At 56.0% G+C, this 57,311-nt stretch carries 55 protein-coding genes (2 of these 55 running past the window's edge); 36 read left to right on the top strand and 19 right to left on the bottom strand.

Annotation, left to right across the window (positions count from 1 at the left end):
• The 7 genes in view from BM320_RS13270 to trxA are tightly spaced (at most 59 nt apart) and all read left to right on the top strand, a layout consistent with a single transcriptional unit that may run on beyond the window.
• Positions 1-1,340: the 3' portion of a PAS-domain containing protein gene (locus tag BM320_RS13270; RefSeq protein WP_090201065.1), read on the top strand. Its footprint begins 247 nt before the window's first position; the window shows 1,340 of its 1,587 coding nt (coding positions 248-1,587); the start codon falls outside the window, past its left edge; it ends in the stop codon at positions 1,338-1,340.
• Positions 1,341-1,381: 41 nt separating this feature from the next.
• Positions 1,382-1,831, top strand: coding sequence for a tRNA (adenosine(37)-N6)-threonylcarbamoyltransferase complex ATPase subunit type 1 TsaE (gene tsaE / locus BM320_RS13275; protein WP_090201067.1), 450 nt, complete (start codon positions 1,382-1,384; stop codon positions 1,829-1,831).
• Positions 1,828-2,799 (top strand): aminoglycoside phosphotransferase family protein, encoded by a 972-nt coding sequence (locus BM320_RS13280; protein WP_090201069.1) that lies wholly within the window; start codon positions 1,828-1,830, stop codon positions 2,797-2,799. The genes tsaE and BM320_RS13280 overlap by 4 nt, the downstream gene beginning before the upstream one ends.
• Complete coding sequence (locus tag BM320_RS13285) at positions 2,796-3,467, top strand: nucleotidyltransferase family protein (RefSeq protein WP_090201071.1); 672 nt, start codon at positions 2,796-2,798, stop codon at positions 3,465-3,467. Before BM320_RS13280 ends, BM320_RS13285 begins: the two co-directional genes overlap by 4 nt.
• Positions 3,460-6,387: a double-strand break repair protein AddB gene (addB, locus tag BM320_RS13290; protein WP_090201072.1), complete on the top strand. Its 2,928-nt coding sequence runs from the start codon at positions 3,460-3,462 to the stop codon at positions 6,385-6,387. The genes BM320_RS13285 and addB overlap by 8 nt, the downstream gene beginning before the upstream one ends.
• Positions 6,384-9,731, top strand: coding sequence for a double-strand break repair helicase AddA (gene addA / locus BM320_RS13295; protein WP_090201074.1), 3,348 nt, complete (start codon positions 6,384-6,386; stop codon positions 9,729-9,731). Before addB ends, addA begins: the two co-directional genes overlap by 4 nt.
• 59 nt (positions 9,732-9,790) lie before the next feature.
• Entirely contained in the window at positions 9,791-10,111 is a 321-nt protein-coding gene (gene trxA / locus BM320_RS13300; protein ID WP_090201075.1) for a thioredoxin, read from the top strand.
• A 51-nt stretch (positions 10,112-10,162) separates the two neighbouring features.
• On the opposite strand, the gene BM320_RS13305 is transcribed toward trxA, so the two are convergent.
• Positions 10,163-11,071, bottom strand: a complete 909-nt coding sequence (locus BM320_RS13305) for a capsular polysaccharide export protein, LipB/KpsS family (protein WP_090201077.1) — start codon at positions 11,069-11,071, stop codon at positions 10,163-10,165.
• Positions 11,072-11,170: 99 nt separating this feature from the next.
• Here BM320_RS13305 and hslV point away from each other — a divergent pair, with 99 nt between their 5' ends.
• Positions 11,171-11,725, top strand: coding sequence for an ATP-dependent protease subunit HslV (gene hslV, locus BM320_RS13310; RefSeq protein ID WP_090201558.1), 555 nt, complete (start codon positions 11,171-11,173; stop codon positions 11,723-11,725).
• Here hslV and BM320_RS13315 read toward each other — a convergent pair.
• A complete protein-coding gene (locus BM320_RS13315) occupies positions 11,722-12,087 on the bottom strand; it encodes a DM13 domain-containing protein (RefSeq protein WP_165615059.1) in 366 nt (121 codons plus the stop codon). The genes hslV and BM320_RS13315 overlap by 4 nt on opposite strands.
• A gap of 162 nt (positions 12,088-12,249) precedes the next feature.
• Here BM320_RS13315 and BM320_RS13320 point away from each other — a divergent pair, with 162 nt between their 5' ends.
• Genes BM320_RS13320 through BM320_RS13330 form a run of 3 tightly spaced genes read left to right on the top strand, consistent with a single transcriptional unit; the run spans position 12,250 to position 15,929 of the window.
• A complete protein-coding gene (locus BM320_RS13320; protein WP_090201559.1) occupies positions 12,250-13,317 on the top strand; it encodes a hypothetical protein in 1,068 nt (355 codons plus the stop codon).
• An 8-nt stretch (positions 13,318-13,325) separates the two neighbouring features.
• Positions 13,326-14,633, top strand: coding sequence for an ATP-dependent protease ATPase subunit HslU (gene hslU / locus BM320_RS13325; protein ID WP_090201081.1), 1,308 nt, complete (start codon positions 13,326-13,328; stop codon positions 14,631-14,633).
• Positions 14,634-14,693: 60 nt separating this feature from the next.
• Entirely contained in the window at positions 14,694-15,929 is a 1,236-nt protein-coding gene (locus tag BM320_RS13330) for an MFS transporter (RefSeq protein ID WP_090201083.1), read from the top strand.
• On the opposite strand, the gene BM320_RS13335 is transcribed toward BM320_RS13330, so the two are convergent.
• The 3 genes from BM320_RS13335 to BM320_RS13345 are packed head-to-tail and all read right to left on the bottom strand — an operon-like array spanning position 15,912 to position 18,090.
• Positions 15,912-16,499: a Smr/MutS family protein gene (locus tag BM320_RS13335; protein WP_090201560.1), complete on the bottom strand. Its 588-nt coding sequence runs from the start codon at positions 16,497-16,499 to the stop codon at positions 15,912-15,914. The genes BM320_RS13330 and BM320_RS13335 overlap by 18 nt on opposite strands.
• On the bottom strand, positions 16,499-17,419 hold the full coding sequence (gene mltA / locus BM320_RS13340; protein ID WP_090201085.1) for a murein transglycosylase A: 921 nt from the start codon (positions 17,417-17,419) through the stop codon (positions 16,499-16,501). The genes BM320_RS13335 and mltA overlap by 1 nt, the downstream gene beginning before the upstream one ends.
• 14 nt (positions 17,420-17,433) lie before the next feature.
• On the bottom strand, positions 17,434-18,090 hold the full coding sequence (locus BM320_RS13345; RefSeq protein WP_090201561.1) for a Tim44/TimA family putative adaptor protein: 657 nt from the start codon (positions 18,088-18,090) through the stop codon (positions 17,434-17,436).
• Positions 18,091-18,202: 112 nt separating this feature from the next.
• On the opposite strand from BM320_RS13345, the gene BM320_RS13350 reads away from it, so the two are divergent.
• A complete protein-coding gene (locus BM320_RS13350) occupies positions 18,203-18,682 on the top strand; it encodes an FxsA family protein (protein WP_090201086.1) in 480 nt (159 codons plus the stop codon).
• 58 nt (positions 18,683-18,740) lie between these two features.
• The gene (gene secB / locus BM320_RS13355) at positions 18,741-19,244 is read left to right on the top strand and encodes a protein-export chaperone SecB (RefSeq protein WP_090201088.1); all 504 of its coding nucleotides are present in this window, start codon (positions 18,741-18,743) and stop codon (positions 19,242-19,244) included.
• Here the strand turns inward: secB and dnaQ are convergent.
• The 4 genes from dnaQ to BM320_RS13375 are packed head-to-tail and all read right to left on the bottom strand — an operon-like array spanning position 19,237 to position 21,971.
• Positions 19,237-19,968: a DNA polymerase III subunit epsilon gene (dnaQ, locus tag BM320_RS13360; RefSeq protein ID WP_090201090.1), complete on the bottom strand. Its 732-nt coding sequence runs from the start codon at positions 19,966-19,968 to the stop codon at positions 19,237-19,239. The two genes, secB and dnaQ, sit on opposite strands and share 8 nt — an antisense overlap.
• A complete protein-coding gene (gene coaE / locus BM320_RS13365; RefSeq protein WP_090201092.1) occupies positions 19,949-20,551 on the bottom strand; it encodes a dephospho-CoA kinase in 603 nt (200 codons plus the stop codon). The genes dnaQ and coaE overlap by 20 nt, the downstream gene beginning before the upstream one ends.
• A complete protein-coding gene (locus tag BM320_RS13370; RefSeq protein WP_090201093.1) occupies positions 20,548-21,375 on the bottom strand; it encodes a shikimate dehydrogenase in 828 nt (275 codons plus the stop codon). The genes coaE and BM320_RS13370 overlap by 4 nt, the downstream gene beginning before the upstream one ends.
• Positions 21,372-21,971 (bottom strand): Maf family protein, encoded by a 600-nt coding sequence (locus BM320_RS13375; protein WP_090201094.1) that lies wholly within the window; start codon positions 21,969-21,971, stop codon positions 21,372-21,374. Before BM320_RS13375 ends, BM320_RS13370 begins: the two co-directional genes overlap by 4 nt.
• 404 nt (positions 21,972-22,375) lie before the next feature.
• On the opposite strand from BM320_RS13375, the gene hemJ reads away from it, so the two are divergent.
• From hemJ to BM320_RS13410, 7 genes are all read left to right on the top strand, one after another.
• Positions 22,376-22,825: a protoporphyrinogen oxidase HemJ gene (gene hemJ / locus BM320_RS13380; protein WP_090201095.1), complete on the top strand. Its 450-nt coding sequence runs from the start codon at positions 22,376-22,378 to the stop codon at positions 22,823-22,825.
• Between the two features lie 120 nt (positions 22,826-22,945).
• Positions 22,946-24,217, top strand: coding sequence for a transcription termination factor Rho (gene rho / locus BM320_RS13385; protein ID WP_090201562.1), 1,272 nt, complete (start codon positions 22,946-22,948; stop codon positions 24,215-24,217).
• 29 nt (positions 24,218-24,246) lie between these two features.
• Positions 24,247-25,527 carry a tRNA uridine-5-carboxymethylaminomethyl(34) synthesis GTPase MnmE gene (mnmE, locus tag BM320_RS13390; protein ID WP_090201097.1) on the top strand — a complete coding sequence of 427 codons (1,281 nt, stop codon included), beginning with the start codon at positions 24,247-24,249 and terminating at the stop codon, positions 25,525-25,527.
• Positions 25,528-25,538: 11 nt separating this feature from the next.
• Entirely contained in the window at positions 25,539-27,410 is a 1,872-nt protein-coding gene (gene mnmG, locus BM320_RS13395; protein ID WP_090201563.1) for a tRNA uridine-5-carboxymethylaminomethyl(34) synthesis enzyme MnmG, read from the top strand.
• A 1-nt stretch (position 27,411) separates the two neighbouring features.
• Positions 27,412-28,032 carry a 16S rRNA (guanine(527)-N(7))-methyltransferase RsmG gene (gene rsmG / locus BM320_RS13400; RefSeq protein WP_090201101.1) on the top strand — a complete coding sequence of 207 codons (621 nt, stop codon included), beginning with the start codon at positions 27,412-27,414 and terminating at the stop codon, positions 28,030-28,032.
• Positions 28,019-28,816, top strand: a complete 798-nt coding sequence (locus BM320_RS13405; protein ID WP_242651055.1) for a ParA family protein — start codon at positions 28,019-28,021, stop codon at positions 28,814-28,816. The genes rsmG and BM320_RS13405 overlap by 14 nt, the downstream gene beginning before the upstream one ends.
• Positions 28,817-28,819: 3 nt before the next feature.
• Complete coding sequence (locus tag BM320_RS13410; protein WP_090201106.1) at positions 28,820-29,707, top strand: ParB/RepB/Spo0J family partition protein; 888 nt, start codon at positions 28,820-28,822, stop codon at positions 29,705-29,707.
• Here the strand turns inward: BM320_RS13410 and hemW are convergent.
• Genes hemW through rph form a run of 3 tightly spaced genes read right to left on the bottom strand, consistent with a single transcriptional unit; the run spans position 29,704 to position 32,169 of the window.
• Positions 29,704-30,861 carry a radical SAM family heme chaperone HemW gene (hemW, locus tag BM320_RS13415; protein WP_090201564.1) on the bottom strand — a complete coding sequence of 386 codons (1,158 nt, stop codon included), beginning with the start codon at positions 30,859-30,861 and terminating at the stop codon, positions 29,704-29,706. The genes BM320_RS13410 and hemW overlap by 4 nt on opposite strands.
• Positions 30,854-31,462 (bottom strand): RdgB/HAM1 family non-canonical purine NTP pyrophosphatase, encoded by a 609-nt coding sequence (rdgB, locus tag BM320_RS13420; protein WP_090201108.1) that lies wholly within the window; start codon positions 31,460-31,462, stop codon positions 30,854-30,856. Before rdgB ends, hemW begins: the two co-directional genes overlap by 8 nt.
• On the bottom strand, positions 31,462-32,169 hold the full coding sequence (gene rph, locus BM320_RS13425; protein WP_090201110.1) for a ribonuclease PH: 708 nt from the start codon (positions 32,167-32,169) through the stop codon (positions 31,462-31,464). Before rph ends, rdgB begins: the two co-directional genes overlap by 1 nt.
• Positions 32,170-32,284: 115 nt before the next feature.
• Here rph and hrcA point away from each other — a divergent pair, with 115 nt between their 5' ends.
• Genes hrcA through BM320_RS13440 form a run of 3 tightly spaced genes read left to right on the top strand, consistent with a single transcriptional unit; the run spans position 32,285 to position 34,950 of the window.
• On the top strand, positions 32,285-33,349 hold the full coding sequence (gene hrcA, locus BM320_RS13430; RefSeq protein ID WP_090201112.1) for a heat-inducible transcriptional repressor HrcA: 1,065 nt from the start codon (positions 32,285-32,287) through the stop codon (positions 33,347-33,349).
• Positions 33,350-33,361: 12 nt separating this feature from the next.
• Complete coding sequence (locus BM320_RS13435) at positions 33,362-33,913, top strand: nucleotide exchange factor GrpE (protein WP_090201114.1); 552 nt, start codon at positions 33,362-33,364, stop codon at positions 33,911-33,913.
• The gene (locus tag BM320_RS13440) at positions 33,910-34,950 is read left to right on the top strand and encodes a TPM domain-containing protein (protein ID WP_090201116.1); all 1,041 of its coding nucleotides are present in this window, start codon (positions 33,910-33,912) and stop codon (positions 34,948-34,950) included. Before BM320_RS13435 ends, BM320_RS13440 begins: the two co-directional genes overlap by 4 nt.
• Here the strand turns inward: BM320_RS13440 and mutS are convergent, their stop codons facing one another.
• Positions 34,951-37,578, bottom strand: a complete 2,628-nt coding sequence (gene mutS / locus BM320_RS13445) for a DNA mismatch repair protein MutS (protein WP_165615060.1) — start codon at positions 37,576-37,578, stop codon at positions 34,951-34,953.
• Between the two features lie 124 nt (positions 37,579-37,702).
• Between mutS and BM320_RS13450 the strand changes: the two genes are divergently transcribed.
• Positions 37,703-39,958: an NADP-dependent malic enzyme gene (locus tag BM320_RS13450; protein ID WP_090201118.1), complete on the top strand. Its 2,256-nt coding sequence runs from the start codon at positions 37,703-37,705 to the stop codon at positions 39,956-39,958.
• Positions 39,958-40,824 (top strand): ribokinase, encoded by an 867-nt coding sequence (locus tag BM320_RS13455; RefSeq protein WP_090201119.1) that lies wholly within the window; start codon positions 39,958-39,960, stop codon positions 40,822-40,824. The genes BM320_RS13450 and BM320_RS13455 overlap by 1 nt, the downstream gene beginning before the upstream one ends.
• Here BM320_RS13455 and msrA read toward each other — a convergent pair.
• On the bottom strand, positions 40,821-41,447 hold the full coding sequence (gene msrA, locus BM320_RS13460) for a peptide-methionine (S)-S-oxide reductase MsrA (RefSeq protein ID WP_090201121.1): 627 nt from the start codon (positions 41,445-41,447) through the stop codon (positions 40,821-40,823). The genes BM320_RS13455 and msrA overlap by 4 nt on opposite strands.
• A 131-nt stretch (positions 41,448-41,578) precedes the next feature.
• On the opposite strand from msrA, the gene BM320_RS13465 reads away from it, so the two are divergent.
• Together BM320_RS13465 and BM320_RS13470 are read left to right on the top strand one after the other, a co-directional pair.
• Positions 41,579-42,478 (top strand): D-amino acid aminotransferase, encoded by a 900-nt coding sequence (locus BM320_RS13465; protein ID WP_090201123.1) that lies wholly within the window; start codon positions 41,579-41,581, stop codon positions 42,476-42,478.
• The gene (locus BM320_RS13470; RefSeq protein WP_090201125.1) at positions 42,475-43,176 is read left to right on the top strand and encodes a sulfotransferase-like domain-containing protein; all 702 of its coding nucleotides are present in this window, start codon (positions 42,475-42,477) and stop codon (positions 43,174-43,176) included. The genes BM320_RS13465 and BM320_RS13470 overlap by 4 nt, the downstream gene beginning before the upstream one ends.
• A gap of 400 nt (positions 43,177-43,576) precedes the next feature.
• Here BM320_RS13470 and BM320_RS13475 read toward each other — a convergent pair whose 3' ends face one another.
• Positions 43,577-43,864: an SCP2 sterol-binding domain-containing protein gene (locus BM320_RS13475; protein ID WP_090201127.1), complete on the bottom strand. Its 288-nt coding sequence runs from the start codon at positions 43,862-43,864 to the stop codon at positions 43,577-43,579.
• A 135-nt stretch (positions 43,865-43,999) separates the two neighbouring features.
• A complete protein-coding gene (locus tag BM320_RS13480; protein WP_090201129.1) occupies positions 44,000-45,214 on the bottom strand; it encodes an argininosuccinate synthase in 1,215 nt (404 codons plus the stop codon).
• Between the two features lie 136 nt (positions 45,215-45,350).
• Between BM320_RS13480 and BM320_RS13485 the strand changes: the two genes are divergently transcribed.
• A complete protein-coding gene (locus BM320_RS13485) occupies positions 45,351-46,148 on the top strand; it encodes a hypothetical protein (protein WP_090201131.1) in 798 nt (265 codons plus the stop codon).
• On the opposite strand, the gene BM320_RS13490 is transcribed toward BM320_RS13485, so the two are convergent.
• Positions 46,137-46,574: an NUDIX hydrolase gene (locus BM320_RS13490; RefSeq protein WP_090201133.1), complete on the bottom strand. Its 438-nt coding sequence runs from the start codon at positions 46,572-46,574 to the stop codon at positions 46,137-46,139. The genes BM320_RS13485 and BM320_RS13490 overlap by 12 nt on opposite strands.
• A gap of 76 nt (positions 46,575-46,650) precedes the next feature.
• On the opposite strand from BM320_RS13490, the gene hslO reads away from it, so the two are divergent.
• From hslO to BM320_RS13525, 7 genes are all read left to right on the top strand, one after another.
• Entirely contained in the window at positions 46,651-47,643 is a 993-nt protein-coding gene (gene hslO, locus BM320_RS13495; protein WP_090201135.1) for an Hsp33 family molecular chaperone HslO, read from the top strand.
• Positions 47,630-48,220 (top strand): CoA pyrophosphatase, encoded by a 591-nt coding sequence (locus tag BM320_RS13500; protein WP_090201137.1) that lies wholly within the window; start codon positions 47,630-47,632, stop codon positions 48,218-48,220. Before hslO ends, BM320_RS13500 begins: the two co-directional genes overlap by 14 nt.
• Positions 48,217-49,356, top strand: coding sequence for a CCA tRNA nucleotidyltransferase (locus BM320_RS13505; RefSeq protein ID WP_090201139.1), 1,140 nt, complete (start codon positions 48,217-48,219; stop codon positions 49,354-49,356). The genes BM320_RS13500 and BM320_RS13505 overlap by 4 nt, the downstream gene beginning before the upstream one ends.
• A gap of 81 nt (positions 49,357-49,437) precedes the next feature.
• A complete protein-coding gene (locus BM320_RS13510) occupies positions 49,438-51,279 on the top strand; it encodes an ABC transporter ATP-binding protein (protein WP_090201141.1) in 1,842 nt (613 codons plus the stop codon).
• Positions 51,279-53,102 carry an ABC transporter ATP-binding protein gene (locus BM320_RS13515; protein ID WP_090201143.1) on the top strand — a complete coding sequence of 608 codons (1,824 nt, stop codon included), beginning with the start codon at positions 51,279-51,281 and terminating at the stop codon, positions 53,100-53,102. Before BM320_RS13510 ends, BM320_RS13515 begins: the two co-directional genes overlap by 1 nt.
• Complete coding sequence (locus BM320_RS13520) at positions 53,103-54,305, top strand: class I SAM-dependent RNA methyltransferase (protein WP_090201145.1); 1,203 nt, start codon at positions 53,103-53,105, stop codon at positions 54,303-54,305. It begins immediately after the preceding gene.
• A gap of 88 nt (positions 54,306-54,393) precedes the next feature.
• Positions 54,394-54,882, top strand: a complete 489-nt coding sequence (locus BM320_RS13525; RefSeq protein WP_207496919.1) for a L,D-transpeptidase family protein — start codon at positions 54,394-54,396, stop codon at positions 54,880-54,882.
• Here BM320_RS13525 and dalA read toward each other — a convergent pair.
• Positions 54,879-55,424, bottom strand: coding sequence for a divisome-associated lipoprotein DalA (gene dalA, locus BM320_RS13530; protein WP_090201146.1), 546 nt, complete (start codon positions 55,422-55,424; stop codon positions 54,879-54,881). The genes BM320_RS13525 and dalA overlap by 4 nt on opposite strands.
• Positions 55,425-55,580: 156 nt before the next feature.
• Here dalA and BM320_RS13535 point away from each other — a divergent pair, with 156 nt between their 5' ends.
• Positions 55,581-56,162, top strand: a complete 582-nt coding sequence (locus tag BM320_RS13535; RefSeq protein ID WP_090201148.1) for a L,D-transpeptidase — start codon at positions 55,581-55,583, stop codon at positions 56,160-56,162.
• Here the strand turns inward: BM320_RS13535 and BM320_RS13540 are convergent.
• Positions 56,159-57,311 carry the 3' portion of a serine/threonine protein kinase gene (locus tag BM320_RS13540; protein ID WP_090201150.1) on the bottom strand. 110 nt of this gene lie beyond the right edge of the window, so 1,153 of the gene's 1,263 nt are visible here — the last part of the coding sequence; the start codon falls outside the window, past its right edge; it ends in the stop codon at positions 56,159-56,161. The genes BM320_RS13535 and BM320_RS13540 overlap by 4 nt on opposite strands.

The following is a 57,311-nucleotide window of genomic DNA, read 5'->3' on the forward strand; positions in this document are numbered from 1 at the left end:
TGCTTGGTCCACATGTGCCAAACCTGCGCCACGTGCTTGAAAACCCACCCGCAACCAAAACCCGAATCGACGGGGTCAGCGCAGATTCGATCTGGGTCGAAATCTGTGAAACAGGCGGGCGCACGCGGATTACTGTCAACGGCGCGGCGGGTCTGGGCGAACCAACAACAATCGCCCAAGACGTGCGCCTGTCCGAACTTGCAATGTTGCGCGACCTTACCCAACACAGCCCGCAATTGATCTGGCAAGAAGCCCCCGACGGGCGGCTGATCTGGGCCAATCAGACCTATCTGGCCTTTGCGGACGGCCTTATGCCAACCGATGATCAGGCCCCCAAAACATGGCCCAGTACGTCGATTTTTCCAGCGCTACATGAAACGCTTGGCACGGGCGGGGCCGATGCGCGGCGGCTTTCGGTCAAGCGTGATAACCCGTCAGCGGAATATTGGTTTGACGTAAAAAGCACAGCATTTGGCGGCGGGTTTTTGTATTACGCCAGCGACGCAAACGGCATTGTCCAAGCTGAACACGAAAGGCAGAATTTCAAGCAAACGCTCGGGAAAACATTTGCAGAATTGTCCTGTGGGCTTGCGGTATTCGACAAAAGCCGCCGACTGACCACATTTAACCCTGCGCTTTTGGATCTGACGGGCATGCCGTTCGAATTCCTCAGCAACCGCCCGTCACTTGATACTGTTCTGGACCGTCTGCGCGAACAACGGATGCTGCCGGAACCCAAGAACTATACGTCATGGCGCGCGCAATTCAGCGCCGTCGAGGAGGCCGCAAAAAACGGCAGTTACCGCGAAATCTGGGCATTACCGGACGGGCAAACCTTTCGCGTCACAGGACGCCCGCACCCCGATGGTGCCTTTGCCTTTATGTTCGAAGACATCAGCGCCGAGGTTTCACTTGAACGACGTTTTCGCGCAGATATCGAAACCAGTCAGGCGGTTCTGGATTCGATGCCTGATGCCATAGCGGTTTTTTCCGCGGCAGGCACATTATTGATTTCAAACCAAGCCTACACAAACCTGTGGCAGACAAATCCGTCCGTTTACCATGAACAACGGATGCTTCAGACCGAAATAAGGGTCTGGAAAAACCACGCAACCAATGCGCAAATCTGGGCGCGCATACGTAATTTTGTGCATCAAACCGGCCCGAGAGACGCATTTTCTGACACGACTTTTCTTGATGATGGCCGCGAACTGCAATGCCACGCCAATGCGATCGCCGCCGGTAAAACGCTGATCCGGTTCACCACAACCGCCATGGTTAAGCCTGTCATCCAGAAATTGATGATGCATGATCCCGCAATCAGGGCTGGAAAACGCTGATTTGACCTTGCGGACGCGGCCTCAGGCAATAATGTTTCGCAATGATCACCATTGCGCTTACAACTGAAACCGACACCGCTGAACTTGCCGGACGTATCGCGGGCATTCTCGCGGCTGGCGATACCCTGCTGCTTTCGGGTGAAATCGGTGCGGGCAAATCCGCCTTTGCACGGGCTTTGATCCGCGCCCGGCTTGGCCGGATGGAGGATGTGCCTTCGCCCACTTTCACGCTGGTGCAAACCTATGACGATCCGCAAGGCGATATCTGGCACTGTGATCTATACCGGCTGACCCACCCTGACGAGGTTTTCGAACTTGGGCTTGACGCGGCATTTGCGACAGCGATCTGCCTGATCGAATGGCCGGACCGGCTTGGCACGGATGCGCCGGCGAACGCGCTGCGCATGGCGTTTTCGGCGGGCGCGGCGGCGCACAGCGTCACAATTGACGGGCCGCCAGCATGGCTTGACCGACTAAAGGGCCTGCTATGACAGATCGTGCAGAGGTTGTCGGCAATTTTCTGGCTGCATCAAAATGGGCCGACTGGCGGCGTCACCCGCTTGCCGGAGACGCATCAAGCCGCCGCTACGAGAGGCTAACCAATGACGCGGCCAGCGTTATTTTGATGGATGCGCCGCGCGAAAACGGGGCAACAACCGGCGCATTCGCGCAAATAACCGCGCTTTTGCAGAACGCCGGCCTGTGCCCGCCCGCCATATTGGCGCATGACCAAACCCCTGGGATCATGGTGCTATCTGATCTGGGGCCCGATGATTTTGCCAGTTGGCTGATGAAACATCCCGCTGATTCATTGGGGCTTTACCGTGTGGCAACAGATGTCTTGGTGCATTTGGCCACGTTGCCCGCCCCCGACACCCTGATCGCAATGACCCCAAAGGTCGGCGCACAAATGGTTGAAATCACGGGCGAATTCTATGCATCCGACCCGATACCCGACCTGATCCAAGAAATGCAGACAGCTTTGGCGGCGCTCGCCCCGACGCCCAACACGCTGTCGTTGCGCGATTTCCACGCCGAAAACCTGATTTGGCGGGCCGATCAGCAGGGGTTGGACCGCGTCGGATTGCTGGATTACCAAGACGCATTTGTTGCGCCGCGCGGTTACGATCTGGCGTCGCTTTTGCGCGATGTACGACGCGATATCGACCCCGCGCTTGCGCAAGAAATCACGGCCTATTTCATTGCCAAAACCCGCGCTGGTCCCGATTTTGTGGCGCAATTGGCGTGCTTGGGTGCGCAGCGCAATCTGCGCATTCTGGGGGTCTTTGCGCGGTTGTCCAAAGTGATGCAAAAGAAGCGGTATATAGATCTGATCCCCCGCGTTTGGGCGCATCTGATGGCGGACCTGCGACATCCTGCACTTGCGCGGCTGCAACAGGCCGTCCAAGATACGCTGCCCACCCCCGACGAGGCATTGCTGATCAGGTTGCGCCGATGAAAACGCCGATCCTTTTGTTTGCGGCGGGGCTTGGCACGCGTATGGGTGCGTTAACCCAAAATACACCAAAACCATTGGTACAGGTGGCGGGGAAACCGCTGATTGACCATGCGCTTGCCCTGACCGATATCCCGCAGATCGGGCGCAAAGTGGTTAACGTGCATTACCGCGCCGACCAGATCCGCGCCCATTTGGCGGGGCACGATATCGCGATATCGGATGAAACGGATCTGTTGCGCGAAACGGGCGGCGGATTGCGCCATGCCCTGCCGCTCTTGGCAGGCAGCCCAGTGATCACCATGAACACGGATGCGGTTTGGCGCGGGCCAAACCCGATTGAAATCGCGCTCAACGCTTGGCGCGACGATATGGAAGCCCTGCTGCTGGTGGTCGAAAAACCCAACGTGCGCGGCCACCACGGCAAGGGAGATTTCCACCTTGATGCCGACGGCCAGCTGCACCGTGCGCCCGATATGATCTATACAGGCGTGCAGATTATACGCACAGAAACCATTGATCATATTAAAGAATCTGCGTTTTCACTGAATTTCGTGTGGAACGGTATTGCAGCGCGCGGCGGGCTTTATGGCGTCAAATACGAAGGGCATTGGTGCGACGTGGGCCAGCCGTCCAGCATCCCGATAGCAGAGGCAATGTTGCATGTTTGAACCTACCGCCACCCCCCGCATTTTCGGCAGCGCGCCGGGTGTTGATTTCGCGCAATCGCTTGTCGACGGGCTGGTTGCGCGCGGGCGCGATATGTCCCCGCATGATTGGGCAAAGACAGAAATTTACGTCAACACCACTCGGATGCAGCGCCGTATCCGCGAAGTTTTTGATGCCGGACCTGCGCGGTTGTTGCCACGCATAAGGTTAATCACCGACCTTGCGGATGATCCGCGCAACAAACAGATGCCACCCGCAATCGCACCGTTGCGCCGCCGGTTCGAATTGCTGCAAGCGGTCGCCAAACTGATCGAACAGCAGCCCGATATTGCACCGCGCGCAGCACTTTATGATCTGTCCGATAGTCTGGCCAAGCTCATGGATGAAATGCAAGGAGAAGGGGTCAGCCCCGATACAATTGCCGCGCTGGATGTGTCCGACCAATCCGGCCATTGGGCGCGTTCACTTGCATTTATCCGGATTATTTCCGCCTATTTCGGCACTAGCCAAGACGCCCCCGACAAGGAATCCCTTCAACGGTTGGTTGTCGAGACGCTAGCAGATGAATGGGCCAAGGCCCCGCCGACGCACCCGATTATTGTCGCAGGTTCAACAGGGTCGCGCGGCGCAACGGCGCTGTTTATGCAGGCGGTTGCAAAGCTGCCACAAGGCGCGATCATCTTGCCCGGCTATGATTTTGATCTGCCGGACCCTGTCTGGCAGGCGATGGATGATGAAATGACCGCCGAGGATCATCCGCAATTCCGGTTCCGCCGCTTGATGGATATCATCGGATTTGCGCCCAAAGACGTGCAGGCTTGGTCAGGCGCAGCACCTGCCCACCCCGCACGTAACCATCTGATTTCACTATCATTACGCCCCGCGCCTGTAACCAGCCAATGGTTATCCGAAGGACCCAGCTTGGGTGATCTGACGATCGCCACCCAAGGGCTGTCCCTGATCGAGGCAGCATCGCCACGTGCAGAGGCCGAAACCATCGCCTTGCGCCTGCGCCAAGCCGTCGAAGACGGCATTACCGCCGCGCTGATTTCCCCCGACCGGATGCTGACCCGTCAGGTGACCGCCGCCTTGGACCGCTGGGATATCAAACCCGATGACAGCGCGGGCATGCCGCTGCAATTATCCCCGCCGGGGCGGATGCTGCGCCATGTCGCCGATATGATAGGCAAACCGCTGACGGGTGAAATGCTGTTGATTTTGCTCAAACATCCTTTGTGCAATTCGACCGAAACCAAACGCGGTCCGCATCTTTTGCATACGCGTGAACTAGAGCTACATCTGCGTCGCCACGGCCCGCCATTTCCTACGGCTGACACGCTGCGCGGTTGGGCCGCCAAGGGCGAGGGACGCGAAGATTGGGCGCATTGGCTGGCCGATACGATCTTTGATTTTGCTGAGCCCTGCACGCTGCCGCTCGCTGATCATCTAGACAGGCATATCGCCCTGACCGAGGCGCTGTGCGCGGGGCCATCGGGCACGGATGCAGGCGCACTGTGGAAAGAAGCCGCCGGACGCGAGGCGCGCAAAACCTGCGATGCCATCGCCCAAGACGCTGAATTCGCTGGCATCATGGATAGCAAGGATTACGCCGCCCTGTTCGGCGCGATCCTGTCAGAGGGGGTTGTGCGTGACCGCGACAAGGGCCACCCGCAAATCCTGATCTGGGGCACCCTAGAGGCTCGCGTACAGGGCGTTGATCTGACTATCTTAGGCGGCATGAATGACGGCACCTGGCCCGAAGCGCCCGCGCCTGATCCATGGCTTAACCGTGTGATGCGCGCAAAGGCAGGTCTGCTGTTGCCTGAACGCCGGATCGGGCTTTCGGCGCATGATTACCAGCAGGCCGTTGCCGGCAAAGAGGTCTGGATTACCCGCGCGAAACGGTCCTCGGATGCGGAAACAGTGCCGTCGCGCTGGATAAACCGGCTGACAAACCTTTTGCGCGGCTTGCCGGATCAAAACGGCGATACCGCGCTAAAGGCGATGCAGGATCGTGGGCAAGAATGGTTGGAAATGGCCGCAGCCCTTTCGCGCGCCGACCAGCGCAGCGCCAACACCCCACGGCCAAGCCCCTGCCCACCGGTTGCGGCGCGGCCTGACCGGCTTTCGGTGACGCAGATCAAAACGCTGATCCGCGATCCATTTGCGATTTATGCGCAAAAAGTGCTGCGGCTAAAACCTCTCGACCCGCTGGCACCTAACGCGGATGCGCCTTTGCGCGGGACGATTGTGCATGAAATTTTAGAAAATTTCATCGCCGGTGGTTTTGCCCCAGATGACCGTGACGCGCTGATGCAGATCGCGCGCGATTGCTTTGCCGCCAAATGTCCGTGGCCGACGATCCGCGCACAATGGATCGCGCGACTGGATAAATCTGCCGATGCGTTTTTGGCGGACGAGGTCACACGGCAATCCTTGTCGGATTCCCGCGTGATCGAAAAGAAGGGCGAAATCACCCTGCCAAATGTGGGCGTCAAACTGACCTGCAAGGCCGACCGCATTGACATCACCGCAGACGGGCATGCGCTGGTCTACGACTATAAAACTGGTGTTGTGCCCAGCGCAAAACAGCAGGAAAAATTCGACAAACAACTGCTGCTAGAGGCCGCGATGATCGAACGTGGCGCCTTTGCGGATATAGGTGCGCTACCGGTTAAAGCCGCAACATTTATCGGCGTTAACGCTGCAATGGGCACCAGCGACGCGCCGCTGGCCAAGAACCCGCCAGATCAGGTTTGGGCCGAGTTAGAGACGCTTTTTGCCCATTGGATGCAAATTAATCGCGGCTATACCGCGCGGATCGCGCTATTTTTAAAGACCGACTACAGCCCCTATGACCACCTGTCGCGCTTTGGTGAATGGGACACAAGCGACACGCCAAAACCACAGGTGCTGACATGAAACGCGACCCCGCAACCCAACGTCAGGTCGAGGCGGCCAACCCCCAAACATCAACATGGCTTTCTGCTAATGCCGGTTCGGGCAAAACCCGCGTGCTGACGGACCGCGTGGCGCGGCTCTTGCTGGAAAAAGTGTCGCCGCAAAACATTTTGTGCCTGACCTATACCAAAGCCGCCGCCGCCGAGATGCAGAACCGCCTGTTCAAACGGTTGGGTGCGTGGGCGATGATGGCAGATGCCGATTTGCGCGCCGATCTGCAAACCCTTGGCGTTGATCACGCGGTTGACGACGAACAGCTACGCGCCGCGCGGACATTGTTTGCGCGCGCGATCGAAACGCCGGGTGGTCTGAAAATCCAGACGATCCATTCGTTTTGTGCAGGTATTTTGCGGCGCTTCCCGCTCGAAGCCCAAGTCAGCCCACAGTTTCGCGAAATGGAAGACCGCGCGGCCGAATTGCTGCGTGCAGAGGTGATGGATGAACTGCTCACCGGCGATCACGCCGCGACCGTTAACAATGTCCTGCATCATTTTACCGGCGCCGAGCTGTCCAAGCTCACCGCCGAGGTCGCCCAAAAACGCGATGCATTTGCCCATGAAATGCCAAGGGCAGAGCTATGCGCACTGCTGGGCATTGATCCGTCGTTAACCGCTGACACGCTAGTCGCGCAGGTGCTGAACCAATCCGCGCTTGATAGCATTCACCAGCTTGCCGCGGCTTGCCGCAAGGGCAGCGTGACCGATGCAAAGGCCGCCGCACAGCTTGATAAGATCAGCAAAACCGCGCCTGCGACGTTGAATGACCTCGCGCTTTTGGAAGGCGTGTTTTTGTTTGGCGCAACCGCCACCCAGCCCTTTGGCGCAAAGATCGGCAAATTTCCGACCAAAGCAACGCGTGAAGCAAACCCCGAGCTGATGGATGACATTGAGCCGGTCATGCTGGCCACCGGGGATGCGCGTGAAGACCGGTTAAGCCTTATGGCGCTAGACCGCACGCTTGCGATTTATCGCTTTGGTGCAGTGTTTATCCCCGCCTATGAACGCCGCAAACTGATGATGGGTGCGCTTGATTTTGACGATTTGATCCGCAAGGCCAAGGCGCTTTTGACCGACCGCGATGTTGCGCAATGGGTGCTGTTCAGGCTGGATGGCGGGATTGACCACGTGCTGGTTGACGAAGCCCAAGACACCAGCCCGACACAATGGGCAGTGATTGAACAGCTGACCCACGAATTTGCAAGCGGCGAGGGCGCGCACCCCGACCGCACCCGCACGGTGTTTGTGGTCGGCGATAAAAAGCAATCGATCTATTCATTCCAAGGCGCCGATCCGGACGCCTTTGACGCGATGAAAACGCATTTTAACAGCACCCATATCGCTGCAGGCAAAGCGTTCGAAGTCACATCGCTTGAACATTCTTTCCGGTCGTCGACGGCAATTCTTGCCGTCGTTGATGCCACGTTTACAGGTGACCGCACCGCTGGAATGGACGACCACCTCAGCCACCAAGCGTTCAAGCAAAACATGCCGGGGCGCGTTGATCTATGGCCTGTCATCGAAAAATCCGAAACCGAAGATCCGCGCAACTGGTTTGATCCCGTCGATTTGCCGTCGGATACGGATCACAATGTATTGCTGGCCAATCGTGTCGCCGCCCAGATCAAACGGATGATCGCAGAAGAAACCCTGCCCGATGAAATCGACAACGCCGACAGCTACCGCCGCCGCCCGATTACCGAAGGCGATTTTCTTATCCTTGTGCAGCGCCGGTCAGAACTGTTTTCCGAAATTATCCGCGCGTGTAAATCTGCTGGTCTAAAAATCGCCGGTGCGGATCGGCTGCGTGTCGGTGCCGAGCTTGCAGTCAAGGACCTTGCGGCGCTTTTGAACTTTCTTGCCTTGCCCGAGGATGATCTTTCACTGGCTTCGGCCTTGCGGTCGCCCCTGTTTAACCTGTCGGAACAGGACCTGTTCACATTGGCGCATCATCGCCCCGCAAAGGGGTTTCTTTGGACCGCGCTGCGCGGATCGCAACATACGAATATCTACGCAGTTATTGATGACCTGCTGGATCAGGCCGATTTCTTGCGGCCCTACGACCTGATCGAACGGATTCTGACCCGCCATGACGGGCGGCGCAAACTTCTTGGGCGATTAGGGCCGGAAGCCGAAGACGGGATTGACGCGCTGTTGTCACAGGCGCTGGCCTATGAGAGCACAGGCGTGCCAAGCCTGACCGGATTTCTGACATGGATGGAAACGGATGACCTTGAGGTCAAACGCCAGATGGATTCCCAAGGCGATCAGATCAGGGTAATGACGGTACACGGTTCAAAGGGGCTGGAAGCGCCGATTGTGATCCTGCCCGACACCGCCAAACGCCGCGTTGATGTGCGTGATGAATTGCTGCCAGTCGGGGATCATGTGGTGTGGAAAACACCTTCGCAGGGGTCCGCGACTGTGATGCAAGACATCCGCGAAGACTTTATCGCCAAACAGACCCGCGAACGGATGCGCCTGCTGTATGTGGCAATGACTCGCGCCGAAAAATGGCTGATCGTGGCGGCGGCGGGTGATGTCGGTGATGGCGATGAAAGCTGGTACAATATTGTTGCCGATGGCATGGCCGCGCAGGGTGATACGCGCGTGCAGATTGACGATATGGAGGCGCGCCGCGTGGCGCATCTAGATTGGAATGCGGGCACATTGCACCGCACCGACCCCAAAGCGGCGCCCGATTTTACGCCACCTGCATTCGGCCCTGTGCCCGTGGCAAAAACCAAGACGACAATTTCGCCTTCGGCGTTTGAGGGCGCCAAGATTATGCCCGGCGATCCAGCGAATCTTGATATCGAAGACGCGATGGAACGCGGCACGAAAATCCACCGCTTGCTTGAATTCCTGCCGCAATATGCTGCGCACGAACGGCGTGCCATCGGGCTGCGGGTGTTGAATGACGGGGATGCGGATCTGGTAGAAGAGGTAATCCAACTGCTGGAAAATCCAGATCTGGCCGCGCTTTGGCATCCCGATGCATTGACCGAAATCGACATTACTGCCGAACTGGAGGGCATCGGGCGTATTCACGGAACAATTGACCGGCTGATTATTACGGATACAGAGATTCTGGCGATTGATTACAAATCAAACCGGATTGTGCCTGAAAAACCCGAACAAACGCCGCTTGGCGTGTTGCGGCAAATGGCTGCATATTTTGCAGCACTTCGGCAGATTTATCCGGACCGTGTGATCAGAATGGGCGTGCTTTGGACCGCGACCGCGCATTTTGCAGAGCTGCCCGAAGATCTTCTTCACGAAACCCTGAACGGGCTTGCGATCCCTTGACCAATCCGGGCAGGGTACATAGGTTCAGCATCCAATGATATTCGCCAAGGAGCAGCCCAATGGCAACCGTAGCCGTAACCGACGCAACCTTTGACGCCGAAGTGCGCCAGTCAGATATTCCCGTTGTTGTAGACTTCTGGGCAGAATGGTGTGGCCCGTGTAAACAAATCGGCCCAGCGCTTGAAGAATTGTCAGCCGAATACGCTGGCAAGGTCAAAATCGTCAAAGTCAACGTCGATGAAAACCCGAATTCGCCTTCTCAAATGGGCGTGCGCGGCATTCCGGCGCTGTTCATGTTCAAAGGCGGCGAAGTGGTTTCCAACAAAACCGGCGCAGCGCCAAAAGCCGCACTGCAAGGCTGGATCGAAGAATCCATCTAAGTATTTGAAAAGTTAGAATATCGGGCGCCCCTTGTGGCGCCCTTTTTCGTTTCAGACAGGCCATCCGTGGCGCAAGAACACGTTGCGGATGATGGACCGTGTTTCGGGGCGGCCTGCGTTGATCGCTTGCTTTTGCAAGAACCAGAACAGATAGGCCGCGTAATCGGGCGCATGGCCCACGCGTGCGGCAAACGCATCGGCCGCACCCATTTGATGCACATTCAGTGCGATATGGTGAAAATCGGATTTGCCAAATAATATCAGCGGCTTTTGCAAGAAATACCCGTGAAAACCGAGGCTGGAATTCTGGGTCACGACATAGTCGCAATCGCGTAGCAACGTATCGGCCCCATCCGATTGCACCGAAAACTGATCATATCTATCGGTCAGTTTGTCCAGCGCGTCGATTTCCGCCTGCTGATAGGTTTCTGACGGATGTAGCGTCGCGATAATTTCGCGTTTCGGTTCATGTTCGAGCGTCGTCTTGATCATCTCGATCGGGCTGCACGATTGAAACGACCGTCGTGTCAAAAGCCGCCCTTGCAGCGGCATAAACACAAAACCAGCGTGCTTTGGCGTGCCCCAGAATAATTTGCCGCGCCACCGTTGATAAAATGCTGCGGCCTTTGCTGCATTGACCGCATCGGACGAAAACGCGACCTTTGCGACGGGCCATTTCCAGCGCTCGCTTTGCTTTTCGATATGCCAGAACGGGCCGACATAGGTTTTGCGCAGGGTTAGCCCGCGCGCATCCACCGGATCATCCATCAAAAACAGGCTCCGCCCTGGCCGTGAAATCGCCTGAAGCCGCCCCAGCTCATCGTTGGTATCGAACGCGATGTCAAAGCCGGCGGCTGTCAGTACCGCACTGGTTTGGTGGACAAAATTCTGCTCTCCGCGCTCGGCTTGGCGGCGCATTTTCGGGTTCAGATAGAATGTAACAGTATTTTCGGAAACCATAGCGCGACGCTACATGTGCGCGCGCAACTGGGCAAGCCATCGGGGTTGTCTGCCCGCGCGCGCGCCGCCATATATAACCAAACCCGCAAGGAGATGAACATGACCCGCGAAGAATTCCCCGGATGGCACGGCACCACGATTATTGGCGTTCGCAAAGGCGGCAAAGTTGTCATCGCCGGTGACGGGCAGGTCAGCCTTGGCCAGACTGTGATCAAAGGCACCGCGCGCAAGGTGCGCCGCCTGTCACCCGGTGGTCAGGATGTGATCGCGGGATTTGCAGGATCGACCGCTGATGCGTTTACCTTGCTCGAACGGCTTGAGAAAAAACTGGAAGCAACCCCCGGCCAACTGGCCCGCGCAAGCGTGGAATTGGCCAAGGACTGGCGCACGGATAAATACCTGCAAAAGCTCGAGGCGATGTTGATCGTTACTGATGGCAAAGACCTGTTTGTGATTACTGGCGCAGGTGATGTGCTGGAACCTGAACATGATATTGCGGCGATCGGATCAGGCGGCAATTTTGCCTTGGCGGCAGGGCGCGCGATGATGGATACCGATCTGGATGCCGAAGAGATCGCGCGCAAAGCCATGGCAATTGCCGCTGATATTTGTGTGTATACCAACGGCAAATTGACTGTTGAATCGATCGGTTAGCCGATTGGCGCGATGGCAAGCCCGACGCTGAATTCTTCGCACCAGATCCAGACTTCGTTATAGTCGCCGGTGTCGATGCCTTCGGGCGCGGTAAACTGCGATGCGCCCGCATAGTTTTCAAGCGGACCCATGATTGTAGCGGGGTCAAATACGCCGTCCTTGCCCAGCGCAACCTTGGGATCAGGCGCGCCATCAAAGACAAAATCTGCCAGCAGGTTCACAGAACTGCCCGCAATTTCCGCGGTACCCGTGACGGTATGGCCATTGATGCCACCCCATGTCCCCAAGCGGCCATGCCCGCCTGCAAATGCAGGAGCGGCGGTGGTGCAAAGCAAAGCGGCGATAAAATGACGTCTGTTCATTGGCATTCTCCCATGGTGATTTCGTTGATCCTACAGGCGGCAAGGTTTCAAACAATCACCCCCACGCGTTTGTGAAGCGCTGCAATTTACGGCAAAACGGGGGTGGCGCACTTGGCGTCACCCGTCACAAGGCTTAGGTAGAAGCCAGCCAAAGGAATGCCGATGATTGAACGCAACGATATTCGCGCCGCTGTTGCCAGCGGGTTGATTGATGAAAGACAGGCTTCGGGGCTGATTTCATTGGCTGATAGCCGCCGTGGCGCCCGTGAAAACCTTGATCCGGGCGATGAACCGTTCGAGCTGTTCAAAGGTTTCAACGAGATTTTCATCGTCATCGGCCTGTTGATATTGTCGGTCGGCTGGATGGGCGTTGTGGGCCTCGCGCTGGGCGACAGCATTGTTGATCTGCAAGAATATGCAGGGGTTGTCGCACTGATCGGGGCGGGGCTTTTGTGGCTGTTGTCAGAATATTTCGTGCGCAAACGGCGGATGGTCGCCCCAGCGATCGCGCTTTCGGTAATGTTTGCCAATAACGCGGCGTTTGGCCTGATGGCGGTGATGACCGAACCGTTCATGATCGCGCAAAACGACTATGGCAGCGTGCCTTTGCCGCTGTTTGTCGCAACGCTTGCGCTGCTGGTTTACTGGTGGCGGTTCCGCGTACCCTTTGCGATGGCGATGATTGCCGTTGGCCTGTTCGCCGTGGCGATTGTTTTTGCGGCCAGCCGTGGCGGTCAGGTCAATGATATCAGCGATTTCTTCTTGCTGTCCGCAGGTGGGCCATTTGCATGGATCACGCTTGTGCTGGGGCTGATGGTGTTCGCCGTGGCAATGGTTTTCGACATGAGCGACCCGCACCGCGTTACCCGGCGCAGCGCAAACGGTTTCTGGCTGCATGTTGTCGCAGCACCTGCGCTGGTGAACACCGTGGCACTGTCGCTGCTCGACCGCGATACATCAGGCGCGAACCTTGTGCTGCTCGCGTTTCTGGCGCTGTTTGCCCTAGTTGCAATTGTCATTGACCGGCGGTCATTCCTGATTGCTGCGATCGGCTATATTGTGGCGCTGGCTGCGACGATCCTTGATGGGGACGGGGCGGCATTGACCGTGCTTGTACTGGGGATTGTCCTGCTGTTGCTGGGTGCATTCTGGGAACGTATCCGCGCCCGCATTCTAAAACTGATGCCGCGATTTATCCCGCTGCACCGTCTTCCACCCTCTCATGCTTAAGGACTGACATGACAGACCTGACCCCCCGCGAAATCGTATCCGAACTGGACCGGTTTATTATCGGCCAGAACGACGCAAAACGCGCCGTGGCCGTGGCCCTGCGCAACCGCTGGCGGCGCAAGCAGCTTGGCGATGATCTGCGCGACGAAGTCTATCCCAAGAACATCCTGATGATCGGACCCACTGGCGTTGGCAAAACCGAAATCAGCCGCCGTCTGGCGAAACTCGCCCGCGCCCCGTTCATAAAGGTCGAGGCAACCAAATTTACCGAAGTCGGTTATGTCGGCCGCGATGTAGAACAGATTATTCGTGATCTCGTGGACACAGCGATTTTGGACACCCGCGAACATATGCGCGAAGACGTGAAAGCCAAGGCTGCACAGGCCGCCGAAGACCGCGTAATAACGGCAGTTGCTGGCACCGATGCGCGCGATGGCACCCGCGATTTGTTCCGCCGGAAACTGAAAGCGGGCGAATTGGACAACACAATCATTGAACTGGAACTTGCGGATACGTCGAACCCGCTCGGCGGTTTTGAAATCCCCGGTCAACCCGGTGGCATGGGCGGCATGATGAACCTTGGTGAATTGTTCGGCAAAATGGGCGGCGGTCGCACGGTCAAGAAACGGATGACCGTGGCCGAAAGCTATGACGCGCTAATCGCGGATGAGGCTGACAAGCTTCTGGACGACGAAACCGTGACCAAGGCCGCGCTTGAAGCGGTTGAACAAAACGGGATCGTATTTCTGGATGAAATCGACAAGGTTTGCGCGAAATCGGATGCACGCGGCGCTGACGTTTCCCGCGAAGGCGTGCAGCGCGATTTGCTGCCCTTGATCGAAGGCACAACCGTTTCCACAAAACACGGTCCGATCAAGACCGACCATATCCTGTTCATTGCATCTGGTGCGTTCCACGTTGCCAAACCGTCCGACCTTTTGCCCGAACTGCAAGGCCGGCTGCCGATCCGTGTTGAATTGCAAGCCCTGACCGAAAGTGATTTTGTCCGTATCCTGACCGAAACAGATAATGCGCTAACCCTGCAATATAGCGCCCTGATGAAAACCGAAGAGGTCACGGTTACCTTTGCGCCCGACGGGATCAGCGCGCTGGCCAAAATCGCGGCCGAAGTGAATGAATCCGTCGAAAACATCGGTGCGCGGCGGCTTTATACCGTGATGGAGCGCGTGTTCGAAGACCTGTCGTTCAACGCGCCAGACCGCGGCGGCGACGAAATCACGGTCGACGCGGATTTTGTTGAAACGCATCTGGGTGCATTGTCACGATCCACGGATGTCAGCCGCTACGTGCTGTAAATACTTCGGCGCGCGCGATTGGGGGTTCCCTTTTGCGCGCTGCGCGATCACCAAAGGCGTATGAATTCCTACGCCCTTTACCTCCGGTTTTTGCGTGAAAACGCGCCCTTCCTTGCGGTGGGCGCGCTTTTGTCGTTTCTGTCCAGCTTTGGCCAAACCTTTCTGATTGCCGCCTTCGCCGGTGAAATCCGCACGGAATACGGGTTATCGAATGGCGATTGGGGGCTGATCTATATGGCCGCCACGATGGTTTCGGCGGGGGTGATGGTCTTTGCGGGCGGGCTGACGGACCGGTTTCGGGTGCGCACGCTCAGCGTGGTTGTGCTGGGCTGTCTCGCGCTGTCTTGCATCGCGATGGCGCTGAACACCCATGTCATCGGATTGATCATCATCATATTTTGCCTGCGATTTTTTGGCCAAGGCATGACCAGCACGATTTCGATTGTTTCAATTTCGCGCTGGTTCATCGCCACCCGAGGCCGTGCGCTTGCGATTTCGACATTGGGGTTTGTCACCGCCGAAGCCGCGCTGCCACTGTCCAGTGTCTGGCTGAAATCGCACCTGCCATGGCGCATGATCTGGATGGGGTTTGCCGGATTTATTCTGCTGATGATCCCGCTGCTGTGGCATCTGTTGAAACTTGAACGCACGCCGCAAGCCACCGCAAAAACGGATAATGCGGCGGGAATGGATGGCGCACATTGGACCCGCGCACAGGCGCTGCGGCATCCGCTTTTCTGGACATTGGCGCCGGTGATGGCGCTATTCCCGATGTTCGCGACGACATTCTGGTTTCATCAGGTCCACTTTGCCGAAATCAAGGGCTGGGAACACCTGAGCCTTGTGGCGGTGTTTCCCTTGGGCACGTTTACCTTTATGGGGTCGACGTTTTTGTTTGGCTGGGCCGTCGACAGGTTCGGTGTGGCCAAGCTGTTGCCGCTCTATCTGCTACCCTATTCGGTCGCGTTTATCATTCACGCATATGCACCAACAATCGCATGGTCGGCCTTGGGCGTGATCTTGATGGGGCTTGCCGGTGGCGGGCAGGCGACACTGCCCGGATCGGTCTGGAGCACATATTACGGCACCGCACATATCGGTTCTATCAAATCAGCGGCAGTTGCGTTGATGGTGCTTGGGTCGGCCATCGGGCCAGGAATGTCGGGCTGGTTGATTGATGCGGGCGTCGGGTTTGAAACGCAGCTGCTGATCTATTCCGCCACATTTGTCATCGGGTCCATCGTCATGATCCCCGCATTACGCGCGGCCACGATCCGGCTACCGCGTGCGCCGTAGATAGACGTAATAGGCGCCATGTCCACCGTGTTTCAGATGGGCGGGCGTGACCTGCAAAATCGCGTGGTTCAGCGGCGGAAGCGCCAGCCATTGCGGCACTTGATGGCGCAAAACACCGTGGCGCGTGGGGATCGGGCCGCCATCATCACGGTCTTTGCCCTTGCCTGTAATCACCAGAACCAGCCGCCGCCCGATCGCGTGTGATCCAAGAATAAACGCAACCAGTTCGGGGTGGGCTTCGTTCATCGTCATCCCGTGCAAGTCGATCCGCGCTTCGGGCACCAGTTTCCCGCGCCGCATTTTACCAAAGGATTTGTGATCCATGTGCACGGGCGCGCGGTGCAGGCGTTCTGTGACGCTGGGCAAAATATCATGCGGGCGGTGCACATCGGCTTTGGCACCAACCTTGAAGTGCGGCAAAGGTGCAGTATGAATATCGCGCGGTTTTGGTTTTGGCTTGGCGGGTTTTGGCGCGGCAGCGGGGGCTTTGGGGTCAAGCGGTACGGCGCGTTCGGCTACGCGGTCCCAAAGGGCACGTTCTTCTTCGGACAGATTACGGGGGCGGCGCATCAGGGCATCCCCCCGCATAATCTTTGCGCGTCCGCATGCGGCAGCAATGTAATCATGCGCCCGCCGTCATTGACTTGCCCTGCCAGTTCGCCCGCCCGAGCGCCCGTGCCAAAGAAAATGTCAGCGCGCTGCGCGCCTTTGATCGCAGATCCGGTATCTTGGGCCACCATCAGGCGCTGCATTGCGTGGCGTTCGATCCAGACCGGCGCGCCAAGCGGGGTGCAAGCGGGATCAACGGCAATTGAACGGCCAGCCGTGATGGATTTTCCCATCGCGCCAATCGGGCCTTGATCTGCGAGGGTTTCGGTGATTTCGCGAAAAAACACGTAGCTTTCGTTTTCCCAAAGCAGCGCCTGCCCGGCAGCGCCATTATCATGGACCCATTTGCGGATTGTGTCAGGGTTCACATCCGCGACACCACGCGCAATCAGGATTTTGCCGACCGAGGTATAATCCCGCCCGTTTTTACCCGCATAACCCAAGCGCAGCATTGTCCCGTCAGGCAGGGAAATCCGCCCCGATCCCTGCACCTGAAGAAAAAACAGATCAACAGGGTCGGACAGAAACGCAAGTTCTAGCCCTTGATCCGCGAATGGCGCGTCTTCTTCGATTTGGCGGCGGCTGAATTCGGCGGGGTCTGCCGGCATGCCATAGACCGGAATATTGAACTGCGCAGTCTGTTCGCGTGACCCGATTAGTTCAGGTTCAAAATAGCCGGTGAACACCATCGGCGCGCTGTCGGTGATTAAAACCGGCTGGAAATGGTCTTCGAAGAATGTGCGGGGTGACGCGGCGGCCAAGGCCCTATCTGCCCACGTTGGACTTGTGTTCAGAAAAACATCAAGGGCGGCCTGATGATCATCAGCCGCCCATCCATTCAAATCCGCGTAGGATTGTTTTTCATATGTCAGTCCGGCCATCGCCTGCCTGCACCTTATTCGCCGGTTGCGACCAGTTTCCAGTTTGGATCACCCGCGTCCATCACGCGCGAGAATGTCCATGTATCTTTCTGGCGTTTTACTTCTTTGTCGCTGCCTTCGACGATATCGCCGCCGTTATCGCGGACGACAGATGTCATTTCGGACTTAAAGCGCACGGAAATATCCGCCTCTTTGGTTGTGTCGTCAAATTCGGCAGTGACAAGCGTCATGTCGCTGACCCCGATAAATGTGGCATCAACGGTCAGCCCTTTGGCTTTGCGATCTTCGACGACGAAAGCAAAGGCTTCGTAGACATCATCGGAAATGAAGGGTTTGATCTGGTCCAGATCGCCGTTTTCAAAGGCCATCAGGATCATTTCATAGGCCGCGCGGGCACCGCCCAGAAATTCGGAGACGTTAAACGCAGGGTCAACCCGTTTCATCGCGGCAAGCGCGGATGCGGCAGGGGTGTCTTCGGCAACGTGGTCAGTGATATCAAGATCCGGCCCGTCTTGCACAAGTTCGAGATTTGCCTTGCGACGGTGGTTTTCTTGAGGTTGGCGGGCAACGGGTTTTTCAAAACCTTCCCGCGTCCCCAAAACGCCACGCAAGCGCAGGATCAAAAAAACGGCGATGCCAGCAAGCACCAAGAGTTCAACAAAAGAGTTCATCAGGGCCTCGATCAAGGGAGGGCATGGAAAAATGCCCGTTCAATCCCTATGTAGGTGCTGCACAGGGCCAAGTCCACCTTGCCCGGAACAAGTTTAGAAAGGCGCCCCACCCATGTGGCTATTGCTTGCATTTATCGCGGTCCCCATGATCGAAATCGCCCTGTTCATTCAGGTTGGTGGTATTATCGGTATCTGGTGGACGCTTCTTATTGTGCTGACCACGGCAGTTGCGGGGTCTTATCTGGTACGACTGCAAGGGCTACGCGAACTTGGGAAACTGCAAAGATCGTTTTCCGACATGCAAGACCCGACCGAGCCATTGGCAAATGGGGCCATGATCCTGTTTTCTGGTGCATTGTTGCTGACGCCTGGCTTTTTCACGGATATTGTCGGGCTTGCGCTGCTTGTGCCAAAAGTGCGCCAAGCTGCATATGCTTGGGGGCGTTCAAAGGTAAAAGTCGCAAGATTTAGCGCGGGCTCCGCGCAGCCGCAGCCGCAACACCCCCAAGATCAGGTCATTGACGGTGATTTTCAGGACGTCACCGGAGATAAAAAACCGACACATACCCCATCTGGATGGACACAGCATTGAGCCTTGCCAGATTGGCTGTTAGGAAAACGCCAACAGAATTTAACCGGAGCAGTTTATAATGTCTGATACCCCAGAAAACGGTGCCGCAGCAGCCGCACAACCCGCCCAAGTCAAAAGCCGCGTGATGGCGCAATACATCCGCGACATGTCGTTCGAAAACATCCTCGCGCAAAAGGGTGTTTCTGGCGACGCGCAACCTGAAATTCAGGTGCAGGTGAACCTTGATGCGCGCAAGCGTACTGCGGACAACCAGTACGAGGTCATCACAAAGCTGAACATCACCAGCAAGACCAAAGAAAAAGGCGAGCCGCTGTTCGTTCTGGAAATCGAATATGCGGGCGTGTTCCATATCGAAGGTGTGCCGGATGCACAGATGCACCCCTACCTGCTAATCGAATGCCCGCGCATCACATTCCCGTTCTTGCGCCGCATTGTCAGCGATATCACCCGCGACGGTGGTTTCCCCGCGCTGAACCTTGAAACAATTGATTTTGTTGCGCTTTACCGGTCTGAACTGGCGCGTCGCGCCGAAGCTGAAAAAGCAAAAGAAACAGTTAACTAAGCTTTTTCCACAAAGCTTCGTCGCCCAGCTTGTCGACAAAGGCAGCATGGGCGGCGGTTTCCGCCTCTGTGCGTTTCGACGCAAGCGGTTGCGGGCGCGCCGAAGGGCGCCATTCATCTGATTGATTGCTGCTGGTTTTTGTCCGCCCGTCCGAGGCAAGCGCGAAATCCGGCTGCCGCCCGCCGATCAGTTCCAGATAGACCTCTGCCAGAATTTCACTGTCAAGCAACGCGCCGTGCAAGGTCCGCGAAGAATTGTCGATGCCAAAGCGGCGGCACAGCGCATCCAGTGACGCGGGCGATCCGGGGAATTTGCGGCGTGCGATGGCCAATGTGTCTAAGGCTTGGTCCATTTTATACGCTGGGTAGCCAAGTGTGCCCAGTTCAGCATTCAGAAATTTGATATCAAACGCCGCGTTGTGGATGACCATACGCGCATCACCGACAAAATCGACAAAGCTTTGCGCAATGTCCTTGAATACTGGTTTGTCGCGCAAAATGACTTGACCGGGTTTCGGGTCTTGTGGCGGTTCTAGCAGATCAGGGCCGATCCCGTGCACGCCAAAGGCTTCGGCGGGCATGGACCGTTGGGGGTTGATATATTGGTGATAGGTCCGGCCCGTGGGCATATGACCGATCAGTTCAATCGCGCCGATTTCAACGATGCGGTCGCCGTCAGCAGGTTCAAATCCGGTTGTTTCGGTATCAAGTACGATCTCGCGCATCGGCTGGCCCCTTTAGCTTTGCAATCAGGTTTTGCACGGCCAGCGCGGTCCCGTCTAGGGTCAGCGTTTCGATAATATGATCCGCGCGGGCCCGTTTTTGTGCATCTGGCATTTGCCGCGCAAGAATGGTTTCAAACTGCGTTTCGGTCATGCCAGCGCGCGCCATCACCCGTGTTTTCTGAACCTCTGCCGGACAAGATACAACCAAAACGGAATCGAGCCATCTGTCGGCACCGGTTTCAAAAAGCAGTGGAATATCAAAGACAACCAGCAGTTCTGGATGATCTTTCAGGAACTGTTCACGGCTGGCCGCAACAAGCGGATGCACGATGTTTTCAAGCTGCAACAGCACCTTGGGGTCTTGGTTTATCAATTCCTTAAGTGTTTCACGTGAAACCTGATTATCGACAACCGCCACAGGAAAAACCGCCGAAATCGGAGCCACAGCCGCACCGCCCTTTTCATAAAGTTCATGAACGGTGGCGTCTGCATCCCAGACAGGCACGCCGGCGTCGCGGAACATCTGGGCGGTGGTGGATTTGCCCATGCCAATCGACCCGGTCAGACCCAAACGATGTGTCACGCCAATACGGCCCTGCGGGTGGCCTCGTCGACCTCGGGGCGTTGGCCAAACCAGCGTTCAAAGCCCGGAACACCCTGATGCAAGAGCATCCCCAGCCCGTCAACGGCTGTGCAGCCAACGGCTTCGGCGGCATCCAGAAACGGGGTGCGCAGTGGATTATAGACGATATCAGTCACCACCGTTTCGGGGCGCAAAGCATCAAGCGAGACCTTAAAATCAGCGGCGCCCTTCATGCCAAGCGACGTGGTATTCACCAGCAGGTTTGCATCGGCCAAAGCCGTACCCGCCTGCACCCAATCCACGACCCTGATCCTTGCGCCAAAATCCGCGCGCAGGGCTTCAGCCTTGGCGCGGGTGCGGTTGGAAATGATAATTTCGGGAACACCCGCATCGGCGAGCGCCACGATAATCGCGCGCGCAGCACCGCCTGCACCAAAAATCATTGCCGGACCCGCCTTGGGATCCCAATCCGGCGCGCCTTGGCGCAAATTTGCAATAAACCCGTAACCATCTGTATTATCGGCCAAAATGCGACCGTCTTCTTTGAATGTCAGGGTATTTGCGGCCCCAATCAGCGTGGCACGATCGGTGATCTGATCTGCAAACTCCAAGACCGCCATTTTGTGCGGAAGGGTCACATTCATGCCCACAAACCCCTGTGCAGGCAATTCACGCAGGGTTTTTTCCAAGTCTTGATCGGCTACTTGCAAGGCGGTGTAGGATCCTTTGATGTCATAGCGATCAAGCCAGTAGCCATGCAGTTTTGGTGACAAGGAATGCGAGATCGGATTGCCAATGACACAGGCACGCGGAGTGTCGGTCATGATGGCAATTCCCCGCGCAATGTCAGATATGAAAGTAGTTCCAAAAGTGGCAACCCCAGCACGTTGAAATAATCCCCATCAATGCGTGTAAACAAACGCACGCCTTCTTCTTCCAGCTTATAGGCTCCGACGGAGTGGCGAATGCTTTCCCAGTTCCGATCGACATAATCGCGCAAATATGTGTCGCTTACGTCACGCATTTGCAGCCTGACAACGCCGACATGCCGCCAAAGCGGTTTGCCTTCGCCGTAGATCACCGCCGCAGAGAGCAATTGATGCGTCTGCCCCCGCAAGGATTGCAGCTGTGCAATCGCCAGTTCGGGCGAGCCGGGCTTTGAAAAAATCTGCCGTTCCTTGGCGAGAATTTGATCGCAACCGATCACAAGCGCCTGAGGGTGCTTGGCGGCGACGCGCTGTGCTTTGAGTTCGGCCAATGTGTCGGCTATATCGCGGGGCGATGCATCTTCGGCGATGAGTGACTGGCGGATCATGTCTTCGTCGATCCGTGCCTTGACTACGGTAAAAGAAACAGCCGCATTGCGCAGCAATGTTGCGCGAATTTCGGAGCCTGATGCCAAGATGATCGGAGCCGCCATGTGGATAACCCTTTGGAAAAATTCTGTGTCAGCCTGCGGGTAGTCGAAGGGATAAGACCTGCAAATCAAAAGCCTGTGCGAAAGTCACAAGTTGTGCCACCTCTTATGCCGATTTTTCCACCGTGGGAAAGTATAAGTCGCCCCTGTGGAAGAATCGTAGCCGAAAGCAGAGTCAATGTGACAAACCTCGATTTTACGAGAAAATTTTCAGTTTTAAGTATTTGATATATATGTGTAAATTACCATCCATCCGGTTTATCTTCTGTGCAGATTTATGTTGCTTGCCTTGGGATAAGTCTGCGGATGAAAAAACAAACCACAGAAAACGCGAACACTAATAACAACAACATCTTTTCTTTCTATATATATTTATTAAGAAGCGCAGACCGAGAGCGAGGCAAAACATGTTTGAATTCCTGATGCCCTATTATCAATGGATCAAAGCGATCCATATTATGGCTGTGATTTCATGGATGGCAGGTATGTTCTATTTGCCGCGCTTGTTTGTTTATCATGCAGAGCGGGCCGAGATCGGGTCAGAGCTTGATCAAACCTTTCAAATCATGGAACGCAAATTGCTGCGCGTGATCATCAATCCCGCGATGACGGTCGCATGGATTGCGGGGTTGCTAATGCTGGCGACGGGGGCGTTTGATTGGGGATCGGTCTGGTCATGGGCCAAGATCATCGCGGTAATCCTGATGAGCGGGTTTCACGGCTGGTTAAGCAAGCGCCGCAAAGAGTTCGCGGCAGGGGTGAACACGCGTTCGGGGCGGGTGTACAGGCTTGCCAATGAGGTGCCGACAGTGCTGATGGTGGTGATCGTCATTGCGGTGATTGTACGACCGTTCTAGCGGCGCGTTGACTTAACAGCGTGCCTTGCGTATATGCGTTGCAGCCTCCCGTCCGGGAGAAGCGTTTTCCATTTCTATCACTGAATGACACTGGCCCAAGGGCGAGTGCTGGATTTTATCATGTCACTACACCGTCTGAACCTGTCTGACCTAAAGGCGCAAAGCCCCAAGGATCTGTTATCACTGGCCGAAGAGCTGGAGATCGAGAACGCATCGACCATGCGCAAAGGCGATATGATGTTCGCCATCCTTAAGGAACGCGCGGATGAAGAATGGGTGATTGGTGGCGATGGTGTGCTCGAGGTCTTGCAAGACGGGTTCGGGTTCTTGCGGTCACCAGAGGCGAACTATTTGCCCGGTCCGGATGATATTTACGTATCACCGGATATGATCCGCAAACATTCGTTGCGTACCGGCGATACCGTCGAAGGTGTGATGAAAGAGCCAAATGATTCAGAGCGTTATTTTGCTTTGACTGTTGTTGAGGCGATCAATTTTGAAGATCCGGAAAAGGCAAAACACAAGGTTGCATTTGACAACCTTACGCCGCTTTATCCCGACGAGCGGCTGAAAATGGAAGTCGAAGATCCGACGATCAAGGACCGGTCAGCGCGGATTATTGATCTGGTTTCCCCGATCGGGAAGGGGCAACGTGCCTTGATTGTGGCGCCGCCGCGTACGGGTAAGACGGTTCTGCTGCAAAATATTGCGAACTCGATCGAGAAGAACCATCCGGAATGCTATTTGATTGTTTTGCTGATTGACGAGCGCCCTGAAGAGGTGACCGACATGCAACGGTCAGTGAAGGGTGAAGTCGTTTCATCGACCTTTGACGAGCCGGCAACGCGGCACGTGGCTGTTTCCGAGATGGTTATCGAGAAAGCAAAACGTCTGGTTGAACACAAACGCGACGTCGTCATTTTGCTGGATTCGATCACACGACTGGGTCGGGCATTTAACACGACTGTGCCTTCGTCGGGCAAGGTTTTGACCGGCGGTGTTGATGCGAACGCCTTGCAGCGGCCCAAGCGGTTCTTTGGTGCTGCGCGCAATATCGAAGAAGGCGGATCGCTGACGATTATTGCGACGGCCCTGATTGATACCGGATCGCGGATGGATGAAGTTATCTTTGAAGAATTCAAAGGGACTGGCAACTCTGAGATTGTTCTGGATCGCAAGGTTGCAGACAAGCGCGTGTTCCCGGCAATGGACATTCTGAAATCCGGTACGCGTAAGGAAGAGCTGCTAGTTGATAAGAGCGATTTGGCAAAGACTTATGTGTTGCGGCGGATTTTGAATCCGATGGGGACAACCGATGCGATCGAATTCCTGATCGGGAAGCTGAAACAGACCAAGACAAATTCGGATTTCTTCGATTCAATGAACACGTAACTTATTGTTATAAGACAATGGGTTGAATAATGGATACGATATTTTCCTTGGCAACGGCAAAGGGGCGCGCTGGCGTTGCTGTTGTCCGTTTGTCTGGATCCAAGTCAGTCAGTGCTGCGCAGCGTCTTATGGGCGATGTGCCGAAAAGCCGCGGCGTGCGGGTGCTGCGGGATGCCGCTGGCGAGCTGCTTGACGAAGCATTTGTATTGCGGTTTGCCGAGGGCAAAAGCTTTACCGGTGAAGAGGTTGTCGAACTGCATTTGCATGGCAGCCCGGCGGTGCTGGCTTCGGTTCTTTATGAACTTGGCAATGATCCGGATTTGCGCCCGGCCGAAGCAGGAGAATTCACCCGCCGCGCATTGGAGAACGGAAAGCTGGATCTTGCGCAGGTCGAAGGTCTGGCTGATCTGATTGACGCCGAAACGGAAAGCCAGCGTAAGCAGGCGGTGCGCGTCTTTTCAGGGGCGCTTGGTAATCTGGCCGACGGGTGGCGGGTGAAGCTAATTCGCGCGGCTGCCCTTTTGGAGGCAACGATAGATTTTGCCGACGAAGAGGTGCCAGTTGACGTGACGCCCGAAGTTTGTGCGCTAATTGGAGATGTCCAGCGGGAGATGCAGCGAGAGGCCGAAGGTGTTCGCGTAGCGGAGAGGCTGCGCGACGGTTTCGAGGTGGCGATAATCGGGGCGCCGAATGTCGGTAAATCAACATTACTTAACCGGATTGCCGGGCGCGAGGTTGCGATTGTCACTGAAATTGCTGGAACAACGCGCGATGTGATCGAGGTGAAGCTTGATCTTGACGGGATTGCTGTCACGCTTCTTGATACCGCAGGACTGCGCGAGACGGATGATCTTGTTGAGGGTTTGGGCGTTGAACGGGCCAAGGAACGCGCAGCACGGGCCGACATACGTGTGCATATGTTGTTGGCCGAAGATGACGTTCCACTAGATATAGGGGACAGTGATATTATTGTTCGCGCCAAGTCTGATTTATCGGTTGGCGAAGGTATCGCTGTGTCCGGCCGGACCGGCGCGGGTGTGGATGAACTGGTGGCGCATATTTCTGATATGCTACAGCAACGGGTGGCGTCAGTTGGGGTTGCTATGCGCGAGCGGCATCGCGTCGCAATGCTGCAGGCAATTGTATATTTGCAAGCTGCAGAGGCTGGAATGTCGGGGCATCACGCGATGGCTGATTTGATTGCGGAAGAGCTTCGGTCAGCAATTCGTGCAGTGGATAGCCTTGTTGGACGTGTTGATGTAGAACAGGTACTTGATGAAATATTTTCGAGCTTCTGCATCGGGAAATAGGAGTGTTTCACGTGAAACATTGTGATTTTGACGTGATCGTAATTGGCGGCGGCCACGCTGGGGCCGAGGCTGCACATGCAGCAGCGCGGATGGGCGCGCGTACCGCCTTGGTTACACTAACAAAACAGTCCATTGGCGTCATGTCATGTAACCCGGCAATTGGCGGTCTGGGTAAAGGCCATCTGGTGCGTGAAATTGATGCACTAGATGGTGTAATGGGCCGCGTTGCCGATCGCGCAGGGATCCAATTTCGACTGTTGAACCGCAAGAAGGGGCCCGCGGTGCAAGGGCCGCGCGCACAAGCTGACCGCGAAATATACCGCTCTACGATGCAAACCGAACTAGATATGGTTGATGGTTTGTCGATCATTGAAGGTGAAGCCGTTGACCTAGTAATGGCGGGCGACCGTGTTTCCGGTGTTGTGCTGGGCAACGGACAGACCCTAACAGCAAGCAGTGTAATTCTGACAACAGGTACATTCTTGCGTGGCGTGATCCATATCGGCGATGTATCGCGACCCGGTGGACGCATGGGTGACAAGCCCGCCGTTAAGATGGCTGAAAGACTGGATAGTTTTGATCTGGATCTTGGACGGCTCAAGACCGGAACGCCGCCGCGGATTGACGGGCGCACAATCAACTGGGACCTGCTAGAAAAGCAGCCAAGCGACAGCGACCCAACACTATTTTCGTTCATGTCTACAGGCGTGTCTGCACCTCAGATTGACTGTGGGATTACCCATACAAACGAACGCACGCACGAAATCATCCGTGAAAATCTTCATCGATCGGCGATGTATGGCGGCCATATCGAAGGAGTCGGTCCGCGCTACTGCCCCTCGATTGAAGACAAAGTTGTGCGGTTTGCTGACAAGATATCTCATCAGATCTTTTTGGAACCCGAAGGGGTCAATGATCATACCGTCTATCCAAACGGCATTTCGACATCCTTGCCCGAAGCCGTGCAGGAAGACTATGTAAAATCAATATATGGCCTTGAAAACGCTAGGATTTTGCAGCCTGGATATGCGATTGAATATGATTATGTTGACCCGCGTTCGCTTTCGTCAACGTTAGAGTTGCGCAATGTTCCGGGGCTCTATTTGGCTGGGCAAATCAATGGCACGACCGGATATGAGGAGGCAGCAGCGCAGGGTTTGGTGGCTGGACTTAATGCTGCAGCAGCGGCGCTCGGGGCGCCGGCGATTACCTTTAGTCGTCGCCAATCCTATATTGGTGTGATGGTCGATGATCTGATTACCAAAGGGGTGTCGGAACCTTACCGCATGTTTACCTCGCGCGCAGAATTCCGGCTTTCGCTTCGTGCAGATAACGCGGACCAACGACTTACCGAACTTGGGCGCAACATTGGCTGTGTCGGCGACGCGCGATGGGCGCATTTCTCGGATAAAATGGAAAAGATTACGCGGGCACAAGAAACGCTTACACAGATTTCGCTTTCAGCACGGGATATTGCAGAACAGGGTGCAAATCTTAATACGGGCGGGCCGCGGCGTTCGGCGTTAGAAGCTCTGGAGCTGACGGATTTTGATTTTGAACAACTGGCAGTCTTGGCGCCAGAAGTTGCAAGTATCCCCGCAGACGTACAGGACCAAATCAAGAAAGATGCCCTTTACGCGCATTACGTTCAGCGCCAACAATCCGATGTTACGGCAATGGAGCGCGATGAAAAGCAGGTGATTCCAACCGGATTCGACTATCGGGCAATCCGTGGTCTTTCTAACGAATTGGCGACCAAGCTGGAATTGATACGCCCCGGTGATATCGCGCAAGCGGGCAGGATCGAAGGCATGACCCCAGCGGGGCTGATGTTGGTGGTGGCGGCGATCAAGCGTGGCCTGAAGGCAAAGACCGGGAGCTAAAATGAGACATGACTTGGGTGGGGCGAATGTTTCACGTGAAACAATTGATCGCTTGCAGGAGTTTGCAAACCTTGTCCGCAAGTGGACTGTCAAAATCAATCTTATTTCTCCGAGCACAGTTGAGACCCTGTGGGAGCGACACATCATTGATTCTGCGCAAATTTATGCATCAGCCCCGAACAGTTTCGAAAAATGGGTCGATATTGGCAGCGGCGGCGGCTTTCCGGGGATTGTTGTTGCCATTATTGGTAAAGAAAAGCAGCCAGACGCAGAATTTGTGTTGATCGAAAGCGATCTGAGAAAGGCGACATTCCTGCGCACGGCAATCCGAGAGCTTCGGATTCCGGCCACAGTAATTGCGGATAGGATAGAAGTTGCGCCACCCCAAGATGCAGATATTGTATCTGCGCGCGCACTTTCCACCTTATCTACGTTGTTGCCATATGTAGATCGTCACCTCAATCCGGCAGGAATTGCAATTCTTCACAAGGGCAAGAAGGCAAGCGAGGAAGTCGCTGCCGCAAGGGATAACTGGCGGTTTGCGCTTGAAGACTCACCGAGTTTGACCGATCCTCATGCACAGATTCTTGTTGTCAAAGGGATATCTCGTGCCAGTAAATAGCTGCAAAATCATCGCGGTAGCGAACCAGAAGGGCGGCGTCGGCAAGACCACAACGACAATCAACCTTGGCGCAGCCCTTGCCGAAAAAAACAAGAAAGTACTCCTCATCGATCTTGACCCGCAGGGGAATGCATCAACCGGGCTCGGCATTGAGCATGACCAGCGTGGCATTACAACATACGACCTGCTTTCAGGCGAAGCGACGATGGACGAAGCCGCGGTTCCGACATCAATCAAGAACCTATCTATCATTCCGGCAACGACCGACCTCAGCTCGGCAGACATTGAACTCATGGACAATGAAAAACGCAGCTTTTTGTTGCGCTACGTCCTGCATGATGCCGCCGATGCTGTCGCAAAATACGACTATATATTGATCGACTGCCCGCCATCTCTCAATATCTTGACGGTGAACGCGATGGTCGCCGCCGATTCAATATTGGTGCCGCTCCAAAGCGAATTTTTTGCCCTCGAAGGCCTGTCGCAGCTTATCCTGACTGTGCGCGACGTCAGGCAATCGGCAAATGCCGATCTGCGGATCGAAGGGATCGTCTTGACCATGTACGACAGCCGCAACAACCTGTCGATTCAGGTGGAAGAAGATGCGCGTCAGAACATGGGCGATATGGTCTTTAAGACAGTCATTCCGCGTAATGTCCGCCTAAGCGAGGCGCCGTCCTTTTCCATGCCGGTGCTGGAATATGATAGCGCGTCCAAAGGGGCGATGGCCTACCGCGCACTTGCGCGCGAAGTCATTCAAAAGAATATGAAAAAAAGGGTTTAAATCATGGTCGGCAATGCTAAAAAATCGCGTGGCTTGGGCCGCGGTCTCTCGGCTTTGATGTCTGATGTCGGTCAGGATGACACTTCGATCAACAGCGCGCGCCGTCCGGATATGTATGTGCCGGTTGAACATGTGGTGCCGAACCCCGATCAGCCGCGGCGTACATTCCGCGATGAGGCGCTAAATGACCTTGCCGCATCAATCGCCGAAAAAGGGATTATTCAACCGCTGATCGTTCGCGTTTCTCCCAATAATCCAAAAACTTATGAAATTGTAGCTGGCGAACGCCGTTGGCGCGCAGCGCAAATGGCCAAATTGCACGAAGTTCCTGTGCTTTTGCGTGAATATACAGATACCGAAGTTCTCGAAGTTGCGATTATCGAAAACATTCAACGCGATGATCTGAACGCCGTGGACGAGGCCGCAGGTTACCGCCAACTCATGGATCGTTTTGGCCATACCCAAGAACAGCTTGCCACGGCACTGGGTAAAAGCCGCAGTCATATCGCGAATCTGCTACGTCTTTTGAATCTTCCGGAAGAAGTCCAATCCTATCTGGCGCAGGGCCAATTGTCAGCCGGTCACGCCCGCGCAATGGTCGGCAATGATCGCGCCAAGGAAATCGCCCGCGAGGTCATTCAGCGCAATCTTTCGGTGCGTGAAACCGAAAAACTGGTGAAAAAGGGCCCCGCGCTCAAACGCCGCTCTGTACCTGGCGCCCCTGTCGCAAAAGATGCCGATACTATTCAAATTGAAAACGAGCTTAGCGCCACGCTCAAGATGAAAGTAACAATCGATCATAAAGCCGGAGAAGAGGGCGGAAAACTGGTCATCAGCTATAAATCGCTTGACCAGCTGGACGATCTCTTGCGCGCGCTGTCAGGTGGCTAATCCGCCAGTAACGCACGCAGCACGGCATTTAGTACGGGGCGTCCCTTTGGCGTAAGCAAGAGCCGGCTATCTTGCTTCACGACCATATCCATTTCGATTAGCCCATTGATATTTTTGCTAATTATGGCATTATCTGCGATGCTCATGCGCTCCAGTGATACGCCTTCGCGCAGCCGCATTCCCATCAAAAGCATCTCGGAAATCTGATCATCCGCCGTTAACGGGCTGCGCAGGCTGTCGCCATTTCCTGTCCGGTTTACCTGTGCCAGCCATTGCATCGGGGCCAGCGGCGCTTCAGTGGCAAGCCGTTGTCCGCCCAAGGTCAACCGTCCATGCGCGCCCGGTCCAATGCCGGCGTAATCTCCATAGCGCCAGTAAATCTGGTTGTGGATGCTCTCGAATCCGGGGCGCGCATGGTTGGAAACTTCATAGCCGTCAAACCCTGTAGCGGCGCAAACCTCTTGCGTTAACGCATACATATCTGCCGCCGTATCATCGTCGGGCAAACCGCGCAGTTTTCCGGCGGCATAACGATCCCCAAATGCCGTCCCGTCTTCGATTGTCAGCTGATAAAGCGACAGGTGATCGATGGCCAAGCCCAGCGCTTTCGTCAATTCTGCTCGCCAATCAGCCAAAGATTGCCCCTGACGGGCGTAAATCAGGTCAAAACTCACCCGATCAAACGTCTCTCTGGCCGTGCTGAAGGCCGTCAGCGCCTCTTGGGCGCTGTGAAGGCGGCCCAGCGCACGCAAATCTGCGTCATTCAGGGCCTGAATTCCCATGGAAACGCGGTTCACACCTGCATCCCGATACCCGACAAAGCGACCGGCTTCGACAGAAGTGGGGTTCGCTTCAAGCGTAATTTCAATATCATTGGCCATCGGCCATGTCGCGCGCACCTTGGTCAGGATCGCATCAACCAGATCAGGGTCCATCATGCTTGGCGTGCCGCCACCGAAAAAGACGGATTTCAAGACGCGCCCTTGGGTTTCGGCACCGATCCGGTCAATCTCGCTCAGATAGGCATCGCGCCATGCTGCCTGATCAATCTGTGCAACAACGTGGCTATTGAAATCACAGTAGGGGCATTTGGCCTGACAGAACGGCCAATGGATATAGAGCCCGAACCCCCCGTGTTCCCAATCCTCAGGCAAAACAACCTGCAATCAGTTTTTTGAACGCATCGGCACGGTGGCTGATTTTGTTCTTTTCCCAGCGGTCCATTTCGCCAAATGTGATGTCATAGCCCTCTGGCTGGAAAATCGGGTCATATCCGTGGCCTTGTTTGCCGCGCATCGGCCATACAATCTGGCCAGGCATTACACCGGGGAACACCTCGTCATGGCCATCCGGCCACGCAAGAACCAGCGTACAACAGAACCGCGCGGTACGCGGGTAGGGTGCAGAAACAGACTCTAATTCGGCCCAACTCCGCTCCATCGCCATCACAAAATCGCGCCCGTCCGGCGTTTCCGCCCAGTCGGCAGTGTAAACACCTGGCGCGCCGTTTAGCCCGTCTATTTCGATCCCGCTGTCATCGGCAAGCGCGGGCAGCCCCGTCGCCTTTGCGGCGGCATGGGCTTTGATCCGCGCGTTCCCGACAAATGTCGTTTCGGTCTCATCGGGTTCAGGCAGCCCGTGATCATCGTTGGATGACAGCGCAACACCAAAGGGTTTTAGCAGATCCGCGATCTCTTGCAGCTTCCCTTTGTTGTGGGTCGCAATCACCAGTTCTTTGCCTTCAAAGCGACGCATTAGCTGACGGCCGCCAATTGTGCGGCGGTCAATTCCGACACGCCTTTTTCTGCCAAATCAAGCAGCGCATCCATTTGCGCGCGCGTATATGTTGACCCTTCGGCAGACATCTGGACTTCGACCAACTTGCCGCCGGTCATCACAAAATTACCGTCGACGCCTGCTTCGCTATCTTCGGGGTAATCCAGATCAAGCACCGTTTGCCCCGCATAAATGCCGCACGAGACTGCAGCGACCGGATTGATCAGCGGGTCAGAAATCACATCGCCCGCTTTCATCAGCTTTTGCACGGCCAGTTTCAGCGCGACCCAACCACCGGTGATAGATGCACAGCGGGTGCCGCCGTCTGCTTGTATTACGTCGCAATCAATCACGATCTGGCGTTCGCCAAGCGCCACGCGGTCCACACCTGCACGCAGTGACCGACCAATAAGCCGTTGAATTTCCTGCGTTCTTCCTGATTGCCCTTCTTTGGCTTCGCGACGCATCCGCGTGTTTGTTGCGCGCGGCAGCATCCCGTATTCGGCGGTGACCCAACCAAGTCCGGAATTTTTCAAAAACGGCGGAACGCGCGCATCAATGGTCGCTGTACACAAAACATGTGTATTGCCGCATTTGATCAGGCAAGAGCCTTCCGCATGCATGGTCACATCCGTTTCAATAGAGATTTTACGCATTTCGTTGGTTTGGCGGCCGGATGGGCGCATGGGATCACTCCTTTTGGTTTCCTGATTGGGATACGCTGCCCACATATGAAATCCAAGCCCGATTGACGCCGGGCCTGACTTCGTTTTAATTGCGTAGCCTTCACCCGAGGATGATATGCCCGATCAAAAGCCCAATATTGCCGAAATGAACGAACGTTCGCGCGAGGTATTCCGTCGCGTTGTTGAAGGCTATCTTGAAACCGGTGATCCGGTCGGGTCGCGCACATTGACCCGTGACTTTACCGAAAAGGTAAGCGCGGCAACCATCCGGAACGTGATGCAAGACCTTGAATATCTCGGGTTATTGAATAGCCCCCACGTCAGCGCGGGGCGTATCCCGACGCAATTGGGTTTGCGGATGTTTGTGGATGGGTTGCTTGAGGTGGGTAATCTTGATGGCAAAGACCGCCAAACGATCGACCGCACACTTGGCGGCAATGAAACAGATGTGAATGCGATGCTGGATCAGGTCGGGCAGGCGCTTTCCGGTGTGACCCACGGCGCGAGCCTTGTTTTGACGCCAAAACATGAAGCGGCGATCAAACATATTGATTTTGTGTCCTTGTCGCGTGAACGTGCCCTTGTCGTGCTGGTTTTTGCGGACGGTCACGTTGAAAACCGCATTTTCACGCCGCCCGCCGGACAAACGCCATCATCCATGCGCGAGGCTGCAAATTTCCTGAACGCCATCGCCGAAGGCCATACGCTGTCCGAGCTTGGCAAGGTCATCGCGCGAGAAATTGCAGCCCGCCGTCGCGAAATTGACAGTCTTGCGGCCGAACTGGTCGAAAACGGCTACGCGCTTTGGGATAACGAAGGCCAATCTAGCGAAAGGTTGATCGTGCGCGGGCGTGGTAATCTGCTTGCTGACGGCGAAAACGAGGCCGATCTGGCGCGCATCCGTACCCTGTTTGACGACCTTGAACGCAAGCGCGATATCGCACAATTCCTTGATTTGGCCGAGGACGGCGACGGTGTACGCATTTTTATTGGCTCAGAGAACAAATTGTTCTCACTTTCGGGTTCCTCTCTGGTCGTTTCCCCTTATATGAACGCCGACCGTAAGATAATTGGCGCCGTGGGCGTCATTGGTCCGACCCGCCTGAACTATGGGCGGATCGTCCCGATTGTGAACTACACTGCGCAGCGGATTGGCAAACTAGTTGCTGACCGCTCCTAAAGGAAGAAATTGATGGCTGACAACGAAGAGCAACTGCAAAGTCTTGATGAACTCGCTGCGGAAGGCGATGAAATGGATCTTGCGGCGGAAGCTGGCTTTGATGAAATCGAAGCGCTACGCGCAGAGCGTGACGAGCTGAAAGATAAATTCATGCGCGCATTGGCTGATGCCGAAAACATGCGCAAACGCTCTGACAGGGATCGTCGCGAGGCTGAAAACTATGGCGGGTCCAAACTGGCCCGCGATATGCTGCCTGTTTATGACAACATGCGCCGTGCGTTGCAGTCTGCCGAAGACGCAGACAAAGCAACCAACGCAGCCCTGCTTGAGGGTGTGGAATTGACCATGCGCGAATTGATCAGCGTCTTCAAAAAACATGGCATTGATCCGATTGTTCCCGAAGTCGGCGACAAATTTGATCCCAAAATCCACCAAGCCATGTTTGAAGCACCGCTTCCCGGCACAAAAACCGGCGAAATCATTCAAGTCGCCGCCGAAGGGTTCATGCTGCACGACCGTTTGCTGCGCGCGGCACAGGTTGGCGTGTCATCGACACCTGCATGATCATAAACCGCATAAAAGCAGGGCTGTTTGCCCTGCTTTTTTGTATTGGCCCGGCGATTGCGCAAATCTACCCGCAAGACCAAGACCTTTATGTCAACGACTACGCGGATCTGCTGGATCACGCGCAAGAAGCCCAGCTGCGTGACCGCCTGCGCAGGTTTCGCGCCGATGACGGTGTTGAATTCACGGTTCTGACAATCAACGCGATGTCCGATTATGGCCATAGCGGCGCGATTGAACCTTTCGCTACGGGGCTTTTCAACGCTTGGGGCATTGGCGACATCGACCGCAATGATGGGTTGCTGCTACTGGTTTCCCGCAATGACCGTGAACTGCGCATCGAGGTCGGTGCAGGCTATGGCAGTACATTAAGTGCGCCAATGCAGCGCATTATCGACGATGCAATTGTTCCGCAGTTCAGGCGCGATGCCTATGCCGACGGCATTGCGGCGGGGGTCGACGCGGTTATTGCTCATGTCACGGGAAACATTGAACCGCAGCCGTTCGTGGAAAAAGTCGGTGAAAAAGCCAAAGAGTTCATCGTATTTGTCATTGCTGGCGTTGTTTCTATCCTAATTCTAGCGGCAAATTTTGGCCGTAAGCTGTATCGCCGTCTTCGCAGGAATGCGCCGCGCAACTGCCCTGTTGATGGTTCGCGATTGCGGAAATATCTTGAAGAAACCGAAGACGAACAGCTTTCTTCCGGCCAAATCGCCGAAGAACACCTTGCGAGCGTGGATCATGACGTTTGGTTCTGCGCCACATGCGACCATATCGAGATCGAATCCTACAAGGCATTTTTCACCAAATTCGGTGCCTGTCGCGAATGCGGCTACAACACGGTTACAGGCAAAAGCCACGTTATCCGCCACGCGACCTATTCATCTTCGGGATTGCGTGAAACCTACTATAATTGCCGCCATTGTCATGCAGGCTATTCGGTTACCGCGACCATTCCGCAAAAAACACGGTCAAGCAGCAGCGGATCGCGCGGCGGTGGACGGTCTAGCGGCGGCGGCGCAAGCGGAAGATGGTAGCTACACCATGCCCCGCAATTCATAGATAAGCGCCAGCGCGTCTTTCGGTGTCAGCTCATCGGGCAGAACGTCTTTCAACCTTGCCTCGACCTTTGATTCCTTGGCTTGCACGGGGGCAGGCGCAGGGGTTGCCGAAAACAGCGGCAGATCATCGATCAACGCTTTTTGCGCAGTGCCGCCGCTCCGTTCACCTTGTTCTAACGCCTCTAGCACGACCTTGGCCCGCGCGACGACGGCAGGCGGCAATCCGGCCAGCCGCGCGACCTGCACGCCATAGCTGCGGTCGGCGGTCCCGCGTTTGACCTCGTGCAGGAAAATTACATCGCCGTCCCATTCCTTGACGGTGACGGTCGCGTTTTCGACGCCGTCCAGTTTGTTCGAAAGCGCGGACATTTCGTGGTAATGTGTGGCAAACAGTGCACGGCAGCGGTTCACATCGTGCAGATGTTCCAAAGTGGCCCAAGCGATCGACAGCCCGTCATAGGTTGCCGTGCCGCGCCCGATTTCATCCAAGATCACCAGCGCGCGGTCGTCTGCTTGGTTCAGGATCGCGGCAGTTTCGACCATTTCGACCATAAATGTGGACCGCCCGCGCGCGAGGTCATCGGATGCCCCGACGCGGCTGAAAATCTGGCTGACAATGCCGATATGCGCGGCGGCGGCAGGCACAAACCCACCCATTTGGGCAAGGATCGCCAGCAGCGCGTTTTGGCGCAGGAACGTTGATTTACCCGCCATATTCGGACCGGTCAGCAACCAAATCGGCGCCTCGGTTAACCCGCAATCATTGGCGATAAATGGCTGTCCCGCTTTTTGCAGCGCGGCCTCGACCACCGGATGCCGCCCGCCGCTGATTGCAAAGGCGCGGCTGTCGTCGACGGTCGGCCGCACCCAGTTTTCCGCCACTGCCAAATGTGCCAGCGCGGCGGTCAAATCGAATTCTGCAAGGCTCCGCGCCAATGTACCCAAAGGCCCGGATTGCGCGACAATTGCCTGAGTTAGGCTGGAATAGAGTCTCTTTTCGATCTCAAGCGCGCGTCCGCCTGCGTTCAATATTCGCGTTTCGATTTCCGACAGCTCCACTGTCGTAAATCGCACCTGATTGGCGGTCGTCTGGCGGTGGATAAACGTTTCGTTCAGGGGTGCCGCCAACATTTTTTCAGCATGGGTCGCCGTGGTTTCGATAAAATAGCCCAGCACATTGTTATGCTTGATCTTGAGCGACGCGATACCCGACAGTTCTATAAACTGCGCTTGCATGGCGGCGATGACAGACCGCCCTTCGTCACGCAGCTTGCGCACCTCGTCCAGTTCGGCGTCATAGCCAGGTGCAATGAACCCGCCGTCACGCGACAGCAGGGGCGGTTCGGCGATCAACGCATTGTCGAGCAGATCCAACAGATCGTCGTGCCCGGTCAGATCGCGCGCCGCGGTGGCTAAAGTATCGGGAAGACCGGCGGGAATGACCTGCGCCAGCCTGTCTGCCTGCCCCAATGTGTTGCGAATGGCGGCCATGTCGCGTGGGCCGCCGCGATCAAGCGCAAGCCGTGACAATGCGCGGTCCAGATCATGCACCTGACGCAGCTGGTCGCGAATATCGGCGGTCAGCTGCGTATTCTTGGTTAAGTATTCAACGCAATCGAGCCGCGCGTGAATGACGGGCAGGGCGCAAGAGGGCGACGACAAACGCCGCTCCAAAAGGCGCGCGCCGCCAGCGGTCACGGTGCGGTCAATACAGTGCAAAAGCGACCCTTGCTTGCCGCCCGCCATCGCCTGCGTCAATTCCAGCGAACGGCGGGTTGCGCCGTCAATCTGCATTGCGGCAGATTGCCCTTCTTGCACAGGGGGGCGCAGCAACGGCAGGTTTCCGCGTTGCGTGATATCAAGGTATTCTGCCACCGCTGACATGGCCGAAATTTCAACCCGCGAGAACCCGCCAAACGCGTCCAGCGACCCAACCTTATAAAGACTGCACAGCCGTTTTTCGCCCGATGTGCTGTCAAATGCGGAAGCACCCAAAGTGGTCAGCGTAGCGCCGTTTTCAGACACTGTTTCAGCCCAATGCGTATCAGATCCGTCAACGACGATCACTTCGCGCGGGGTCAATCGCGCCAGTTCGGGGCCAAGCTGCGCCCCGCTGCACGGCATCACGTGAAACGCGCCGGTGGAAATATCGACCCAAGCCAACGCGCCCTGATCACGGATCACCGCATAGGCCGCCAGAAAGTTGTGGCGGCGTGCATCAAGCAGTGAATCTTCGGTCAAAGTGCCGGGGGTCACAAGGCGCACGACCTCGCGTTTGACCACGGACTTATAGCCGCGCTTTTTGGCCTCTGCGGGGCTTTCCATTTGTTCGCAAACAGCGACACGGAACCCCTTGCGGATCAGGGTCAGGAAATAACCTTCGGCGGCGTGATGCGGCACACCGCACATGGGAATATCTTCGCCGTCATGTTTGCCGCGTTTGGTTAACGCGATGTCCAAAGCTTCGGCTGCGGCAACCGCATCGTCAAAGAACATCTCGTAAAAGTCGCCCATCCTGTAAAATAGCAGCGCGTCCGGATGCTCTGCTTTGATCTCAAGGAATTGCGCCATCATTGGCGTGACATTGGATTTATTGGTGCTCATGCATGCCCCCGCATCATCGGCCCCGACATTACCGAGCCAATGTTAGCGACGAAACCCCGAAACGAACCCGTTGCGGGTTCAATCGAGAAACCGCTATGAATGTCGGACCAATAAGGGGATAAAGATGGCCAAGACAAAAATGACCCGCGAAGATGCGCTGCAATTCCACATGCAGCCAAACCCGGGCAAATGGGAAATTCAGGCAACCGTGCCGATGACCACCCAGCGCGATTTGTCGCTGGCCTATTCCCCCGGCGTCGCGATCCCATGCGAAGAAATCCACCGTGATCCGGCTACCGCCTATGATTATACAAACAAGGGCAATTTGGTTGCGGTTGTGTCTAATGGCACAGCGGTTTTGGGTCTTGGGAACCTTGGGGCGCTGGCCGGCAAACCGGTGATGGAAGGGAAATCCGTTCTGTTCAAACGCTTTGCCGATGTGAATTCGATTGATATCGAGCTGGACACCGAAGACCCCGATGCGTTTTGTAACGCCGTGCGTCTGATGGGGCCAACATTTGGCGGCATTAACCTTGAAGATATCAAAGCGCCCGAATGTTTTATCATCGAACAGCGTCTGAAAGAGGAAATGGATATCCCCGTTTTCCACGACGACCAGCACGGAACAGCTGTGATTTGCGCCGCTGGCCTGCTGAACGCGCTGCATCTTTCGGGCAAAAAGATCGAAGAAGTTAAAATCGTCCTGAATGGCGCCGGTGCGGCCGGAATTGCTTGTCTTGAATTGCTGAAATCCATGGGCGCGACCCATGACAACTGCATTATGTGCGACACAAAAGGTGTGATTTATCAAGGCCGTACCGAAGGTATGAACCAGTGGAAATCTGCACATGCCGCGCATACGGATGCCCGAACGCTTGAAGAAGCGATGGTCGACTGCGATGTCTTTCTTGGCGTCAGCGCCAAAGGGGCCGTGACACAGGAAATGGTGCTTAGCATGGCACCAAACCCTGTGATTTTTGCGATGGCCAACCCCGATCCTGAAATTACCCCCGAAGATGCCCATGCCGTGCGCGAAGATGCAATCGTCGCCACAGGTCGCAGCGATTACCCGAACCAGGTGAACAACGTGCTGGGCTTTCCATACCTGTTTCGCGGTGCGCTTGATATTCATGCCCGCGCCATCAACGACGAAATGAAAATCGCCTGCGCCGAGGCTCTCGCCGCGCTTGCCCGTGAAGACGTGCCAGACGAGGTCGCGATGGCCTACGGCAAAAAACTGACCTTCGGGCGCGATTATATTATTCCAACCCCATTTGATCCGCGTCTGATCCACCGTATCCCGACAGCCGTCGCGCGGGCAGGTATGAAAACCGGCGTGGCGCGGCGGCCCATTGTCGACATGGACGCATATGAGGCTGCATTGAAAAGCCGCATGGATCCGACAGCGTCAATCCTGCGTAGTTTGAACGCCCGTGCACGCGCGAATCAGTCAACGGTCGTCTTTGCAGAAGGCGACGATCCGCGTGTTCTGCGGGCTGCGGTAATGTACCAACGCGCCGGTTTGGGCAAAGCATTGGTTGTCGGGCGTGATGCGGATGTCACTGAAAAGCTGACAGCCGAAGGGCTGGCAGACGCGGTTGAAGAATTGACCGTTGTCAATGCGGCAACGACGGAACATCTTGAAACATATAAAGAATTTCTTGACGCCCGCCTGCAACGCAAAGGCTATGACAGCCAGGATATTCACCGGCTTGCCGCGCGTGACCGCCATGTTTTCGCGGCCCTGATGGTCGCACATGGACATGCGGACGGGATGGTCACAGGGGCCACCCGCAAATCGGCGCATGTGCTGGAACTGATCAATCACGTGTTTGATGCACAGCCCCATGACGGCGCGGTTGGTGTCTCGGCCGTTCTGCACAAGGGGCGTATCGTTCTGATCACTGATACATTGGTGCACGAATGGCCGGACGAGCAGGATTTGGGAGATATTGCGGAACGCGGCGCATCTGTAGCGCGCGCGTTGGGCCTTGAACCGCGTGTTGCGTTCCTGTCGTTCTCGACCTTTGGCTATCCTGTGTCCGAGCGGGCCGAGAAAATGCACAAAGCCGTCAGCGTGCTTGACGGGCGCAACGTCGATTTCGAATATGAAGGCGAAATGACCGTCGATGTGGCGTTGAATGTGCAAGCGCAAGAAAACTACCCGTTCTCACGGCTGACTGGCCCTGCCAACGTACTGGTCGTGCCGGCGCGGCATTCAGCGTCGATTTCTGTGAAATTGATGCAGGAAATGGCGGGCGCGACCGTGATCGGCCCGATTTTGTCGGGCGTTGGCAAACCCGTGCAGATCTGTTCGACTGTTTCAACCGTGAACGACATCATGAATATGGCCGTGATCGCAGCGTGTAAGGTCGACTGATGGCGATTTGGAATCTTGGGTCGATCAATGTCGATATCGTCTATGCCGTGCCGCATATCCTGAACGCTGGAGAAACGCTTTCGTCAACGGGGCGCAAGGTGTTTCTGGGCGGGAAGGGCGCCAATATGTCGGTCGCTTCGGCCCGCGCGGGAGCGCGGGTAAACCACATCGGTGCGGTTGGGCATGACGGTGTTTGGGCCGCTGACCGGCTGCTGGAATATGGCGTCGATACCCGTAATATCGCTGTGTTAGACACTGATACAGCCCAAGCAATCATCATGGTGGACCCGCACGGTGAAAACGCAATTGTGCTGCATCCTGGCGCAAATATCGAAATTCCGCAGACTGTTTTGCAAACCGCGATGGCCGAAGCGCAAACAGGCGACTGGATCGTTTTGCAAAATGAAACCAACCTGCAACGCACTGCCGCGAATCTTGGCAAAAAAATGGGCCTAAAGGTGGCCTATGCTGCCGCCCCGTTTGATGCAGATCGGGTGATGGCGGTGCTTCCCTATCTGGATTTCCTGATTTTGAATGCGGTTGAGGCCGAACAACTGCACGCCGCAACCGGCCAGCGGCCCGAAGACCTGCCCGTGCGCGATGTCATCGTGACACTGGGCGCGGATGGGGCCGATTGGTATGGCCCCAGCGAAAAGCAGCACTTTGACGCGATCCCGGTTGACCCTGTGGACACAACCGGCGCTGGCGACACATTTACGGGCTATGTCCTAGCGGGGCTTGATCGCGGTATGGTGATGGAACAGGCAATCGGGCTGGCGACCAAGGCAAGCGCCCTGATGGTCACCCGCCACGGCACCGCCGATGTGATCCCCGATCTGTCAGAGGTCACGGCCTTTCGGCCCTAATGGGTAAACGGCGCTGCATCACCCCAAAGCTCTGAAACACGCTGATCGCGACCGCAGGCATCACGGTAAAACTTATAGGCTTCGCTTTGGCGTTTTGGGCCACGGCGGGTCAGCACGATGGATTGCCCCGCATAGTAATCCTGATGATAGGCTTCAGCCTCGTAGAACCGCGATGCTTCGATGAGCGGCGTCACAATCTGGCGGCCAAGATCGCGTTGCGCCGCTGTAACGGCAGCCTGCGCTGATGCGATTTGGGCAGGGTTAGAGACGAAAATCGCTGTGCGGTAGCTATCACCACGGTCACAGAACTGCCCGCCCGCATCAGTCGGATCAACAGACCGCAAGAACATGTGCAGCAGCTGGTCATAGCTGACAACATCGGCGTCATAGGTGATTTGCACAGCCTCGTAATGGCCGGAACCTTTGATGGTTTCATAGGTCGGGTTGGTGGTCGTGCCGCCGGTATAGCCGGACACGGCTTCGATCACGCCGTTCACACTTTCGAAATCACTTTCGACGCACCAGAAGCATCCACCCGCAACAATGGCGGTCTGGATATCTTCGGCGGCGGCCATCTGGGCGGCGGGGATCATCAGGGCGGCGGCAAACATGGATTTGAACATTGGGGTCTCCTTTGTTGGTATCCTGTTTTGCGGGGTCGGCCTGCGCAATGCACGGGCGCGTGATCTCACGCGGTGTTTATCACTTGGAACATTTGACGACCTGCCCTAGCGTCCATCCAAAGGAGCAAACCATGACCGAAGTCACCACCCACCAAGCCGCCGAAGACGCGCGCAACGAAGATATCCTGATCTACCTGAACGGACGAATCGTGCCCAAGGCGCAGGCCACTGTCAGCGTCTATGATAGCGGGTTCATGCTGGGTGACGGCGTGTGGGAAGGGCTGCGGCTTTATGACGGGAAATGGGCGTTTCTGGACGAACACATGGACCGCCTGTTCGAAGCCGCAAAAGCAATTGATCTGGATATCGGGCTCGACCGAAAAGGCGTGATTTCCGCCTTGTTAGAGACACAAAACGCCAATGGCATGACCACCGACACCCATGCGCGGCTGATGGTAACACGCGGGACCAAAACCCGCCCGTTCCAACACCCAAGCCTGTCCCAACAAGGCCCGACATTTGTGATTATTATGGAGCATTCCAAACCCAAAATCCCGCGCCCGATAACGCTGGCCACCGTGCCGCATTTGCGCGGTTTGCCGATGACACAGGACCCGAAACTCAACAGCCACTCGAAACTCAATTGCATCCTTGCCTGTATTGCCGCGCAAAAGGCGGGCGCGGATGAAGCACTAATGTTAGACCTGCATGGATTCGTGAATACGACCAACGCCTGTAACTTTTTCATCGTGAAAAAGGGTGCCGTTTGGACCAGCACGGGCGATTATTGCATGAACGGGATCACCCGCCAAAAGGTAATCGACCTGTGCCGCGCCAATGACATCCCTGTTTTTGAACGCAACTTCAGCCTTGTCGAAACATATTCAGCGGATGAGGCGTTTTTGACCGGCACATTTGGTGCGCAAACACCGGTTGGCAGCATTGACGGGCGCGTGATTGGGACGGGCGAATTGGGGCCGATGACCATTCGGCTACGGAAACTCTACAAAGACTTGGTGGACCGCTCATGAGAATTGCGATGTGGTCTGGGCCGCGTAACCTGTCGACGGCGATGATGTACAGCTTTGGGAACCGCGCGGATTTCGCGATCTGGGATGAACCGTTCTATGCGCCTTATCTTTCACAGACAGGTCTGGATCACCCGATGCGCGCCGAAATTCTGGCAGCGCACGAAACGGACGCGGCAAAGGTTGCCGCGCGCTGTTTAGACACTATTCCAGCCCAAAAGCTGCATTTCTATATGAAACACATGCCGCATCACATGATCGACGGCATGCCGCTAGATTGGGCGCAGGGCTGTGTGAACGTACATCTGATCCGGCACCCCGCGCGGGTGATTGCGTCTTATGGCGTGAAACGATCACAGATGACATTTGATGACATCGGCTATGCGCAGCAGGCCGCGCTGTTTGACAGGATCGGCGGCCATGTCATTGATAGCGCCGATATTCGTGCTGATCCTGAAACCATGCTGCGCAATTTATGCGTTGCGATCGGGTTGGATTTTGATCCAGCGATGCTGTCATGGCCCGCAGGCCCGCGCGCCGACGATGGTATCTGGGCGGCGCATTGGTATAATGCCGTCCATCAAAGCACGGGGTTCGCGGGTGCCGAAGGGCCATTGCCGGAACTGGACGGCGAGGCGGCCAAACTTTGCGAGCAGGCTTTGCCGTATTACGAGAGGCTTGCGGTGGCCAAAATTGTATAAGTCACTGATTTAGAATCAGAATTAATATCACGTAACTATCTGACTTTATTTGTTGAATCTTAAATCAGAAAGTGAGACAATATTGACAGGGCGGCAACCCCGTTCAAGAGATACCGCCCTGAGACTTACTTCTTCTTTCGAGGTGTGGTCGTTTTCACGGTTTCGACAACATGCGTACGAGGCTTGTTGCGAGCCGTGGCGACTTTTGTGAAACGGCCTGTGATTGCACTACGGCCGATTTTACGGGTCCTACTTTTCAACTTTTCTCACCTCCTTTCATCTTAATGAGAGACAATAAGTTGAGGGGTGCTATTGAGAATCCCCACCATATGGTATCAGGCCCTATATGGCGGAGTCTATAAAAAACGGACTCGTTTTGTTCTCCTGCATTACCGAAAAGTTATGATTTCAAAAGCTGCCCAAGCTTCATTGCGACCGACATATCGCCAGAAACCTTGATCTTGCCCATCGCAAAGGCGGTCATCGGGTTTAGTTCGCCTTTGATCAATTTCGCCAGATTTGAATCCGAGATGTGGATCGTGCAATCCGCGGGCAGATCGGCCAGCTCGGCCTTCTGATCGACCAATGTGATCGCGCCGCTGTCCTTGCAATCGAACTTAATAACCTTGTCCAAGGCAAATTTATCCAACCCACGCTGCATTTTCGCTGCGATTTCTTCCAAGGACATGATGGCTCCTGCGTTTTGTACTGCAAGGATGTTTGCGGCGAACCAAACGCAATGTCTATGTAGACGTTACGGCGTTTGAAGATGCATAGGCAGGAAGGCGAAGCGCGCCAGCAATTAGCGCGCTTCGCAGCTATTTCAGGATTTGCGTTTGCGCGCGGCCAGCAGTTTCAAACGCAGCGCGTTCAGCTGGATAAAGCCTTGGGCGTCGGTTTGATCATAGGCGCCGGCGTCGTCTTCAAAGGTCACGTGGGCTTCGGAATAAAGCGACTGATCGGACCAGCGCGCAACGGTGGTGGCCGACCCTTTGTAAAGCTTTACGCGCACGGTGCCGCTGACGCGTTCTTGGGATTTGTCGATCAGCGCTTGCAGCATTTCGCGTTCTGGCGAGAACCAGAAACCGTTGTAAATCAGTTCAGCGTAACGCGGCATGATGCTGTCCTTGAGGTGGCCAGCGCCGGAATCCAGCGTGATCTGCTCGATCCCGCGGTGCGCCTCGAGCAACACGGTGCCGCCTGGCGTTTCATAGATGCCGCGTGATTTCATGCCGACAAAGCGGTTTTCAACCAGATCAAGACGCCCGACGCCGTGCTTGCCGCCCAGTTCGTTCAGCTTGGTCAGGATCGTCGCGGGCGACATTGCCTCGCCGTTGATTGCAACCGCGTCACCTTTTTCAAAGGTGATTTCGACCATTTCAGGTGTATCTGGCGCATCTTCCGGGTTCACGGTGCGCTGGTAGACGTATTCTGGCGCTTCTTGCGCAGGGTCTTCCAGAACTTTGCCCTCGGAAGAGGTGTGCAGCAGGTTTGCATCGACGCTGAACGGGGCTTCGCCGCGCTTGTCCTTGGCGACGGGAATCTGGTTTTTCTCGGCGAATTCCAGCAATTTGGTGCGGCTGGTCAGGTCCCATTCACGCCATGGCGCGATCACCTTGATGTCGGGGTTCAACGCATAGGCGGCGAGTTCAAACCGCACCTGATCGTTGCCCTTACCGGTTGCGCCGTGGGCGACCGCATCGGCGCCTTCGGCTTCGGCGATTTCGACCAGACGCTTGGAAATCAGCGGGCGGGCGATGGATGTACCCAGCAGGTAAACGCCTTCGTAAACAGCGTTCGCGCGGAACATCGGGAACACAAAATCGCGCACGAATTCTTCGCGCAGGTCTTCGATATAGATGGCGCTTGCGCCCATCATCTCGGCCTTTTTGCGGGCGGGTTCCAGTTCTTCGCCTTGGCCGAGATCAGCGGTAAAGGTTACAACCTCGCACCCGTATTCCGTCTGAAGCCACTTCAGAATGATCGAAGTATCGAGGCCACCAGAATAGGCGAGAACAACTTTTTTCGGAGCGGTCATACGAGGGGCCTTTTTTGTCAGGGTTATTTCTATTGCGCGATACCTGTTTTCGACGGGCAGAGCAAGGACAGCACCGTTGACGCAACCGAAATGACATGCAACGAATTAGCGACTTCTATTTTAAGGGATTATCCAAATGGCATTTCAAATCATCCGGCACGCGTTTGCCATGATTTTCAACAATTTCGGGCAGGCGCTGCGTGCATCTGTCGGGCCTTATGTTTTGCTGATTATTGTCGCGGCTGCTGTGTTTGGGGCGCTGGGATCGCTTGAACAATTGGGAGAACTTGCCGTCGGAAATATCCAACCTGATCAGATCGCAGACGTTGCGGGCCCTATTATTTTTGCAGTTTTTGTTCTTTTGACGTTGGCTGTTTTTGTTTCCGCTTGGGTCGCTGTTTCATGGCACAGATTTATTTTGCTTGAAGAATATAGCGGTATCCTTCCTTCGGTGACGGGGCGGCCCATTTGGCCCTATGTTGGTAAAAGCATGTTGCTGGGTCTTTTGATCGCTGTATTGGGTCTTTTGGTCGGCATGGTGTTTGGTCTGGTTTTGGTCCCGCTTGCCCATGCCGGTGAAACCGCCGCCTATCTGGGTGCAGCGATTATCGGGATCCTGATGGTCGCTGTTTTATCGCTTATGTGGTTCCGCATGGGTGTTGCACTGCCAGCGACTGCGGTCGGAAAGCCGATCAAATTGGGCGCAGCGTGGAGTGCTACGTCTGGTATCAACGGCACAATTATAGGCATTGTCCTGATTATCGCCGTTGTGACGTTTATCGCTGGGACTGCTGTTCAGGGCCTGTATGGGATTCATCCAGCACTGGGCTTTGCCGTCGATATCTTCGTTCAATGGCTGACGCTGATGGTCGGCGTCAGCATTCTGACCACCCTTTACGGTCACGTGATCGAAGGGCGGCCGTTAATCGACTAGACCCGCAACAAACGCCGCGTCGCCGTCATTGGATAATTCATGAATGGCGACGCGGGGGTCCATCCAGACGGCGTGGTGCCCTTTCTCAGACGGGGGGCCGTGCGGGCGCATGGGGCGTGCCAGATAGATATGGCAGATTTTTTCGGCGTTGAGGTCATATTCGGGCATATAGACAAACCGCCGGAACGCGCCGAGCCGTAAAGGCCGCGCAATTCGCCAGCCGGTTTCTTCGAAAACCTCACGGTGCAGCGCCTGAATGGGGCTTTCGCCGGGGTCGATCCCGCCGCCGGGTAGCTGAAATTCGAAATGCGGGTCGTCTTGGTAGGTCAGCAGCAATTGCCCGTCGCGCGGTAAAATCGCATAGGCGCCAGGGCGTAATTTATAGCTTTGCCCCCGTTTTGGGCTGTTTCCGTACCGTTTGATCATCACTTACCCCTTGGACCGTGGCTTGTCCTGACTATATAGGCGCGGTATGCCAATTCCTGACATGTAAGGAAACCCTATGAACCACAGCGCCAAAATCGCTTGGGACGACACCGTCCTGCCATTTCAACTTGATGCTTCCGACATCCGTGGACGGGTGGCGCGGTTGGATGGTGTGCTGGAACAGGTGCTGGCACAGCATGATTACCCGCCAATGATCGAAGGGCTGATCGCCGAAATGGCGCTGCTGACTGCAATGATTGGCCAGTCGATGAACACCCGTTGGAAACTGTCCTTGCAAGTGCGTGGCGATGGCCCGATCCGCATGATCGCGACGGATTACTACAGCGCACCAAAGGACGGCGCGCCTGCGCAAATCCGCGCTTATGCATCTTTTGACCGCGAAACGATCAATCTGAACACGGACCCAATGACTCAGTTTGGCAAGGGATATTTTGCGCTGATGGTGGATCAGGGGCAGGATATGGCCCCCTATCAGGGCGTCACCCCGCTTGCCGGCGGATCATTGGCCAGCTGTGCCGAAGCCTATTTTGCGCAGTCCGAACAGTTGCCAACGCGGTTTTCGCTGACATTCGGCCAATCCCAAGTGCCTGGCGAAGACGCCCATTGGCGCGCAGGCGGGATCATGTTGCAGCACATGCCCAAAGCATCGCCATCTGTAACAGGCGAAGGCGGGTCGGGCGAGGATGGTCTGTTGGACGCTGCCGATTTGCTGAGTGATGATGAATCCGAAAACTGGGTCCGCGCCAATGCGTTGCTGGATACGGTCGAAGATATCGAACTGATCGGCCCCACCGTGACGCCGACAGATTTGCTGGTGCGCCTGTTCCACGAAGAACAGCCACGCGTCTATGATGCGCAGCCCATCAAATTCGGCTGCACATGTTCGGATGACCGTGTCCGCCAAAGCCTGTCGATCTATTCGGCCAAAGACATCGCAACAATGACCACCGAAGAAGGCATCGTAACCGCTGATTGCCAATTCTGCGGTGCGCATTACGAATTTGACCCCGCAACATTAGGGTTCGAGGCCAAGGATGGCGGCGCCTGATCTACGCAAAAGACTAACCGATGCGCTGTCGAATTCCGGCAGCGCATCTTCTGATTTTGATCTCAACAAATCAATCCAGCCAATGGGGCTGACCCAGACCCCTGCTGCCGTTCTAATTGCCATTCGCCCTGCGTTAGAGACTGTTATTCTTACAAAACGCTCTGCCCGATTGAAACATCACCCTGGTCAAATCGCGTTTCCTGGCGGCAAGCAGGACCCGACAGATGCCACCCTGACAGACGCCGCGCTGCGCGAAGCCCACGAGGAAATCGGCCTGCCTTATGGTATTGTTGATGTCTTGGGCGCGCTGCCAACCCACCAAACCGTCACCGGCTACCAGATGACCGCGATTGTCGGGGTTTTGACCGCAGATTTTGACCCGATCCCCGAAGCGGGCGAAGTCAGCGAGGTGTTCGAGGTTCCGCTGGCGCATCTGGCAGATCCTGCCAACTACCGGATCGAAGGGCGGCATTGGCGCGGGCAGCGGCGCGAATATTATGCGGTGCCCTATGGCCCCTATTACATCTGGGGCGCAACCGCGCGCATTATGCGCGGTCTTGCGGACGGGCTGCAATGACGCGGATTGATGCGCCTTGGCTGAACGGTGCGGCCGCGCAAGCGATCTGTGCGATGTTGACCGACGCGGGCTATCAGGCGTGGTTTGTCGGTGGCTGCGTGCGCAACGCGTTGATGGGCGCGCCGGTTGCCGATCTGGATCTTTCGACAGATGCTCTGCCTGATGTGGTGACGCGGCTTGCGAATGCTGCCGGATTTGCCGTGGTGCCAACCGGAATTGCCCACGGAACAGTCACTGTTATTGCCCAAAACACCCCTTTCGAGATCACAACCTTTCGCCGCGATGTCGCTACTGACGGGCGGCGCGCGACGGTGGCCTTTGCCGATAATATCCGTGACGACGCAAGACGCCGCGATTTCACGATGAACGCGCTTTATGCGGGCAGTGATGGCATTGTGGCCGATCCGCTTAACGGGCTGCCTGATCTGCATGCCCGCCGTATCCGGTTTATCGAAGATGCCGATCAGCGGATCAAAGAAGATTACCTGCGCATTCTGCGCTATTTCCGGTTTTACGCATGGTACGGCGATGTTGAGGCGGGGCCCGACCCCGATGCGCTGGCGGCCTGCGCGGGGAACGTCGAAGGGTTGCAAACCCTGTCGTCCGAGCGGACCACAAGCGAGTTGTTGAAATTGCTGGCTGCCCCCGATCCGGCCCCTGCAGTCGCAACAATGGCGGCAACAGGCGCGCTTGCGCAGATATTGCCCGGTGCAAATGCTGCCGTATTGGCTGTTCTTGTGCATGTCGAAACGCAGGCGGGATTACCCCCCGACCCGCTGCGCAGGCTTGCGGTTCTGGGTGGGGATTTATCTGCGTTGCGGTTGTCGAACAGTGCAAAAAAGTACCTTGATCAGATGCGCAGTGCGCATGATGCAGGGGCGCTTGGCTACTACTTCGGGGTGCAGGTGGCGCTGGATGCTTTGGCAGTGCGCGCCGCTAGTCTGGGCATAGAACTAGACCCTAACACGGCAGAAATTGTGAATTTTGCAGCCGATCAGGTGTTCCCGCTTGTGGCCGCCGATTTGATGCCGCGCCTGCAAGGACCTGCGCTGGGTCAGGCGCTGACCACCGCCAAGGAACGTTGGATCGCATCAGGTTTCACCCTGACCAAAGCAGAGCTGCTACGCGATTTGTGATCAGCAAAGGCGCAGCACAACCACTGGTTTTCCTCTGACCGAAACCTTGCTATGTCCGTAGGGTATGCGAAAGGCAGCCCGATGTTTCGATTTTTCGAAGGTCTGATCGACCCTTACACACCCTACAAGGAAACTGATGTGCCGCCGACGCGGCTCTACCCGTTTTTGCGCGCCTATGCGCAACCGTTTATGGGGGTGTTTTACCTGACGGCAACCGTGTCCGTTGTGATCGCGGCGATCGAAATCTGGCTGCTAAGCTATCTTGGCCGGCTGGTTGATATGCTGACCGGCACACCCGAACAGGTTTGGATCAAAAACGGGACCGAACTGATTCTGGTTGCGATTTTTATCCTGACGCTGCGGCCCGCGATTTATGTTTTTCAGGTCCTCCTGCTAAATATCACGATCCTGCCGAATTTCGGAACATTGGTGCGATGGCGCGCGCATCGCCATGTTTTGCGGCAATCCGTTGGCTGGTTCGAGGATGATTTCGCGGGCCGGATCGCAAACCGGATCATGCAAACACCCCCCGCCGCGGGTGAGGTTGTGTTTCAACTGTTTGACGCAATTACATTTGCGCTGGCCTATGTGATCGGGGCCGCTGTCCTGCTGGGACAGGCTGATCTTTGGTTGATGGTGCCGCTCGCAATCTGGTTTGTGCCCTATCTGTTTTTGCTGCGCTGGGTTGTCCGGCGAATAGGCCCCGCGTCCGAGGCATCTTCAAATGCGCGCAGCGCGATCACGGGGCGGGTCGTTGATAGCTATACCAATATCCATTCGGTCAAGATGTTCGCGCACCACGACCGCGAAGTCGCCTATGCAAAAGACGCGATCGAAGAGGCGCGCCGTACGTTCCAGATTGAAATGCGCCTTTATACGATCATGGATATCGCGCTGATGTCGCTGAATGGTCTGCTGATCGTGGGTGTTGTCGGCTGGTCGATTTACCTTTGGATGCAAGGGGTTGCCTCTGTCGGTGTGGTCGCGGTTGCGACTTCGCTTGCGCTGCGGCTGAACGCGATGTCAGGCTGGATCATGTGGGCGGTCAGCAATTTCTTTCGCGAATTGGGCGTTGTGGCCGAGGGGATGAAAACCATCGCGCAGCCGATTACGCTGCTTGATGATGCGGATGCACCAGCGCTGAAATCCGCTGCGGGCGGGGTGCAGATCAGCAATCTTTCGCATCATTACGGCAAGGATTCCGGTGGTTTGGACAATATTAACCTTACCATTGCACCGGGTGAAAAGGTCGGGCTTGTCGGGCAATCGGGTGCCGGAAAATCAACCTTGGTAAAACTGCTATTGCGGTTTTACGATGCGGAATCCGGTCAGATTGCCATTGATGGGCAGAATATCGGCGCGGTGAGTCAGGAAAGCCTGCGCCGCGTGATCGGCATGGTGCAGCAGGATTCGTCGCTTTTGCACCGCTCTGTGCGCGAAAATATTCTTTATGGAAACCCGCAAGCGTCTGAAGAACAGATGATCAACGCCGCGCAACGCGCCGAGGCGCATGATTTTATTCAAGGGTTAGAGGATTCCGAAGGAAACAAAGGCTATGACGCGCGGGTTGGTGAACGCGGTGTGAAATTATCGGGCGGGCAGCGGCAACGGATTGCGCTGGCGCGGGTCATTCTAAAGGATGCGCCGATCTTGTTACTGGACGAAGCCACCAGCGCCCTAGATAGTGAAGTCGAAGCCGCGATCTTGCAGACGCTTTACGGCATGATGCAGGGCAAAACGGTGATCGCCATCGCGCACCGCCTTTCGACGATAGCGCAGATGGACCGCATTATCGTGATGGATCACGGGCGCATCATCGAGGATGGCACCCATGACGCATTGCTGGCGGCAGACGGGCAATACGCACGTTTTTGGGCGCGCCAATCCGGCGGGTTCCTTGGTGAAAAAGAGCAGGGCAAATAATGAAGCCGCAAAACTGGATTGATCCCACTGCGCCCGCCGTAGGACCGCCGCCACAAACGCTTTGGGCGTTCATGCGCTGGTGCATGAGCGGCGCCCTAAAGGTGGTGAGTTTGGCCGGAATAGTCTCTGCTTTGGCCGGCACTCTCGAGGTCGCAACGGCGCTGATGCTGGGCTGGGTGATCGACGCGGCGCTGGGCGGAACAGCCGCGACATATTTCACTGACAACATGCTGTTGCTGCTGGGCGTCACCGCGTTTTTTATCATCGTGCGGCCCGTTATTATGGGTTTGTCAGGGATGCTGCAAAACGTGGTGGTCGCGCCATCGCTGGGCAATCTTATTCTGTCGCGCTTGCACCGTCATTCGATCGGGCAATCGGTTACTTTCTTTGACGATGATTTTGCGGGCCGGATCGCGCAGAAACAAATGCAAGCTGCGCGCGCCGCAACAGATTTGGCCGTTGATATGATCCACACGGTTGCCTTTGCGCTGGCGTCACTGGTCGGGTCTGTCATCTTGCTGATGACAATTGACGGGCGGTCGGCGGGTTTGCTGGCGCTTTGGATCGTGGCCTATATCTGGATTGTGCGGTTCTTTATGCCGCGCATTCGGGCACGGTCGAAATCGCGGGCCGCGATGCGCGCGATGGTGACGGGGCAGGTTGTCGACACGATTACCAACATCAAAACCGTGAAACTTTTCGCGCATGACGCATTCGAAGACCGCGCTGCGCTTGAATCAATGGAAAATTTCCGCGTGCGGGCGGTTGAATACGGCTGGTTGTCGGCATCATTCCGGTTTTGGCTTATGGCTTTGGCGGGTACATTGCCGATTATTCTGGTTGGTGCCACGGTTTATTTCTGGACGCTTGGCGCGGCCTCGGCAGGCGATATTGCCGCTGCGGGTGCGATTTCTTTGCGACTGTCACAAATGACCGGTTGGGTCAGTTTTACGTTGATGGGCATGTATGCCAACGTGGGCGAGCTTGAGGACGCGATGAACACCCTTAGCCCGCCACATGCCTTGACCGATGCGCCGGACGCCACGCAGCTGGACGCCAAAAGAGGGGCGATTGTGCTGAAAAATGTCAGCTTTCGCTATGGCGGCGGGCCAGGCGGGCTTGATGGTGTGAATCTGTCGATCAAACCAGGTGAAAAACTGGGGCTTGTCGGGGCGTCCGGCGCGGGGAAATCGACCTTGGTTGCGCTTTTGTTGCGGCTTTATGATACCGAGGACGGCGCCGTGATGATTGACGGGCATGATGTGCGCGATGTCACCCAAGCCAGCTTGCGCAGCCAGATCGCGATGGTCACGCAAGAAACCGCGATGTTTAACCGCTCTGCCGTTGATAATATCCGCTATGGCAAACCAGCCGCGACGCAGGCCGAAATCGAAGCGGCTGCAATGCAGGCGGAAGCGCATGAATTTATCCAGCAGCTTGTCGATTACAAAGGGCGCACCGGCTATGCGGCGCATCTTGGCGAACGTGGCGTCAAACTGTCAGGCGGTCAACGTCAACGCGTCGCCATCGCCCGCGCCATTCTAAAAGACGCGCCTATTCTGGTTCTGGACGAGGCCACAAGTGCGCTTGATTCCGAGGTAGAATCGTCGATTCAGGTCGCGTTAGGGTCTATTATGGCCGATAAAACGGTCATCGCCATTGCGCACCGCCTGTCGACATTGGCGCAGATGGACCGGATCATCGTGCTTGACGCGGGGCGCATAGTTGAACAAGGAACGCACGAAGAACTGCTGGCCAAGAACGGGTTATACGCCCGCTATTGGGATCGGCAGTCAGGTGGTTTCATAGATGCGGCGGAATAAATGTTAACAATCGAAAGTCTGACACACCTTGGAATGGGGCGCGCATCGGATGGGCGGTCGTTATTGCCACGCGTTTTGCCCGGTGAAGAGGTTGACGTTGCCCAAGACGGTACCGTGCGGATTGTGACGCCATCGGCCGATCGCATTGCGGCCCCTTGTCGGCACTACAAATCCTGCGGTGGCTGCGCGATGCAGCACGCGACCGACGCATTTGTCGCAGATTGGAAGCTGGGTATCGTGCAAAAGGCGGTGCAGGCGCATGGGTTGACGCCAGAGTTTCGGCCTGTGCTGACATCGCCCGCGCAATCACGGCGCCGCGCGAAATTTTCGGGGCGGCGTACCAAAAAGGGCGCGATGGTCGGCTTTCATGGCCGCGCCTCGCATACATTATTCGCGGTGCCGGATTGCCAATTGGTCACGCCTGCGCTGCTTGATATCTTGCCAGCGCTTGAGGCGTTGACCGTTTTGGCCTGTTCGCGCAAAGGCGAAATTGACCTGACCGTGACAGAGGCGCCACTAGGCCCCGATGTTTTGGTGGCCACAGACAAAGACCTGACGCCGCAGTTGCGGATCGAAATGGCGGCATTTGCGAACCAGCACGGATTGTCGCGGCTGGTGTGGAACGATGAACCTGTCGTCACGATCAACCCCCCCGCACAGGACTTCGGCGGCACAAAGGTCACGCCACCACCCGGCGCATTCTTGCAGGCAACCAAACACGGCGAAACGATGCTGCTACAAGCGGTCGCGGAAATCACCGCCAAGGCACAGCGCGTCGTTGATCTGTTTGCGGGGTGCGGCACGTTTACACTACCGCTTGCCAAACGCGCAGAGGTGCACGCGGTCGAGGGCGAGGCAGAGATGCTTTCGGCGCTGGATCGTGGCTGGCGCGCTGGGCACGAGTTGCGCAAGGTGACGACAGAAACGCGCGATCTGTTCCGCCGCCCGCTTGAGCCTGATGAATTGCGCCATTTTGATACGGCTGTAATCGACCCGCCACGTGCAGGGGCAGAAGCGCAAATCGCGACGCTGGCCCGTTCGGAGATCAAGACAATCGCAATGGTGTCATGCAATCCGATCACATTCGCGCGGGATGCAAAAACGCTGGTGGATGCAGGGTTTGGCATGGGCTGGGTGCAAACCGTCGATCAATTCCGCTGGTCGCCGCATGTCGAAATGGTCGCATCATTTTCGCGAAAATGATGTCTTGTGCAAAATACTCCTACCTTTTGCCACAATTTCGGGCTAAAAATCTGGAAAACGGCGAAGACCGTGTAAGTAGGCAGTAGATATGATTTCAAGACGATCAGTGATGGTTGGCGCGGCCGCAGGATTGGCCGGATGCACGGCTGTTCCGCAACAATACACCGGCCCCGAAGTAACCCGCATTCAGGTGTTTAAAGCCGAACGCCGGATGCAATTGTTGCATGACCGGACGCTTTTGCGTGAATACGGATTCGAACTGGGATTCACACCCGTTGGCCATAAAGTCCACGAAGGCGATGGGCGCACCCCCGAGGGCGCATATCGCATTGATCGACGCAATCCGAACAGTCGCTATCATTTGTCGCTCGGGCTGTCTTATCCGGATGCGGATGACGTTTCTGTTGCGCGCGGTTTGGGGCTCAATCCGGGCGGTGACATCTTTATCCATGGCACGCCCGCTGAATGGGTCGGTCAAAAGGATTGGACATGGGGCTGCATTGCCATTTCAAATGCTGAAATGGATGAGGTCTATGCGATGGTGCAAACCGGCACTTTGGTGACGATCTACGCCTAGCCTGTCACGCTTGGGATCGGGCGGCTGACTGCAGGGTCGCTGCCGAAGTTCATGCACCACCAAAGCTTTCCGGCAGCTTCTTGATACCACGAAATCCCCATGGCGCGGGCGTTCGGATCCAATATCACGGTGCGTGTATCAGGTTGCCCCATCCACGCGGCCAGCGTTTGCAATTCGGATTCGTATGATTCTGAAATGTTTTCGCCCAACAGGCGCCCTTGGAAACCTGCGCGGCGCGCACGGTCAAGCGGGCTGGACCCGTCAGACCCAAACAGCCAAGGCCGGTTCTGAACCGACATATCGCGTGCATGTGTGGCGGCCGCAGCATTGAGCTGCGCATTGAGCTGCACAGGCGCAACCCCGGCCCGCGCCCGAAGCGAATTCACACTATCAAGCATGCGGAATTGAACGGCAGCAGCATCGGCATCGGTAATGCGATACACGGTTGCAACCGGCAACCCGTCGGCACCCAGCGGGCGTTGCGGTTCACAGGCGGCAAGCGTAGTTGCAGCCAATCCAAGAAGTAATGCGCGTCGGTCCATTCGTCACCTAATCCGGTTGTGTTTCACATCTTTATCGACATCAGAGCGACACTTCAAACCCACATCGCCCAGTTAACGTTTGTTTGAATTGCGGTGGCTGTCCTGACACATTAGATTGCAGCCTTGAACATAGTTTCGACCAGACCGGAGACCGCAATGAAAAACCAACTGTCACGCCGTGGATTTTTGGCGACCAGCGCTGCCATGATCGGCACTGGCGCTGTGGCGCAGACCGCCAATTCGACTGAAATAGAGCGCGATCTTTCCGGGCAGGTGCAGCGGAATATCTCGAGCTTTCGTTCGCTGGATTGGCAGCCCTATTTTAGCAACCTCAGCAACGGCGCGATTCTCGTCGATATCCAGTCGCGCGCGCTGCACTATTGGTCTGAAGATCAGTCGATTTACAAATTGTACCCGACAAGCGTGCCATTGACCGATGACCTGACGCGCACAGGGCGGACAGAAATTACGCGCAAGGTCGTAGGGCCAAGCTGGGCACCGACCCCAGCGATGCGGATCCGCAACCCCGAATGGCCTGAATTCATCGGTCCAGGTCCGGATAACCCGTTGGGGTCACATGCGCTTTATCTGTCATGGCAATACTACCGTATCCACGGCACCCACGATACGCGCAAGATCGGCCGCCGTTCGTCAAACGGGTGTATTGGCCTGTATAATGAACAGATTGAAGAACTATACGGCTATGCGCAGATCGGCACGCAGGTCTTGCTGATCTAAGAGCTGAAACGCCTGATCAACCACATGCCGATGCGGGATGTGCGGCGCTTTGGCCGCAGCCCAGGCGGGGTGTAGACGGGTTTTGCGGGGGCTTGCGTTTGCGCCCGCGTCTTACCGCTATTGACGATTTTGGATGTCTCTTCGTTGAACTCAAGCACCCAGTCGGGGATTTCCTTGACGGGTGTTTCGATCTTGTGATCCTCAGGCTCCTGTTCAACCGTTTTCGAATTGCGCACATATTCGTTGGTCTCGGACACCAGCCGCGTCAATGTTTGGCCAAGACTGCTATCAGACTGCGCCAATATCAGCGGTTTGATCCGCTCGCTTTGGTTGCCATCGATCAGGTCCATCCATTCGCGCGCCGATTGTAGCCGGTCTTTGGGCAGAATTTTCATGGCCTTGTCGATCGCAGCAAGAAAAGCGGGTTCGTATTCGTCAAACCGACCCGCAAGCGGCGCACATGGATCAGGGTTCTGTCCCGCGAATTCTGCCATTCTGGTCTGGCTGTTCGGCGGCGCCACGCCCGAAATCAGATGATAGAAAGTGGCGGCAAGCGCATAAAGATCGCTGCAAGGGCTTTGTTTTCCGCCGGCAAAATAGAACTCCTGTGGGGAATAACCGTCTTTGACAACCAAAACCGCCGAAAGTTCGCGGGTTTCGCGGCTTGCTTCTTCGCGGGCGGCGCCGAAATCGATCAGAACCGGATTTCCCCACTTATCCAACAAGATATTGTCAGGTGAAATATCGCGGTGCAGCAAATCCCGACGGTGGACACTATCAACCGCATCCAGCAATTTGATCAGGATTTCCTGAATTTGCGCGGGTCTGAGTTTTTGGTCACCTTTCTTAATTATATCAAGAAGATCGCGCCCCTCAATCAGATCAAGGACCATATAGGCGGTGTCGTTGTCTTCAAAAATGCGGTGCACACCAACGACATTCGGGTGGCGCAGTTTTGCAATTGTGCGCGCTTCACGCATGAACATCGTGACGATTGACCGGTATTTTTCGTAATGCTGGTCCGACCGCACATAGACGCTTTTGCCATCGCGACGGCAGAACACTTCGGGGTAGCATTCCTTGATCACGACATTGCGGCCAAGGTAGTTGTCATTCGCAAGATAGGTGATGCCAAAGCCGCCGTTCCCA

Source organism: Yoonia tamlensis, assembly GCF_900115105.1.
Lineage (GTDB): Bacteria > Pseudomonadota > Alphaproteobacteria > Rhodobacterales > Rhodobacteraceae > Yoonia > Yoonia tamlensis.

Bases quoted from the DNA above. Each gene is read 5' to 3' on its own strand.
- tsaE (WP_090201067.1), top strand. From the start codon at position 1,382: ATGATCACCATTGCGCTTACAACTGAAACCGACACCGCTGAACTTGCC.
- BM320_RS13280 (WP_090201069.1), top strand. From the start codon at position 1,828: ATGACAGATCGTGCAGAGGTTGTCGGCAATTTTCTGGCTGCATCAAAA.
- BM320_RS13285 (WP_090201071.1), top strand. From the start codon at position 2,796: ATGAAAACGCCGATCCTTTTGTTTGCGGCGGGGCTTGGCACGCGTATG.
- addB (WP_090201072.1), top strand. From the start codon at position 3,460: ATGTTTGAACCTACCGCCACCCCCCGCATTTTCGGCAGCGCGCCGGGT.
- addA (WP_090201074.1), top strand. From the start codon at position 6,384: ATGAAACGCGACCCCGCAACCCAACGTCAGGTCGAGGCGGCCAACCCC.
- trxA (WP_090201075.1), top strand. From the start codon at position 9,791: ATGGCAACCGTAGCCGTAACCGACGCAACCTTTGACGCCGAAGTGCGC.
- BM320_RS13305 (WP_090201077.1), bottom strand. From the start codon at position 11,071: ATGGTTTCCGAAAATACTGTTACATTCTATCTGAACCCGAAAATGCGC.
- hslV (WP_090201558.1), top strand. From the start codon at position 11,171: ATGACCCGCGAAGAATTCCCCGGATGGCACGGCACCACGATTATTGGC.
- BM320_RS13315 (WP_165615059.1), bottom strand. From the start codon at position 12,087: ATGAACAGACGTCATTTTATCGCCGCTTTGCTTTGCACCACCGCCGCT.
- BM320_RS13320 (WP_090201559.1), top strand. From the start codon at position 12,250: ATGATTGAACGCAACGATATTCGCGCCGCTGTTGCCAGCGGGTTGATT.
- hslU (WP_090201081.1), top strand. From the start codon at position 13,326: ATGACAGACCTGACCCCCCGCGAAATCGTATCCGAACTGGACCGGTTT.
- BM320_RS13330 (WP_090201083.1), top strand. From the start codon at position 14,694: ATGAATTCCTACGCCCTTTACCTCCGGTTTTTGCGTGAAAACGCGCCC.
- BM320_RS13335 (WP_090201560.1), bottom strand. From the start codon at position 16,499: ATGCGCCGCCCCCGTAATCTGTCCGAAGAAGAACGTGCCCTTTGGGAC.
- mltA (WP_090201085.1), bottom strand. From the start codon at position 17,419: ATGGCCGGACTGACATATGAAAAACAATCCTACGCGGATTTGAATGGA.
- BM320_RS13345 (WP_090201561.1), bottom strand. From the start codon at position 18,090: ATGAACTCTTTTGTTGAACTCTTGGTGCTTGCTGGCATCGCCGTTTTT.
- BM320_RS13350 (WP_090201086.1), top strand. From the start codon at position 18,203: ATGTGGCTATTGCTTGCATTTATCGCGGTCCCCATGATCGAAATCGCC.
- secB (WP_090201088.1), top strand. From the start codon at position 18,741: ATGTCTGATACCCCAGAAAACGGTGCCGCAGCAGCCGCACAACCCGCC.
- dnaQ (WP_090201090.1), bottom strand. From the start codon at position 19,968: ATGCGCGAGATCGTACTTGATACCGAAACAACCGGATTTGAACCTGCT.
- BM320_RS13370 (WP_090201093.1), bottom strand. From the start codon at position 21,375: ATGACCGACACTCCGCGTGCCTGTGTCATTGGCAATCCGATCTCGCAT.
- BM320_RS13375 (WP_090201094.1), bottom strand. From the start codon at position 21,971: ATGGCGGCTCCGATCATCTTGGCATCAGGCTCCGAAATTCGCGCAACA.
- hemJ (WP_090201095.1), top strand. From the start codon at position 22,376: ATGTTTGAATTCCTGATGCCCTATTATCAATGGATCAAAGCGATCCAT.
- rho (WP_090201562.1), top strand. From the start codon at position 22,946: ATGTCACTACACCGTCTGAACCTGTCTGACCTAAAGGCGCAAAGCCCC.
- mnmE (WP_090201097.1), top strand. From the start codon at position 24,247: ATGGATACGATATTTTCCTTGGCAACGGCAAAGGGGCGCGCTGGCGTT.
- rsmG (WP_090201101.1), top strand. From the start codon at position 27,412: ATGAGACATGACTTGGGTGGGGCGAATGTTTCACGTGAAACAATTGAT.
- BM320_RS13410 (WP_090201106.1), top strand. From the start codon at position 28,820: ATGGTCGGCAATGCTAAAAAATCGCGTGGCTTGGGCCGCGGTCTCTCG.
- rdgB (WP_090201108.1), bottom strand. From the start codon at position 31,462: ATGCGTCGCTTTGAAGGCAAAGAACTGGTGATTGCGACCCACAACAAA.
- rph (WP_090201110.1), bottom strand. From the start codon at position 32,169: ATGCGCCCATCCGGCCGCCAAACCAACGAAATGCGTAAAATCTCTATT.
- hrcA (WP_090201112.1), top strand. From the start codon at position 32,285: ATGCCCGATCAAAAGCCCAATATTGCCGAAATGAACGAACGTTCGCGC.
- BM320_RS13435 (WP_090201114.1), top strand. From the start codon at position 33,362: ATGGCTGACAACGAAGAGCAACTGCAAAGTCTTGATGAACTCGCTGCG.
- BM320_RS13440 (WP_090201116.1), top strand. From the start codon at position 33,910: ATGATCATAAACCGCATAAAAGCAGGGCTGTTTGCCCTGCTTTTTTGT.
- mutS (WP_165615060.1), bottom strand. From the start codon at position 37,578: ATGAGCACCAATAAATCCAATGTCACGCCAATGATGGCGCAATTCCTT.
- BM320_RS13450 (WP_090201118.1), top strand. From the start codon at position 37,703: ATGGCCAAGACAAAAATGACCCGCGAAGATGCGCTGCAATTCCACATG.
- BM320_RS13455 (WP_090201119.1), top strand. From the start codon at position 39,958: ATGGCGATTTGGAATCTTGGGTCGATCAATGTCGATATCGTCTATGCC.
- msrA (WP_090201121.1), bottom strand. From the start codon at position 41,447: ATGTTCAAATCCATGTTTGCCGCCGCCCTGATGATCCCCGCCGCCCAG.
- BM320_RS13465 (WP_090201123.1), top strand. From the start codon at position 41,579: ATGACCGAAGTCACCACCCACCAAGCCGCCGAAGACGCGCGCAACGAA.
- BM320_RS13470 (WP_090201125.1), top strand. From the start codon at position 42,475: ATGAGAATTGCGATGTGGTCTGGGCCGCGTAACCTGTCGACGGCGATG.
- BM320_RS13475 (WP_090201127.1), bottom strand. From the start codon at position 43,864: ATGTCCTTGGAAGAAATCGCAGCGAAAATGCAGCGTGGGTTGGATAAA.
- BM320_RS13480 (WP_090201129.1), bottom strand. From the start codon at position 45,214: ATGACCGCTCCGAAAAAAGTTGTTCTCGCCTATTCTGGTGGCCTCGAT.
- BM320_RS13485 (WP_090201131.1), top strand. From the start codon at position 45,351: ATGGCATTTCAAATCATCCGGCACGCGTTTGCCATGATTTTCAACAAT.
- BM320_RS13490 (WP_090201133.1), bottom strand. From the start codon at position 46,574: ATGATCAAACGGTACGGAAACAGCCCAAAACGGGGGCAAAGCTATAAA.
- hslO (WP_090201135.1), top strand. From the start codon at position 46,651: ATGAACCACAGCGCCAAAATCGCTTGGGACGACACCGTCCTGCCATTT.
- BM320_RS13500 (WP_090201137.1), top strand. From the start codon at position 47,630: ATGGCGGCGCCTGATCTACGCAAAAGACTAACCGATGCGCTGTCGAAT.
- BM320_RS13505 (WP_090201139.1), top strand. From the start codon at position 48,217: ATGACGCGGATTGATGCGCCTTGGCTGAACGGTGCGGCCGCGCAAGCG.
- BM320_RS13510 (WP_090201141.1), top strand. From the start codon at position 49,438: ATGTTTCGATTTTTCGAAGGTCTGATCGACCCTTACACACCCTACAAG.
- BM320_RS13515 (WP_090201143.1), top strand. From the start codon at position 51,279: ATGAAGCCGCAAAACTGGATTGATCCCACTGCGCCCGCCGTAGGACCG.
- BM320_RS13520 (WP_090201145.1), top strand. From the start codon at position 53,103: ATGTTAACAATCGAAAGTCTGACACACCTTGGAATGGGGCGCGCATCG.
- BM320_RS13525 (WP_207496919.1), top strand. From the start codon at position 54,394: ATGATTTCAAGACGATCAGTGATGGTTGGCGCGGCCGCAGGATTGGCC.
- dalA (WP_090201146.1), bottom strand. From the start codon at position 55,424: ATGGACCGACGCGCATTACTTCTTGGATTGGCTGCAACTACGCTTGCC.
- BM320_RS13535 (WP_090201148.1), top strand. From the start codon at position 55,581: ATGAAAAACCAACTGTCACGCCGTGGATTTTTGGCGACCAGCGCTGCC.